47 protein-coding genes and 9 pseudogenes (1 of these 56 running past the window's edge) are annotated in these 57671 nt (G+C 69.4%); 32 read left to right on the forward strand and 24 right to left on the reverse strand.

Going from position 1 to position 57671, the window contains the following annotated elements; translation table 11 throughout:
- Positions 1-160 precede the first annotated feature (160 nt).
- The 3 genes from sucC to moaA all read left to right on the forward strand — a co-directional run bounded on the left by sucC (position 161) and on the right by moaA (position 3536).
- Positions 161-1339 carry an ADP-forming succinate--CoA ligase subunit beta gene (gene sucC, locus CLM62_RS29290; RefSeq protein ID WP_095752921.1) on the forward strand — a complete coding sequence of 393 codons (1179 nt, stop codon included), beginning with the start codon at positions 161-163 and terminating at the stop codon, positions 1337-1339.
- Between the two features lie 5 nt (positions 1340-1344).
- The gene (gene sucD, locus CLM62_RS29295) at positions 1345-2223 is read left to right on the forward strand and encodes a succinate--CoA ligase subunit alpha (protein ID WP_095752922.1); all 879 of its coding nucleotides are present in this window, start codon (positions 1345-1347) and stop codon (positions 2221-2223) included.
- Between the two features lie 323 nt (positions 2224-2546).
- The gene (moaA, locus tag CLM62_RS29300; protein ID WP_218835635.1) at positions 2547-3536 is read left to right on the forward strand and encodes a GTP 3',8-cyclase MoaA; all 990 of its coding nucleotides are present in this window, start codon (positions 2547-2549) and stop codon (positions 3534-3536) included.
- A 385-nt stretch (positions 3537-3921) separates the two neighbouring features.
- On the opposite strand, the gene CLM62_RS29305 is transcribed toward moaA, so the two are convergent.
- The gene (locus CLM62_RS29305) at positions 3922-4656 is read right to left on the reverse strand and encodes a GntR family transcriptional regulator (RefSeq protein WP_095752924.1); all 735 of its coding nucleotides are present in this window, start codon (positions 4654-4656) and stop codon (positions 3922-3924) included.
- A gap of 176 nt (positions 4657-4832) precedes the next feature.
- Here CLM62_RS29305 and CLM62_RS29310 point away from each other — a divergent pair, with 176 nt between their 5' ends.
- From CLM62_RS29310 to frc, 4 genes are all read left to right on the forward strand, one after another.
- Complete coding sequence (locus tag CLM62_RS29310) at positions 4833-5858, forward strand: 2-dehydropantoate 2-reductase (protein ID WP_095752925.1); 1026 nt, start codon at positions 4833-4835, stop codon at positions 5856-5858.
- 252 nt (positions 5859-6110) lie between these two features.
- Complete coding sequence (pyk, locus tag CLM62_RS29315; RefSeq protein WP_095752926.1) at positions 6111-7538, forward strand: pyruvate kinase; 1428 nt, start codon at positions 6111-6113, stop codon at positions 7536-7538.
- Between the two features lie 600 nt (positions 7539-8138).
- On the forward strand, positions 8139-8996 hold the full coding sequence (fdhD, locus tag CLM62_RS29320) for a formate dehydrogenase accessory sulfurtransferase FdhD (protein ID WP_095752927.1): 858 nt from the start codon (positions 8139-8141) through the stop codon (positions 8994-8996).
- A gap of 279 nt (positions 8997-9275) precedes the next feature.
- Positions 9276-10508: a formyl-CoA transferase gene (gene frc, locus CLM62_RS29325; protein ID WP_179382268.1), complete on the forward strand. Its 1233-nt coding sequence runs from the start codon at positions 9276-9278 to the stop codon at positions 10506-10508.
- 1025 nt (positions 10509-11533) lie between these two features.
- Here frc and pntB read toward each other — a convergent pair.
- Entirely contained in the window at positions 11534-12997 is a 1464-nt protein-coding gene (gene pntB, locus CLM62_RS29335) for a Re/Si-specific NAD(P)(+) transhydrogenase subunit beta (protein WP_095752928.1), read from the reverse strand.
- Positions 12998-13003: 6 nt separating this feature from the next.
- On the reverse strand, positions 13004-14560 hold the full coding sequence (locus CLM62_RS29340; protein WP_095752929.1) for a Re/Si-specific NAD(P)(+) transhydrogenase subunit alpha: 1557 nt from the start codon (positions 14558-14560) through the stop codon (positions 13004-13006).
- Between the two features lie 256 nt (positions 14561-14816).
- On the opposite strand from CLM62_RS29340, the gene CLM62_RS29345 reads away from it, so the two are divergent.
- On the forward strand, positions 14817-15440 hold the full coding sequence (locus tag CLM62_RS29345) for a carbonic anhydrase (RefSeq protein WP_095752930.1): 624 nt from the start codon (positions 14817-14819) through the stop codon (positions 15438-15440).
- An 82-nt stretch (positions 15441-15522) separates the two neighbouring features.
- Here CLM62_RS29345 and CLM62_RS29350 read toward each other — a convergent pair whose 3' ends face one another.
- The 5 genes from CLM62_RS29350 to CLM62_RS29370 form a co-directional block, all read right to left on the reverse strand.
- Entirely contained in the window at positions 15523-15759 is a 237-nt protein-coding gene (locus tag CLM62_RS29350; protein WP_179382269.1) for a formate dehydrogenase subunit delta, read from the reverse strand.
- 1 nt (position 15760) lies between these two features.
- Positions 15761-18580, reverse strand: a complete 2820-nt coding sequence (fdhF, locus tag CLM62_RS29355) for a formate dehydrogenase subunit alpha (RefSeq protein WP_095752931.1) — start codon at positions 18578-18580, stop codon at positions 15761-15763.
- Positions 18577-20145: an NADH-quinone oxidoreductase subunit NuoF gene (locus tag CLM62_RS29360; RefSeq protein ID WP_095752932.1), complete on the reverse strand. Its 1569-nt coding sequence runs from the start codon at positions 20143-20145 to the stop codon at positions 18577-18579. The genes fdhF and CLM62_RS29360 overlap by 4 nt, the downstream gene beginning before the upstream one ends.
- The gene (locus tag CLM62_RS29365; RefSeq protein WP_257004152.1) at positions 20142-20603 is read right to left on the reverse strand and encodes a formate dehydrogenase subunit gamma; all 462 of its coding nucleotides are present in this window, start codon (positions 20601-20603) and stop codon (positions 20142-20144) included. The genes CLM62_RS29360 and CLM62_RS29365 overlap by 4 nt, the downstream gene beginning before the upstream one ends.
- A gap of 210 nt (positions 20604-20813) precedes the next feature.
- Positions 20814-21569: an acyl-CoA dehydrogenase family protein gene (locus tag CLM62_RS29370; protein ID WP_095752934.1), complete on the reverse strand. Its 756-nt coding sequence runs from the start codon at positions 21567-21569 to the stop codon at positions 20814-20816.
- A 288-nt stretch (positions 21570-21857) separates the two neighbouring features.
- On the opposite strand from CLM62_RS29370, the pseudogene CLM62_RS29375 reads away from it, so the two are divergent.
- A pseudogene (locus tag CLM62_RS29375) lies at positions 21858-22043 on the forward strand (CoA transferase); the annotation flags it as partial.
- Positions 22044-22360: 317 nt separating this feature from the next.
- Positions 22361-23749, forward strand: a complete 1389-nt coding sequence (locus tag CLM62_RS29380) for an OFA family MFS transporter (RefSeq protein WP_095752935.1) — start codon at positions 22361-22363, stop codon at positions 23747-23749.
- Positions 23750-25098: 1349 nt separating this feature from the next.
- On the opposite strand, the gene CLM62_RS29390 is transcribed toward CLM62_RS29380, so the two are convergent.
- Positions 25099-25776 carry a GntR family transcriptional regulator gene (locus CLM62_RS29390; protein ID WP_095752936.1) on the reverse strand — a complete coding sequence of 226 codons (678 nt, stop codon included), beginning with the start codon at positions 25774-25776 and terminating at the stop codon, positions 25099-25101.
- 1055 nt (positions 25777-26831) lie between these two features.
- On the opposite strand from CLM62_RS29390, the pseudogene CLM62_RS29395 reads away from it, so the two are divergent.
- The 4 genes and pseudogenes from CLM62_RS29395 to CLM62_RS51975 all read left to right on the forward strand — a co-directional run bounded on the left by CLM62_RS29395 (position 26832) and on the right by CLM62_RS51975 (position 30094).
- Positions 26832-28224, forward strand: a pseudogene (locus tag CLM62_RS29395) (OFA family MFS transporter).
- 407 nt (positions 28225-28631) lie between these two features.
- Positions 28632-29315, forward strand: coding sequence for a response regulator transcription factor (locus CLM62_RS29400; protein WP_095752937.1), 684 nt, complete (start codon positions 28632-28634; stop codon positions 29313-29315).
- A gap of 111 nt (positions 29316-29426) precedes the next feature.
- Positions 29427-29579: a hypothetical protein gene (locus CLM62_RS51970; RefSeq protein ID WP_257004153.1), complete on the forward strand. Its 153-nt coding sequence runs from the start codon at positions 29427-29429 to the stop codon at positions 29577-29579.
- Between the two features lie 110 nt (positions 29580-29689).
- Positions 29690-30094, forward strand: coding sequence for a hypothetical protein (locus CLM62_RS51975; protein WP_257004154.1), 405 nt, complete (start codon positions 29690-29692; stop codon positions 30092-30094).
- A gap of 119 nt (positions 30095-30213) precedes the next feature.
- Here the strand turns inward: CLM62_RS51975 and CLM62_RS53190 are convergent.
- The 5 genes and pseudogenes from CLM62_RS53190 to CLM62_RS29425 form a co-directional block, all read right to left on the reverse strand.
- Positions 30214-30318, reverse strand: a pseudogene (locus CLM62_RS53190) (Lrp/AsnC family transcriptional regulator); the annotation flags it as partial.
- A 27-nt stretch (positions 30319-30345) separates the two neighbouring features.
- Complete coding sequence (locus tag CLM62_RS29410) at positions 30346-31200, reverse strand: ABC transporter ATP-binding protein (RefSeq protein ID WP_257004155.1); 855 nt, start codon at positions 31198-31200, stop codon at positions 30346-30348.
- A gap of 44 nt (positions 31201-31244) precedes the next feature.
- Positions 31245-32027, reverse strand: a complete 783-nt coding sequence (locus CLM62_RS29415; RefSeq protein ID WP_095752938.1) for an ABC transporter permease — start codon at positions 32025-32027, stop codon at positions 31245-31247.
- 4 nt (positions 32028-32031) lie between these two features.
- Positions 32032-32826 carry an ABC transporter permease gene (locus CLM62_RS29420; protein WP_095752995.1) on the reverse strand — a complete coding sequence of 265 codons (795 nt, stop codon included), beginning with the start codon at positions 32824-32826 and terminating at the stop codon, positions 32032-32034.
- 20 nt (positions 32827-32846) lie between these two features.
- Positions 32847-33824 (reverse strand): ABC transporter substrate-binding protein, encoded by a 978-nt coding sequence (locus tag CLM62_RS29425; protein WP_095752939.1) that lies wholly within the window; start codon positions 33822-33824, stop codon positions 32847-32849.
- Positions 33825-34292: 468 nt separating this feature from the next.
- Here CLM62_RS29425 and CLM62_RS29430 point away from each other — a divergent pair, with 468 nt between their 5' ends.
- Both CLM62_RS29430 and CLM62_RS29435 read left to right on the forward strand, forming a co-directional pair.
- A complete protein-coding gene (locus CLM62_RS29430; protein ID WP_257004156.1) occupies positions 34293-35684 on the forward strand; it encodes a S9 family peptidase in 1392 nt (463 codons plus the stop codon).
- A gap of 54 nt (positions 35685-35738) precedes the next feature.
- On the forward strand, positions 35739-36620 hold the full coding sequence (locus CLM62_RS29435) for a PaaX family transcriptional regulator C-terminal domain-containing protein (RefSeq protein ID WP_095752940.1): 882 nt from the start codon (positions 35739-35741) through the stop codon (positions 36618-36620).
- A 285-nt stretch (positions 36621-36905) separates the two neighbouring features.
- Here CLM62_RS29435 and CLM62_RS29440 read toward each other — a convergent pair whose 3' ends face one another.
- Together CLM62_RS29440 and CLM62_RS29445 are read right to left on the reverse strand one after the other, a co-directional pair.
- Positions 36906-38921: a TIM-barrel domain-containing protein gene (locus tag CLM62_RS29440; protein WP_095752941.1), complete on the reverse strand. Its 2016-nt coding sequence runs from the start codon at positions 38919-38921 to the stop codon at positions 36906-36908.
- Between the two features lie 243 nt (positions 38922-39164).
- Positions 39165-41057: pseudogene (locus CLM62_RS29445) on the reverse strand (beta-galactosidase); the annotation flags it as partial.
- Positions 41058-41059: 2 nt separating this feature from the next.
- On the opposite strand from CLM62_RS29445, the pseudogene CLM62_RS29450 reads away from it, so the two are divergent.
- Both CLM62_RS29450 and CLM62_RS29455 read left to right on the forward strand, forming a co-directional pair.
- Positions 41060-41671, forward strand: a pseudogene (locus tag CLM62_RS29450) (citryl-CoA lyase); the annotation flags it as partial.
- Positions 41668-42360 carry an alpha/beta fold hydrolase gene (locus tag CLM62_RS29455; protein ID WP_095752943.1) on the forward strand — a complete coding sequence of 231 codons (693 nt, stop codon included), beginning with the start codon at positions 41668-41670 and terminating at the stop codon, positions 42358-42360. The pseudogene CLM62_RS29450 and the gene CLM62_RS29455, both read left to right, overlap by 4 nt.
- Before the next feature lie 133 nt (positions 42361-42493).
- Here the strand turns inward: CLM62_RS29455 and CLM62_RS53195 are convergent, their stop codons facing one another.
- A complete protein-coding gene (locus CLM62_RS53195) occupies positions 42494-42886 on the reverse strand; it encodes an MMPL family transporter (RefSeq protein WP_373559199.1) in 393 nt (130 codons plus the stop codon).
- On the opposite strand from CLM62_RS53195, the gene CLM62_RS53200 reads away from it, so the two are divergent.
- The gene (locus CLM62_RS53200) at positions 42789-42995 is read left to right on the forward strand and encodes a hypothetical protein (protein ID WP_373559202.1); all 207 of its coding nucleotides are present in this window, start codon (positions 42789-42791) and stop codon (positions 42993-42995) included. The two genes, CLM62_RS53195 and CLM62_RS53200, sit on opposite strands and share 98 nt — an antisense overlap.
- A gap of 13 nt (positions 42996-43008) precedes the next feature.
- On the opposite strand, the gene CLM62_RS29465 is transcribed toward CLM62_RS53200, so the two are convergent.
- The 3 genes from CLM62_RS29465 to CLM62_RS29475 are packed head-to-tail and all read right to left on the reverse strand — an operon-like array spanning position 43009 to position 45849.
- Complete coding sequence (locus tag CLM62_RS29465; RefSeq protein ID WP_095752944.1) at positions 43009-44196, reverse strand: DSD1 family PLP-dependent enzyme; 1188 nt, start codon at positions 44194-44196, stop codon at positions 43009-43011.
- Positions 44193-45197, reverse strand: coding sequence for an ornithine cyclodeaminase family protein (locus tag CLM62_RS29470; protein ID WP_095752945.1), 1005 nt, complete (start codon positions 45195-45197; stop codon positions 44193-44195). The genes CLM62_RS29465 and CLM62_RS29470 overlap by 4 nt, the downstream gene beginning before the upstream one ends.
- Positions 45198-45207: 10 nt before the next feature.
- Entirely contained in the window at positions 45208-45849 is a 642-nt protein-coding gene (locus tag CLM62_RS29475; RefSeq protein WP_179382278.1) for a transcriptional regulator, read from the reverse strand.
- A 537-nt stretch (positions 45850-46386) separates the two neighbouring features.
- Between CLM62_RS29475 and CLM62_RS29480 the strand changes: the two genes are divergently transcribed.
- The 4 genes and pseudogenes from CLM62_RS29480 to CLM62_RS51990 form a co-directional block, all read left to right on the forward strand.
- Positions 46387-47088, forward strand: coding sequence for an SDR family oxidoreductase (locus tag CLM62_RS29480; protein WP_095752946.1), 702 nt, complete (start codon positions 46387-46389; stop codon positions 47086-47088).
- A 28-nt stretch (positions 47089-47116) separates the two neighbouring features.
- A complete protein-coding gene (locus CLM62_RS29485; RefSeq protein WP_095752947.1) occupies positions 47117-47995 on the forward strand; it encodes an alpha/beta fold hydrolase in 879 nt (292 codons plus the stop codon).
- Positions 47996-48140: 145 nt separating this feature from the next.
- Positions 48141-49169 carry a CocE/NonD family hydrolase gene (locus CLM62_RS51985; RefSeq protein WP_257004158.1) on the forward strand — a complete coding sequence of 343 codons (1029 nt, stop codon included), beginning with the start codon at positions 48141-48143 and terminating at the stop codon, positions 49167-49169.
- A gap of 1 nt (position 49170) precedes the next feature.
- A pseudogene (locus CLM62_RS51990) lies at positions 49171-49299 on the forward strand (SDR family oxidoreductase); the annotation flags it as partial.
- Between the two features lie 34 nt (positions 49300-49333).
- Here CLM62_RS51990 and CLM62_RS29505 read toward each other — a convergent pair.
- Complete coding sequence (locus CLM62_RS29505) at positions 49334-49672, reverse strand: helix-turn-helix domain-containing protein (protein ID WP_095752948.1); 339 nt, start codon at positions 49670-49672, stop codon at positions 49334-49336.
- A gap of 62 nt (positions 49673-49734) precedes the next feature.
- On the opposite strand from CLM62_RS29505, the gene CLM62_RS29510 reads away from it, so the two are divergent.
- The 4 genes and pseudogenes from CLM62_RS29510 to CLM62_RS29525 all read left to right on the forward strand — a co-directional run bounded on the left by CLM62_RS29510 (position 49735) and on the right by CLM62_RS29525 (position 51971).
- On the forward strand, positions 49735-50610 hold the full coding sequence (locus CLM62_RS29510) for an SDR family oxidoreductase (protein WP_095752949.1): 876 nt from the start codon (positions 49735-49737) through the stop codon (positions 50608-50610).
- 57 nt (positions 50611-50667) lie between these two features.
- The gene (locus tag CLM62_RS29515; protein WP_306457940.1) at positions 50668-51039 is read left to right on the forward strand and encodes an alpha/beta fold hydrolase; all 372 of its coding nucleotides are present in this window, start codon (positions 50668-50670) and stop codon (positions 51037-51039) included.
- Positions 51040-51052: 13 nt separating this feature from the next.
- Positions 51053-51280: pseudogene (locus CLM62_RS29520) on the forward strand (hypothetical protein); the annotation flags it as partial.
- 21 nt (positions 51281-51301) lie between these two features.
- A pseudogene (locus CLM62_RS29525) lies at positions 51302-51971 on the forward strand (electron transfer flavoprotein subunit alpha/FixB family protein).
- A gap of 148 nt (positions 51972-52119) precedes the next feature.
- Here the strand turns inward: CLM62_RS29525 and CLM62_RS53205 are convergent.
- From CLM62_RS53205 to CLM62_RS29535, 3 genes and pseudogenes are all read right to left on the reverse strand, one after another.
- Positions 52120-52354 (reverse strand): annotated as a pseudogene (locus CLM62_RS53205) (transposase); the annotation flags it as partial.
- The gene (locus CLM62_RS29530) at positions 52321-52749 is read right to left on the reverse strand and encodes a hypothetical protein (protein ID WP_095752950.1); all 429 of its coding nucleotides are present in this window, start codon (positions 52747-52749) and stop codon (positions 52321-52323) included. The gene CLM62_RS29530 and the pseudogene CLM62_RS53205, both read right to left, overlap by 34 nt.
- 191 nt (positions 52750-52940) lie before the next feature.
- Complete coding sequence (locus CLM62_RS29535) at positions 52941-53732, reverse strand: IclR family transcriptional regulator (protein ID WP_095752951.1); 792 nt, start codon at positions 53730-53732, stop codon at positions 52941-52943.
- A 118-nt stretch (positions 53733-53850) separates the two neighbouring features.
- Here CLM62_RS29535 and CLM62_RS29540 point away from each other — a divergent pair, with 118 nt between their 5' ends.
- The 5 genes in view from CLM62_RS29540 to CLM62_RS29560 are tightly spaced (at most 47 nt apart) and all read left to right on the forward strand, a layout consistent with a single transcriptional unit that may run on beyond the window.
- Positions 53851-54804 (forward strand): 5-dehydro-4-deoxyglucarate dehydratase, encoded by a 954-nt coding sequence (locus tag CLM62_RS29540; RefSeq protein WP_179382271.1) that lies wholly within the window; start codon positions 53851-53853, stop codon positions 54802-54804.
- A gap of 47 nt (positions 54805-54851) precedes the next feature.
- Positions 54852-55220, forward strand: coding sequence for a hypothetical protein (locus CLM62_RS53210; protein ID WP_143659168.1), 369 nt, complete (start codon positions 54852-54854; stop codon positions 55218-55220).
- 40 nt (positions 55221-55260) lie between these two features.
- A complete protein-coding gene (locus CLM62_RS29550; protein WP_179382272.1) occupies positions 55261-56277 on the forward strand; it encodes a tripartite tricarboxylate transporter substrate binding protein in 1017 nt (338 codons plus the stop codon).
- Positions 56278-56279: 2 nt separating this feature from the next.
- A complete protein-coding gene (locus CLM62_RS29555; protein ID WP_095752954.1) occupies positions 56280-56717 on the forward strand; it encodes a tripartite tricarboxylate transporter TctB family protein in 438 nt (145 codons plus the stop codon).
- A gap of 24 nt (positions 56718-56741) precedes the next feature.
- Positions 56742-57671, forward strand: the 5' portion of a protein-coding gene (locus CLM62_RS29560; RefSeq protein ID WP_095752955.1) for a tripartite tricarboxylate transporter permease. 687 nt of this gene lie beyond the right edge of the window; the window shows 930 of its 1617 coding nt (coding positions 1-930); the start codon lies at positions 56742-56744; its stop codon lies off the right edge, out of view.

Consider the following 57671-nt stretch of genomic DNA (forward strand, 5'->3'; position numbering starts at 1 on the left):
AGTCAAGCGACCACGCGTATTGCATACAGTATCCCATCGCCTTATCCTTGCTCTGCCGCAGCCGACGTTCCGTGGGGCGGCTTGTCGTCCGGTTCGCGCCCACGCGCTCTCGACCGGTTCACCCGCTGCATATGCCGTTGCAGTGGCAGGGAGGCACTTCATGGACTTGTACGAGTACCAAGCACGAGATCTGTTCGCCGCGCACGATGTGCCTGTGCTGCCGGGGACAGTGGCCGCCACGCCGGAAGACGCACGTACCGCCGCCGAACAGCTCGGCCCACGGGTGGTGGTCAAAGCCCAGGTGAAGACCGGTGGGCGGGGCAAGGCCGGCGGGGTGAAGCTGGCCACGACGCCGCACGAGGCCGCACTGAAGGCCAAGGCCGTCCTCGGCATGGACATCAAGGGACACCCGGTGCGGCAGGTGCTGATCACACCCGCGAGTGAGATCACCGAAGAGTATTACGTCTCCATCCTGCTCGATCGCACCAACCGAACGTTCCTCGCGATGGCCTCGACGGCGGGAGGCATGGAGATCGAGCAGATAGCCGCAGAGAAGCCCGAGGCGCTGGCGATGGTCCCCATCGACCCGGCCGTCGGGATGGACGAGGCGACGGCGGGGACGATCGTCGCTGCCGCCGGGTTCCGCGCCGAGGTGGCCGAGGCGGTCACCGCCACCCTCAAGAAGCTGTGGGACGTGTTCGTCGCCGAGGATGCCCTCCTTGTGGAGGTCAACCCGCTGGTGCGGGACGGGCAGGACCGCATCATCGCGCTGGACGGCAAGGTCACGCTTGACGACAACGCTCGCTTTCGGCACGCCGAGCACGCCGCGCTGGCGGACGTGCAGACGCAGGTCTCGCTGGAGGCCAGGGCCAGGGAGAAGCACCTCAACTACGTCAAGCTGGACGGCCAGGTCGGCGTCATCGGCAACGGCGCGGGTCTGGTGATGTCCACCCTCGACGTGGTGGCCTACGCCGGCGAGCGGCACAAGGGTGTGAAGCCGGCGAATTTCCTGGACATCGGCGGCGGCGCGTCGGCCGAGGTGATGGCGAACGGTCTCGACATCATCCTCGGCGACCCGGACGTGCGCAGCGTGCTGGTGAACGTCTTCGGCGGCATCACCGCCTGCGACGCCGTCGCTGACGGCATCGTCCAGGCGTTCCGGCTGCTGGAGAGCCGGGGTGATCCGGTGAACAAGCCGGTCGTCGTCCGCCTCGACGGGAACAACGCCGAGCAGGGCCGAGTCATCCTCGACCAGGCGAACCTGCCCGGCGTGTTCCAGGTGGATTCCATGGACAACGCGGCCGAGACGGCCGCCGAACTCGCGGCTGCGGGAGCGTGATACGGATGGCCATTTTCCTCACCGAGCACAGCAGAGTGATCGTCCAGGGCATGACCGGCGCGGAAGGCATGAAGCACACGGCCAAGATGCTGGCCGCCGGAACGGCCGTCGTCGGGGGCGTCAACCCGCGGAAGGCCGGCCGGAAGGCCGACGTGGACGGGACTCCGGTCCCGGTCTTCGGCACGGTGGCCGAGGCGATGGACGCCACCGGCGCCGACGTCTCCGTGGCGTTCGTCCCGCCCGCCTTCACGAAGGAGGCGGTGGTCCAGGCCATCGACGCGGGCATCGGCATGTGCGTCGTGATCACCGAGGGCGTCCCCGTCCACGACGCGGCCGTCATCTGGGCTCACGCGACGGCGAAGGGCAACGCCACCCGCATCATCGGGCCGAACTGTCCCGGCATCATCAGCCCTGGAAAGTCCAACGCCGGCATCATCCCCGCGGACATCACGGGCGCCGGCAGGATCGGTCTGGTCTCCAAGTCCGGCACTCTGACCTACCAGTTGATGTACGAACTGCGTGACATCGGCTTCTCCACCTGCGTCGGCATCGGTGGCGACCCGGTCATCGGCACCACCCACATCGATGCGCTCCAGGCCTTCCAGGACGACCCGGAGACCGACGTCATCATCATGATCGGTGAGATCGGTGGCGATGCCGAGGAACGCGCCGCCGACCACATCCGCCGACACGTCACGAAGCCCGTGATCGGCTACGTCGCCGGCTTCACCGCTCCGGAAGGCAAGACGATGGGCCACGCCGGTGCCATCGTCTCCGGTTCGTCCGGCACCGCGCAGGCGAAGAAGGCGGCACTGGAGGCCGCGGGCGTGAGAGTCGGCAAGACCCCCAGCGAGGCCGCGGCACTGGTCCGTCAGGTGGTGTGAGCAGGCCATGAACCCCCTGGACAGATAGATGTCGCCATCGGACGCGGCACGCAACTGCCGGTCGCCACCGAGACGGTGAACGCGCTCGCCGCGGCCTGGACCGCGTCCTGGGGTGCCCTGCCGCCGGACGGCGAACGCCCGGTGTCGAAGGTGGTCCGACGGCTGCTTGCGGGTGTGCGTCTCCGGGGCCCAGTCCATGGACGCGCTCTGCCCCCAGGCCCACGTGGCCGGCTGCACAGCGGTGCTGCCGGCCGCGGAATGCTCCACCAGCTGCTGCACACGTCCGGCAGTTCCCCGCATCACCCCGAAAGAAGGTGGAACCCGTGCTGATCGACACCTACGGGCGGATCGGCACCGATCTGCGCGTCTCGCTGACCGACCGCTGCAACCTGCGCTGCACCTACTGCATGCCCGAGGAAGGGCTGGCCTGGCTGGCCAAGCCGGAGTTGCTCACCGACGACGAGATCGTCCGGCTGATCCGCATCGCGGTCACCGACCTCGGCATCACCGAGGTGCGGTTCACCGGCGGCGAGCCGCTGCTGCGCCCGGGACTGGTCGGTATCGTTGCCCGCTGCGCCGCGCTCACCCCCCGTCCAAAGCTCTCGCTGACCACCAATGGGATCGGGCTGGCCCGCACCGCGGCCGCGCTGCGGGACGCCGGGCTCGACCGGGTCAACGTCTCGCTGGACACCCTGCGCCCCCGCCTCTTCAAGAAGCTCACCCGCCGCGACCGGCACCACGACGTCCTTGCCGGGCTGGCCGCGGTACGTGAGGCCGGACTGGCACCAGTGAAGATCAACGCCGTGCTGATGCGCGGGCTCAACGACGACGAGGCGCCCGATCTTCTCACCTGGGCCCTCGAGCACGGCTACCACCTACGGTTCATCGAGCAGATGCCGCTGGACCCGCAACACGGATGGCAGCGTGAACAGATGGTGAGCGCGGCGGAGATCCTGGAGCGCCTGAGCGCACGCTTCACCCTCACCCCGGAGGAGGCGGGCCGACGGGGTTCGGCGCCCGCCGAGCGGTGGCTGGTCGACGGCGGACCGGTCGCGGTCGGGGTGATCGCCTCGGTGACCCGGCCCTTCTGCCGGACCTGTGACCGCACCCGGCTCACCGCGGACGGCCAGGTTCGCACCTGCCTCTTCGCCCGCGAGGAAACCGATCTGCGTGCCTCGTTGCGCAGCGGTGCGAGCGACCAGCTGATCGCCGAGCTCTGGCGGACGGCGACGCGGGGCAAGAAGGCCGGCTCCGGACTCGACGACCCCTCCTTCCTGCAGCCTCAACGCCCCATGTCCGCCATCGGCGGCTGACCGGCCGATCGCCTGCTCGGCTCAGATCGTCTCGCCCTCACGCCGTGGCGGTGCGCCCCAGCGCTGAGCGAACTGGGCGGCGGAATGAAGAGGCCCCGACCGCCTTCGTCGAACGTCCGCGCCGCGCAGGTGCGGGGAGGTGATGCTGCCGTCGGCGAGCTCGCGTCGCCGACGACCGACTCCGCGCGAGCACGGGACAACAGAATCACGTCGAACCAGTCCCGCCCACACGGGCGCCGGAGCCCGCAGGCACATGACCGGCTCGCCACCTCCATCGCCGCGAGGGTGGGCAACTGTCTGGGCACCGACCGTCTCGCGGTACCGACCGTGGTCCCTCGGACGACCTCCGCCCCACTGACTGCACGGGCGGAGGGGGCCCAAGCTGTCAGCCGTGCTTCGCGGAGGCTTCATGCTGTTCCTCCGCGTACAGGGTGCGCGTCGTCTCCGTGTGCCGACGCATCAGTTCACCGGCGTGCTGGGCGTTGTGGGCGGCAACGGCTTTGATGACGGAGACGTGCTCGTCCCAGGCCTTACGCCCCCGTACGAGCGCGATCGGTGCGTAATACCAGCGCATGCGCCGATCGACCATGGCGATGTGCTCACTGAGCACCTTGTTCCCGGCCATGTGCATGAGGTAGGCGTGCAGGTCGGCGTTGGCTCCGACGAGAGCTTCGGTGTCGTTGCCGGCGAGCGCCTTCTCTCCGGCCCGCTGCAGTTCCCACAGCCGCTCGATGTCCTCCTGTGTGGCCCGCTCGGCGGCCAGGAAGGCGGATTCCGACTCCAGGAGGACGCGCACCGCCATCAGCTGGTCGGCCTCCTCTTCGGTGGGGATGTGGACGAACGCTCCCTGTGCGGGGCGGAGGTCGACCCAGCCCTCGGTGTGGAGACGCTGCAGGGCTTCTCGCACCGGCTGACGGCTTACGCCGAGCTGGTCGGCGAGCTCCGTCTCCACGAGGTGCTCGCCGGGCTCCAGTACCCGCGTAATGATCATGTCGGCGATGGCGTCGTAGACCGCCTGTCTCAGCGGTGCCGGCCGTTGCACCGCGCGCACCGCTCGACGCGCGGGTGCCCCTGCGGAGCCTTTGCGTCCGGCTGCCAGCGTGGGACTGCGATCCGTCATGGCCAACTCCCCGGTTCTGGTATGCCGCTGTCCTGAGCATGACGGGCCCAGAATTGCGCGATTGGCTTCAGTATACAGTCGACGAAAGACAGCCATGACATTCTTGACCGCTGCAGGCATGGACACTCTCCGCGCTGACTGCATACAGTATTCACTCCTTAGGGAGAGGAGCCACAGTGAGGATTGCAGTCGTCGGTGCCGGCGCGATCGGTGCCTACTGGGGCGCTGCCATGCACCGAGGTGGCGCTGAAGTCCACTTGATCGCGCGCGGGGACCACCTGCGTGCCATGAGGGAAGAAGGAGTGCGGGTGCTCAGTCCGCGCGGTGACTTCGTGGCGCATCCGTGCGCCACGGACGACCCGGACGAGGTCGGGCCCGTCGACTACGTCTTTCTCGGGCTGAAGGCGCACAGCTACCCGTCCTGCGAGTCCTTGGTGAAGCCGCTGCTCGGCGAATCCACAGCCGTGATCGCGGCCCAGAACGGAATCCCGTGGTGGTACTTCCACAAGCTCCCCGGGCCGTACGAGGGGCGCCGGATCGAGGCGGTCGACCCCGGTGGAGCCACCAGCGCTGTGCTGCCGCCGGAGCGGGCCATCGGCTGCGTGGTCTACCCGGCCACGGTCATCGAGGCGCCGGGCGTGATCCGGCATCTGGAGGGCACCCGCTTCTCCATCGGCGAACCCTCGGGCCGGATCAGTGACCGCTGCAGGGCGCTGAGCGAGGCCATGATCGCCGGAGGGCTGAAGTCCCCGGTGGAGGCCAATCTCCGCGACGACATCTGGATCAAGCTGATGGGCAACGTCGCGTTCAACCCCCTCAGCGCGCTCACCCGAGCCACGATGGTCGAGATCTGTCAGAACCCGTACACCCGGCAACTGGTGGCCCAGATGATGGAGGAGACCCTCGACATCGCCGCCAGGGTCGGCAGCACCCCCGAGATCTCGATCGAGAAGCGGCTGCGGGGCGCGGAGAACGTGGGACACCACAAGACCTCCATGCTGCAGGACCTCGAAGCGGGCAAGCAGATGGAACTCGACGCCATCGTGTCGGCTGTTGTGGAGATGGCAGACATCACGGGCGCCGACGCGCCGACGCTGCGCAGCGTCCACGCCGCCACGGACCTTCTCTCGCGTACCTGTGGGCCTGGTGCGTCGGGGCCGGCCAACACGCCTGAGCAGCAAAGCCAGAAGGATCCCGCCTAGATGCCGGCGTCGCGCATGCGACGACAGCCACGGAACCTCTGTATCCAGCGCGGTTCGATGACCAGCAGGCTCGAATACCGCGCCACCTGAAACAGGCGGGCATCGCTCCGCCCCTCAGCGGCCTGCCGGGCCTTGCGGTGGACGGTCCCGCATGAGCAGAGGCCCGGCAGGCTCCCACCCTTCAGTTGCCACTTCAGAGCCAGTCAGTGACACGTCGGAACCAAGGCGGTACACCGCCGGGGAGGAGACGCGGTGAACCGCCGCGCGAAGATCGTTTGTACTCTTGGACCCGCCACCGGCACCGCGCCGCGATTGGCGGACCTCCTCGACGCCGGAATGGACGTGGCCCGGCTGAACTTCAGCCATGGCACACGCGCTGACCACTTGACTCTGTACCGCACGGTCCGGGAGATCGCCGAAGAACGAGGACGCGCCGTCGGCGTACTCGCCGACCTCCAGGGCCCGAAGATCCGGCTGGGACGGTTCGCGGCCGGACCGGTGGTCTGGTCGACCGGCGAGCAGATCGTGATCACCACGGCCGATTGCCCCGGCGACCACGGCCGGGTCTCCACCACCTACCGTGGCCTGGCGGGCGACGTGCTGCCGGGCGACCGGCTGCTCGTCGACGACGGCAAGATCCACCTGAAGGTACTCGACATCACCGACGGAGACATCCGGTGCCGAGTCGTGCACGGCGGCCCGGTCAGCGACAACAAGGGCATCTCACTGCCAGGAGTCGCGGTCAGCGTTCCACCTCTGTCCGACAAGGACCTCGAGGACCTGAGGTTCGCGCTTGAGGTCGGTGTCGACATGGTCGCCATGTCGTTCGTGCGCGCTCCCGACGAGGTGAAGCTCGCGCGGGCCGTCATGGACGAGGTCGGCAGGCAGGTACCCGTGATAGCCAAGCTCGAGAAGCCGGAGGCCGTCGAGGATCTCCCGGCGATCGTCGAGGCGTTCGACGGACTGATGGTGGCGCGCGGTGATCTCGGCGTCGAGATGCCGCTGGAGCAGATTCCGCTGGTGCAGAAGCGGGCCATTCGCCTGTGCCGTCAGGCGGCGAAGCCGGTCATCGTGGCGACCCAGATGCTCGACTCGATGATCTCCGAACGACAGCCCACCCGCGCCGAGGTCTCGGACGTGGCCAATGCCGTCCTCGACGGAGCGGACGCGGTGATGCTCTCCGCCGAGACCAGCGTCGGGGCGTATCCGGCGCATACGGTGGCGACGATGGCGCGCATCGTCAAAGAGGCCGAGGGGGCGGCCACGCGGGGCGACGTGTTCGAGTGGTCCGCGGCACAGGAAGCCGACGCGGACGGCAGCACCGGTGACGCGATCGCGGCAGCGGCGTGCGAGGTGGGCAGACGGCTCGGGGCGGTGGCACTGATCTGCTACACCCGTACCGGCGACACCGCGCGGCACCTGGCACGGCAGCGCTCGCCGCTGCCGCTGCTCGCCTTCACACACGACGAGTCGGTGCGGTCCCAACTGGCGCTCTCCTGGGGCATCGTCTCCGCCGTACTGGCACCTGCCACCACCGCGGAGACGATGCCGACCGAACTGAGCCGGGTTCTGCTGGCCATGGGCGTATGCCGTCCCGGCGATGTGGTCGTGGTCGTGTCCGGAAGCCGTAGCGGCGTGCCCGGGTCGACGGACTCCTTGCGCGTGATGCGTACTGAGTGATCCCTGACGCGGATCCCGACGTGTTCGACGCCCTCTCGGCGGAACGGACCGCGCGACGCCGACGAGACCGGCAGCCGGGATGCCGTGTGTCGCCTCATCGGCGGATTCCTTCAGCGGAGCCGATGACCGCGGGCGGGACGTCCCGGCCCGCGAGTGGAGCCATCCAGCAGCGGGGACAGCAGGGTCGGGCCCGTGACGAGGTCATCGCCGTCCGCAGGTGGTCGGCAGCCCAGGCGGACGGCGCTCCGCACACCGCGCCGACGATCTCGACACCTGGCCGGGCCGAAGCGGCGCCGCGCCGGCGGCGGGGGAGCGGAAGGGGGGCGGCGTCAAGCGGTTTCGCGCCGGGGCTCCTCCGGTCACCGGTCTCGCCCGTTCCACGCACGAACTGTATACTGTATGCAAGCCTGGCGGGCGGTACGCCCGCGCGCGGGGTTGCTGCTGGCTGCGGTCGGCTGTCCGCCGTGCTGATCGCTCGCCGTGCGCCTCGCCGACCGCGGGGCTGGTGGCCCCGACTCAGGCCCGGGCTGCCCCTCACGCTTCCTGGCACGCCGCCTGCGGCGGCGGTGCGACGAGGATCTAACGCCGAGAGGACGTCGTATGGGACGCAGAATCAGCAGATACCGGGTCATGCGCCTGACCGAGGGCCGGCTCACTGTGCGGCCGGACACGTTGGCCGCCGAGGAGCCCCTGGAGATCCGGGTCGGCGGGCGACCGCTCGCGATAACGATGCGGACGCCCGGAGACGACTTCGACCTTGCGCGCGGGTTCCTGGTCAGTGAGGGCGTCGTGGGGTTCGCTTCCGAGATCGCGGCAATTCGGTACTGCGCGGGAGCCACCGTGGACGGCGGCAACACCTTCAACGTTCTCGACGTGGCCCTTTGCCCGGGCGTCGACCCGCCCGACCCCTCACTGGAGCGCAACTTCTACACCACCTCGTCGTGCGGTCTGTGCGGCAAGGCGAGCCTGGACGCGGTTCGCGCCAGCAGCCGATGGTCGGTCGACGCGGATCCGCTGCGACTGACCCCGGAGGTCATCGCCACCCTGCCCGATACGCTGCGCGCGGCGCAGAAGGTCTTCGACCGCACCGGCGGGCTTCACGCGGCGGGTCTGTTCGACGCCGCGGGGAAGCTGATGTGCCTCCGGGAGGACGTCGGCCGGCACAACGCGGTGGACAAGGTCGTGGGATGGGCGCTCGCGGCGGGCCGCCTCCCCCTGAGCGGTGCCACCTTGATGGTCAGTGGGCGGGCCTCCTTCGAACTGGTGCAGAAGGCCGTGATGGCGGGTATTCCCGTGCTTGCCGCGGTGTCCGCGCCGTCGTCTCTTGCCGTGGACCTCGCCAGGGAGATGGGTCTGACGCTCATCGGATTCTTGCGCGGGGCATCGATGAACGTCTACGCGCGGGAGGAGCGGCTGGGGGTCGGTGACGTCAGTGCGAGCGGCAGTGTTCGCGGCTGATCGGTGACGTGTCCCTGTGCTGTATCCGCGAAGTGGCGGCCCGGGTCTGGACATCCTGACTCGGCACGCCGTAGAAAGAATACAGTATACAAACTCCGACCTCGGGATCCGTGGCGACCGCGGTGCCGCCTGACGCGGAAGCGGATGCGACGGGCATCCGGGAGATCTCCCCGCCCTCGGCTTCCGGGTCGCTCTCGGCGGCCAGATGCTGGCATGTACGCGCCCGGAACGACGATCCAGACCACATACGACCAGGCGCTGTCGAGGCGCTCAGGAGGAATGATGAGCAGAGCACTCGAGGGAATCCGTGTCGTCGACATGACGCACGTCCAGTCAGGACCCTCATCCACGCAGATCCTGGCCTGGCTCGGCGCGGACGTCATCAAGGTGGAGGCCCCCGGCCGGGGGGACATCACCCGCGGACAGCTGCGTGACCTGCCCGACGTGGACAGCCTGTACTTCACGATGCTGAACTGCAACAAGCGCAGCATCACCGTCAACATGAAGACGGACCAGGGCAAGCAGGTGTTCACCCGGCTGGTCCGGGATGCGGACATCCTGGTGGAGAACTTCGGCCCGGGCGTGATGGAGCGCTTCGGATTCGACTGGGAGCGGCTGCAGGAACTGAACGAGCGGCTGATCTACGCCTCCATCAAGGGTTTCGGCCCCGGCCGGTATGCGGAGTTCAAGGCCTACGAGGTGGTGGCGCAGGCCATGGGCGGTGCCATGAGCACCACCGGCTTCGAGAACGGACCGCCCACCGCGACGAGCGCCCAGATCGGCGACTCCGGCACCGGCATCCACCTGGTGGGCGGCGTCCTGGCCGCCCTTTACCAGCGCACGCACACCGGGCGCGGCCAGCGCGTCATGGTGGCCATGCAGGACGCCGTTCTCAACCTCTGCCGTGTCAAGCTCCGTGACCAGCAGCGGCTGGCGCACGGTCCCTTGAACGAGTACCCCAACGAGGTCTTCGGTGACGAGGTGCCGCGCTCGGGCAACGCCTCCGGTGGCGGCCAGCCCGGCTGGGCCGTGAAGTGCGCCCCGGGCGGGCCCAACGACTACATCTACGTCATCGTCCAGCCCGTCGGCTGGAAGCCGGTCACTGAGCTGATCGGCCGCCCGGAGCTCGCCGAGGACCCCGAGTGGGCCACTCCCGAGGCGCGTCTGGACAAACTGGACAAGGTCTTCGGGCTGATCGAGGCGTGGACGTCCGGGCTCACGAAGTGGGAGGTCATGGAGCGGCTCAACGCTCATGACATCCCGTGCGGCCCGATTCTTTCGACGAAGGAACTCATCGAGGACGCCACTCTCGCGGAGCTGGGCACCGTGGTCGAGGTGGATCATCCCGAGCGCGGCTCCTTCAAGACCGTCGGCTGCCCGCTGCGGCTGTCCGATTCCCCAGTGCAGGTGAAGCGCCCGCCGCTGCTCGGCGAGCACACCGCGGAGGTGCTCGACTCGCTCGGCTACGCCCCCGAGGAGATCGAAGAGCTTCGGGGCGCCGGTGCGATCTGACGACACAAGGAGGGCCGACGTCACCGCCTCAGAGCGGTCACCGGCCGCGGCCGCGGTGGCCCGGACACCCGCCGGAAGCGTCTACGTGGTGAGGCGGACAAGGCGCTTGTAGCAGCACAGGGCGGCGGCGAGTCCCAGAAGGACACGCCGGCGCGGCACCAGGACAGCCCCTCGGTGTGGTGTTCGGGATCAACTTCCAGTTGCCGTGCGCCAAGAGCCTGAGCTTCAGACCCCTGGTGGCGGCGTCCTCGGCGGGCGTGCCGGCGGTGAGCAACGGCGTCGGCCGGATGGTTGCCTGCCGGCTCTCCCACCGCCTGGGCCGCCGTCAGAGAATGCGTGCAGCACGGCCGTCGGCAGTCAGCACCTCGTGGTACCGCTGCCGAGCCGTCGTGGCGAGTCCTCGTCCTGGAGGATGTTCCGCGCGAGCACCATTGTGGCCATCGCCTCGTCCCTCGCCGCGGTACGGGGCACCAGTAGCCCCGTTTCAGCGGCGGCCGGAGGCCCGCCTGTGGGTCACGGTCGAGCCGTGCCCCCATCGGCCCCGAATGGGCGGCCGTCGCCGAGCAGCCTCTCTCGCCGCACCACGCGGCGTAGCCCGCCGGATGCCTGGTCAGCGTCCAGGCACGGGGGTTGACCGTGCCGATTCGGCACAACAGCCGCAGGCGTGGATCACCGTGCTGTGGCACGCAGTTGTTGCGCCGCCCACAGTATGGACGACGCGGAGGCGGGCGCGAGGACCTGCTGGCGGGCAGGTGTCCCGGCCCCGAAGACTGCGGTCCGTTTCCCCCCGACGCGGCCTCCACCGAGGCGGCGAGCGGAACTGTGCCGGCCGCCGCGCATGCCAGGTCGGTGCAAACCTGGATCACCCGGTGGGGCCGGGGAGTCGGCGAGAACCCATACGTGTACCAGCCCGAGGGCCTTCTGGCCTGGTGCAGATCTCGCGATCCACACCAGGCCAGAAGGCCCTCACCCATCTCCCGCACCGGGGACCTGCGTCACCCGTCCACAACTCCTGGACAGAATACCTAGCCAGCCGCCGTCACCTGACGTGCGGCCGGAGCCGTCTCACGTCGGCCGTCGGTGCTGAGCGCGTGCAGGATCGCCTCCACGCTCTGCTTGGCGTCGCCGAAGAGCATGCCGCTGTTCTCGCGGAAGAACAGCGGGTTCTGCACGCCCGCGTAGCCGGAGGCCATGGAGCGCTTGAAGACGATGACATGCTCCGCCTCCCAGACCCGCAGCACAGGCATGCCGGCGATCGGGCTGCTCGGGTCGTCGGTCGCGGCCGGGTTGACGGTGTCGTTCGCGCCGATGACCAGCACGACCGAGGTGTCGGCGAAGTCGTCATTGATCTCGTCCATCTCCAGGACGATGTCGTACGGCACGTTCGCCTCGGCCAGCAGCACGTTCATGTGCCCGGGCAGGCGCCCGGCGACGGGGTGGACGCCGAAGCGCACTTCGACGCCCCGCTCGCGCAGCTGTCGCGTCAGCTCCGCGACCGGATGCTGGGCTTGGGCGACGGCCATACCGTAGCCGGGGGTGATGATCACCGAGCGGGCCTGGGCGAGCATGTCGGCCGCCTCCGCGGCGCGCACCTCGCGATGCTCCCCCTGCTCGTCGTCGCGGCCGACCGGGGCCTCGATGCCGAAACCGCCTGCGATGACGGAGACGAACGAGCGGTTCATCGCCTTGCACATGATGTAGGACAGGTAGGCACCGGAGGAGCCGACCAGCGCGCCCGTGACGATGAGCAGGTCGTTGTCGAGCAGGAAGCCTGCCGCGGCCGCCGCCCAGCCCGAGTAGCTGTTCAGCATGGAGACGACGACGGGCATGTCGCCGCCGCCGATCGAGGCCACCAGGTGCCAGCCCAGGGCCAGCGCCAGCACGGTCACCGCGATCATCAGCGGCAGGTTCGGGCGGATGGTGAACCAGACCGTCAGCGCGACGAAGGCGCCGAGCGCGCCGAGGTTCAGCGCGTTCTTGCCCGGCAGCGTCAGCGGACGGGATTTGATCCGCGCCGAGAGCTTCAGGTACGCGACGATCGACCCGGTGAAGGTGACCGCGCCGATGAAGATGCCGATGAACACCTCGGCGTGGTGGATGGCCAGCAGACCGGCGCCGAGCCGGTCCTGCGCCTCGCCGTGCGACTCCACCTCCAGGTAGCTGTTCCAGCCCACCAGCACCGCGGCGAGGCCGACGAAGCTGTGCAGCACCGCGATGAGTTCGGGCATCTGCGTCATCTCGACCTGGCGAGCCCGCCACAGGCCGATCATCGCGCCGAGCGCCATGGCCAGCACGGTAAGGGCCACCGCGCCGACGCTGATGCCCTGCGCCGCCACCACGATCGTGGCGACCAGCGCGAGGGCCATGCCGGCGATTCCGTAGGCGACGCCGGCACGGGAGGTGCGGTGCTGGGACAGGCCGGCCAGGCTGAGGATGAACAACAGGGCGGCGACCAGGTCGGCCGCGTGGGAGGCCGTCGTGAAGGTCATGTCGGCTCAGCCTTTCGAGAACATGGACAGCATGCGGCGGGTGACGGCGAAACCTCCGAAGATGTTGACGCTCGTCAGCAGGATCGCCACGAAGGACAGCGTGGTGACGATCCGGCTCTCGTGTCCGATCTGCAGGAGGGCGCCGATCACGACGATCCCGGAGATCGCGTTGGTCACCGACATCAGCGGTGTGTGCAGCGCGTGGTGCACCTTGCCGATGACGTAGTAGCCGATCACCACCGCCAGCGCGAACACGGTGAAGTTCGCGGCGAGTTGCGCGGGGGCGAAGGCCACCAGCAGGAACATCGCGAGCATGCCGAGCCCGATCAGGGCGAAGCGTCCCACAGGCGACAGTTTCGGTTGCCCGGGCTCGGGCTTGGCGGGCGCGGCCGAGGGCTGCGCCGCGGGCGCGGCCGAGACCGCGACGGGCGGCGGCGGCCAGGTGACAGCGCCGTCCCGCACCACGGTCACGGCCCGCTGCACGACGTCGTCGAAGTCGATGGCCAGCTGCCCGTCCTTGCCGGGCGTGAGCAGCTTCAGCAGGTTCACCACGTTGGTGCCGAACAGCTGGGAGGCCTGTGCGGGCAGCCGGGAGGCCAGGTCGGTGTAGCCGATAATGGTCACGCCGTTTTCGGTCACCACTGCCCGGCCCGCGACCGTGCCCTCGACATTGCCGCCCTGGGCGGCGGCCATGTCGACGATGACGCTGCCCGGCTTCATGACGGCCACGTCCTCGGCCGTCAGCAGGCGCGGCGCCGGCCGGCCCGGGATCAGCGCGGTGGTGATCACGATGTCCACGTCCTTGGCCTGCTCGTGGTAGAGCTCGGCGGCGGCGCGGTCATAGTCGGCGGAGGTCGCCTTGGCGTAGCCGTCGGCGCTCGCCTCCTGAGCGACGTTCGCCGGGAGGTACTCGCCGCCCAGCGACTTCACCTGGTCCGCGACCTCCGGGCGCGGGTCGGTGGCGCGCACGATCGCGCCGAGGCTGGATGCGGCGCCGATCGCCGCCAGACCGGCCACGCCCGCGCCCGCCACCAGGACCTTCGCCGGCGGCACCTTGCCGGCCGCGGTGACCTGGCCGGTGAAGAACCGTCCGAAGACGTGCGCGGCCTCGATGACCGCGCGATAGCCGGCGATGTTCGCCATCGAGGACAGCACGTCCATCGACTGTGCACGCGAGATGCGCGGCACCGCGTCCAGAGCGAGGGCGGTCACACCGGCGTCGGCGAGCGCCTGAAGCAGCTCGGGCTTCTGTGCCGGGGCGAGCAGGGCGACCACGGTCGCGCCTTCCCGCAGCCTGGCGGTCTCCGAACCGGAGGGGGCGTTCACCTTCAGAACGACATCCGCGTCCCAGGCCTCGCCGACCTCAGCGCCGGCATCGACGTAAACCTGGTCGGCGAAGCCGGACGCCTCACCGGCCCCCTGGTCGACCACGACCTCGTAGCCGAGCCCCAGCAGCAGACGCACCGTCGCGGGGGTCGCCGCGACGCGCGTCTCCCCGGGGACGGACTCAGCGACCACGCCCAGGCGCTGGGGAGGATGGTGTGCGGGTTCTTCAGCAGACATGTCCTGTATCTCTCGTCAGAGGAGGGTTAGAGGCAGGTTCTGTGTTCGGGCCCACCCGCGAGGCGGGCTGTGCGGGGGTTTCCGTCGTCAACGCATCATCACGGAAACCTCTCGATCGGACGAGGATAGGAGGATCGAATACTGTATGCAATAGCGACCCGAGTCTGCCTGGTCGAGTCGCCGAGGCTGCACCGGCCCTCACGCTGAACCGCTCCCACCTATTGCATACAGTATGGACTCTCGCCATCCTGATCCCATGCAAAACACTCAGACACTCACCGCGGCACAGGCCCTCGACATCCTCCTGACGGGCAATCAGCGCTTCGCAGACGGAGACCCGAAGCATCCGAACCAGGACGCCGCGTACCGTGCCACTCTGGTACCCGGTCAGCATCCCTTCGCCGTGGTCTTCGGCTGCTCCGACTCACGACTGGCCGCAGAGATCCTCTTCGATCGTGGGCTCGGCGACCTCTTTGTGGTGCGCACCGCCGGCCACGTGCTGGGCCCCGAGGTGCTCGGCAGTATCGAGTACGGCGTGGCCCAACTCGGCTGTCCCCTCGTGGTGGTGCTCGGACACGAGGCCTGCGGAGCGGTCCGCGCCGCGCGCGCCACCGTGGAGGAGGGTGTGGCTCCCGCCGGATACGTGCGCGATGTCGTCGAGCGCGTCACGCCCAGCGTGCTGGCCGCGCGGGCGGTTGGGCTGAGCGAGGAGGCCGACATTGTGAACGAGCACATACGGCACACCGTGGACCTGCTGCTGGACCGCTCACCCGAGCTCGTCGGCGGGCGGGCCGCGGTCGTCGGCCTCTCCTACCACCTCGGCGGCGGGCAGGTACGCCTGGTCACCAGCCGCGGCCCGGACGACGTCGCCGCCGCCTGAGCCCCTTCGGGCTCCGTACACATGCAGCGCCTCATCTTCCCTTCACCACAGGGGAGATGAGGCGCTGCATGTGTCGGGCGGGTCAGCCGGCCGAGGGCTCCCGCGGCCGCCGCAGTAGCTGAGCGGCGGCGAGGACCACGGGATCCAGGCCGTCCGCCCCGCAGTCCACCAGCTCCAGCAGCCGACCGCGCATCCGCGGGTCCCAGAACCGGCGGATGTGGGCGGCGATCGCATCGGCGGCGGTGTCGGCGGGGACGTGGCGGAAGTTGGCGGCGATCTGGTTCGCCATGCGTTGCTCGGGCGGCACGGTGGCGGCCATCTCAGTCCACCCCCGCCGCGAGCCGGCCGGTATCCACGGACTCGGTGGCGTGCCGCCCGAGCGGGTGGGCGAGGCCGACCTGTACGGCGGTCACCTTGTACTCCGGGCAGTTGGTCGCCCAGTCCGAGTTCTCGGTGGTGACCACGTTGGCGCCGGTCACCGGGTGATGGAACGTGGTGTAGACGACGCCCGGCGGCATCCGGTCGGACACCCGCGCCCGCAGCGTTGTGCTGCCGACCCGGCTGGCCAGCGTCACCATGTCGCCGTCGGTGATGCCGCGGTTCTCGGCATCCAGCGGGTGGAGCTCCAGGATGTCCTCGGGATGCCACGCCACGTTGTCCGTACGGCGCGTCTGCGCCCCGACGTTGTACTGGCTGAGGATGCGTCCCGTGGTGAGCACCAGCGGGAAGCGCGAGGTGGTGCGCTCGTCCGTCGGCACGTACGAGGTGACCACGAACTTGCCCTTGCCGCGGACGAACGCGTCGACGTGCATCGTCGGCGTGCCTTCGGGTGCCTGCTCGTTGCACGGCCACTGGACGCTGCCGAGTTTGTCCAGCACGTCGAAGGAGATACCGGTGAAGGTCGGCGTGACCTGGGCGATCTCGTCCATGATCTGGCTCGGGTGGTCGTAGGACATGGGGTAGCCCATGGCCGTGGCGATCTCACAGACGATCTGCCACTCGTGCTTGCCCGTCTTCGGCTTCATCACCGCACGCACCCGGTTGACCCGGCGCTCGGCGTTGGTGAAGGTGCCGTCCTTCTCCAGGAACGACGCCCCGGGCAGGAAGACGTGCGCGAACTTGGCCGTCTCGTTGAGGAACAGGTCCTGCACCACGACCAGGTCCATCGCCTCGAGCGCGGCGGTGACGTGCTGGAGGTTCGGATCGGACTGGGCGATGTCCTCGCCGTGCACGAACAGGCCCCGGAACGAACCGTCGATCGCCGCGTCGAACATGTTGGGGATCCGCAGCCCCGGCTCGGGCAGCAGCGAACGGCCCCACAGCTCCTCGAACACGGTGCGCACCGCGTCGTCGGAGACGTGGCGGTAGCCGGTGAACTCGTGCGGGAAGGAGCCCATGTCGCAGGAGCCCTGCACGTTGTTCTGGCCGCGCAGCGGGTTGACGCCGACGCCGTCGCGGCCGATGTTGCCGCACGCCATCGCGAGGTTCGCCATCCCCATGACCATCGTGGAGCCCTGGCTGTGCTCGGTCACTCCCAGGCCGTAGTAGATGGCGCCGTTGGGCGCCTGCGCGTACAGCCGGGCGGCGGCGCGCAGTTCCTCGGCCGGCACACCGGTGAGGGGCTCGGTGACCTCCGGGCTGTTCTCCGGCAGGGCGACGAACTCGGCCCACTCGTCGAACCCTTCGCACCGCTCGGCGACGAAGGACCGGTCGACCAGGCCTTCGGTGACCACCACGTGCGCCATGGCGTTGATGACGGCGACGTTCGTGCTCGGCCTGAGCTGCAGATGGTGTGCGGCCTCGATGTGCGGCGAGCGCACCAGGTCGATGCGGCGCGGGTCGACCACGATCAGCTTCGCGCCTTCGCGCAGCCGGCGCTTCATCCGCGAGCCGAACACCGGGTGGCCGTCGGTGGGGTTGGCGCCGATCACCATGATGAGGTCGGCCTTCGCCACCGAGCGGAAGTCCTGGGTGCCGGCCGACTCGCCGAAGGTCTGCTTCAGCCCGTACCCGGTGGGGGAGTGGCAGACGCGGGCGCAGGTGTCGATGTTGTTGTTGCCGAAGGCCGCACGCACCATCTTCTGGACGACGTAGACCTCTTCGTTGGTGCAGCGCGAGGAGCTGATGGCGCCGATCGAGCTCGGGCCGTACGTGTCCTGGATGGCGCTCATCTTCCGGGCGACGGTCTGGATGGCCTCGTCCCACTCGACCTCGCGCCACGGGTCCGTGATGTTCTCGCGGACCATGGGCTTCAGGACGCGGTCGGGGTGGGTCGCGTAGCCGAAGGCGAAGCGGCCCTTGACGCAGGAGTGCCCCTCGTTGGCCCCGCCGTCCTTGTGCGGCACCATCCGGACCAGTTCGTCGCCGCGCAGCTCGGCCTTGAAGGAGCAGCCGACACCGCAGTACGCGCAGGTCGTGATCACCGAGCGGGACGGCATGCCGAGCTGGACGACCGACCGCTCCTGCAGCGTCGCCGTCGGGCAGGCCTGCACGCAGGCGCCGCAGGAGACGCACTCGGAGTCCATGAACGACTCGCCCGCGCCGGGGGAGACCTTGGAGTCGAAGCCGCGGCCCTCGATGGTCAGCGCGAAGGTGCCCTGCACCTCGCCGCAGGCGCGGACGCAGCGGGAACAGACGATGCACTTGGACGGGTTGAAGTCGAAGTAGGGATTGCTCAGGTCCGGCGCGGCGTCGAGGTGGTTCTCGCCCTCGTAGCCGTAGCGCACCTGGCGCAGCCCGACGACGCCGGACATGTCCTGCAGTTCGCAGTCGCCGTTGGCCGAGCAGGTGAGGCAGTCCAGCGGATGGTCGGAGATGTACAGCTCCATGACCCCCTGGCGGAGCTTCTCCACCTTGGGCGTCTGCGTCCGCACCACCATGCCGTCGGCGCACGGGGTGGTGCAGGACGCCGGGGTGCCGCGGCGGCCGTCGATCTCCACCACGCACAGCCGGCAGGATCCGAACGGCTCCAGGCTGTCGGTGGCACAGAGTTTGGGTATGTCGATGCCGGCGAGCGCCGCCGCGCGCATCACCGAGGTGCCCTCCGGCACCGTGACGGGCAGTCCGTCGACCTCGACCGAGACCTTCGCCTCGCCGGGCCGTTCCGGAGTTCCGAAGTCGGGCTCCTTGAGCAGTGTCATGCCGTGCCCTCCCCCCTTGCGAGGAAGTCGTCGGAGAAGTGTGTGATGGCGCTGCGCACCGGCATCGGGGTCAACCCGCCCATGGCGCACAGCGATCCGTCGGTCATCAGCTCGCAGAGATCTTCGAGCAGGGCGAGGTTGTCGTCGCGGTCCTCACCGGCCACGATCCGGTCGATCACCTCGACGCCCCGTACCGAACCGACGCGGCAGGGCGTGCACTTGCCGCAGGACTCCTCGGCGCAGAACTCCATCGCGAAGCGGGCCTGTGCGGCCATGTCCACGGTGTCGTCGAAGACCACGATGCCGCCGTGGCCGAGCATCGCGTCGGCCGCGGCGAAGGCCTCGTACTCCATGGGCAGATCGAAATTCGACGTCGGCAGGTAGGCGCCCAGCGGTCCGCCGACCTGCACGGTGCGCACCGGGCGCCCGGTGAGCGTGCCGCCGCCGTAGTCCTCGACCAGTTCGCGCAGGGTGACACCGAACGCGGTCTCCACGATGCCGCCGCGCGCGATGTTGCCGCCGAGCTGGAAGACCTGGGTGCCGCGCGACCGTTCCACGCCGAGTTCCTGGTACGCCTTCGCGCCGTCCGCGAGGATCACCGGCACGGTGGCGAGGGTGAGGACGTTGTTGACCACCGTCGGCTTGCCGAACAGCCCCTCGATCGCGGGGATGGGCGGCTTGGCACGGACCATGCCGCGCTTGCCCTCCAGGCTCTCCAGCATGGAGGTCTCCTCACCGCAGATGTACGCGCCCGCGCCGACGCGGACGTGCAGGTCGAAGGTGAGGTCGGAGCCGAGGATGCGTTCCCCGAGCCAGTTCTTCTCGCGTGCGATCCCGATCGCCGCGCGCATCGTGGCCACCGCGTCGGGGTATTCCGACCGGATGTAGATGTAGCCCTCGCGCGCGCCGACCGCGTGGGCGGCGATCGTCATGCCCTCGATGAGCATGAACGGGTCGCCCTCCATGACCATGCGGTCCGCGAAGGTGCCGCTGTCGCCCTCGTCGGCGTTGCAGCAGACGAACTTCAGCTCGTCGGCGCAGCCAAGGACGGTCTTCCACTTGATGCCGGCCGGGAATCCCGCCCCGCCCCGGCCGCGCAGGCCGGACTCGGTGACCTCGGTGACCACGTCGGCGGGCGGGAGCTCAAGGGCCTTGCGCAGGCCGGCGAGGCCGCCGTGCCGCTCGTAGTCCTCGGGGGAGAGCGGGTCCGTGATCCCGACTCTGGCGAACGTGACCCGTGACTGGCGGGCCAGCCAGGGGAGTTCGTCCACGACACCGAGCCGCAGCGGGTGGTCCGCCCCGTCCAGGAGGCCGGCGTCCACGAGGCCCGCCACGTCCGAGGGCGCCACCGGCCCGTAGCCGATCCGTCCCTCGGGCGTGACCACCTCGACCAGTGGCTCCAGCCAGAGCATCCCGCGCGACCCGTTGCGCACCAGCTCGACCGGTCGGCCCTGAACGGCCGCCGCCGTCCGGATCGCGTTCGCCACCGCGTCCGCGCCGACCGACCGCGCCGCCGAATCGCGGGGCACGTACACCGTCACCGGGGAGTTCGAAACCTGAGTCACGATGAGACCGCCTCGTCCAGTACCGAGCGCAGGCGATCCGCGCTCATGCGTCCGAGCACTTCGCCGTTCACCTCGACGGACGGCGCCAACGCGCAGTTGCCGAGGCAGAAGACCTGTTCCACGGTGACCGAACCGTCGGCGCGCGTCTCCCCCAGGGAGACGCCCGTCCGGTCACGGGCACAGGTCACCAGGGCGTCCGCGCCGAGGGCCTGACAGGCTTCGGCACGGCAGATGCGAACGGTCGTACGGCCGGCCGGCTCGCTGCGGAAGTCGTGGTAGAAGGACACCACGCCGTGCACGTCCGCCCGGGACACGTTGAGTTCGTGGGCAAGCAGCGCAATGGCCTCTTGCGGCACGTAGCCGAGTTCCGCCTGGATGGCGTGCAATATCGGAAGCAGCGAGCCGCGTTGCCCACGGTGGGCGGCCACAATCGCATTGATGGCGGCCTCCGTCGTCACGTCCCTGACGCTCGTCGTCATGGTTCCTCCGCCTGACCGTCGCGCATGTATGAATCCCTTGACTGACCGGATGGATCCCGGGGGTGATGATCGACGGGCCTGGCCTTGACCGACCTGCTCGTCCGACATGTGCGCCCCAGCGATTGGTCCACACGTCGAATACTGTATGCAGCCTTCAATATCCGCGTCCACCGCTGGGAACGTCGGATGTCAGGCGAGTGCCTCGGCGCTGACCGGCTCGGCGGCCGCCGAGCCGGTGGCCGGCAGTGCGGCCAGCCACTCGAGAACGGTGCCCAGTACGTGATCGCGCCTGCCGCCCTCCTGCCCGAGCCGCGCGCTCGCCGGGACCAGCACGGGGTCGGCGCAGACGGTGGACGCGCCACTGCCGCGCGGGCCCGCGCCGTTGGGCCGCGTCGGCACGAACAGACCTGGTGCGTCCGCTGGGACCAGCCAGAGGGCCGGCCTGCCGCTTCCGTCGACCGGCAGGGAGGACCAAATGTAGCTGTCGGCCTCGCCCGCCCCGACGACATCGCGTTTCCGGGCGCGGAGTGCCACCACATCGCCGGTACGCGTCGCCGTCGAACCCGCCGGCGGAGCCGCGCCGCCCGGTCCGCCGCCGTCGCCGACGTCAACCAGAGCGAGGGTGCTGAGGTGATGGCCGTCGGCGACCCTCCGGCGCAGCCAAGGGGTGCCGTATGCCTCGATGCAGGCAACCGCGGCGTAGTGAGAGCGGAGAACAGCGCCAGTGGCCGGGCAGACGCGAGACACCTCGGTCACGACCTCGGCCGCCTCGACGAGTCCGAGGCCGCCGCCGCCGAGGTAGGCGGAGACGGTGAGTCCGAGCAGTCCTGCCTCCGCGAGGGCGGCCACTGAGGTGCGGGGAAACCTCTCGCTTGCGCTGGTCTGCTCGGCGGAGGGCTCGATGGTGCTGCTCAAGACATAGGAGAGAGCGGAGCGGTACGACATGGAGCGGCTCCCTAGGAGTCCGGGCGAGCGGGGAGCCTGCCAAGCATCCCCGGGATTGCATACTGTATGCCATCCCTCTCGTTGTTGCCACGGGTGCGCATGTCCGCGCTGGCGTCGACGTGACCGGGTCGACTTCTATGCCAGCCCTTTAGACGTTCTTGTGGAAAACCTCAATTTCCACGGGGGGTCACCGGGATCACGCGAGCGTTAAGGTCCCTAGCCAGCGCATACAGTATTCAGCTCTTTTCCTGCCGTCGCTTTCCGCGACGAACGAGTGAGGTGACCCCGGTGACCACCGAGACCGTCACGATTCCGCAGCCAACCCGGCCTCCCAGGACCCTCGACGGTGTCCGCGTCCTGGACCTGACGCACGTCCAGTCCGGTTCCTCCGCGACCAAGCTGCTCGCGTGGCTCGGTACGGACATCAGCAAGCCGGAGACATCGGCCGGTGACATCACGCGCAGGCAGCTGCGCCCGCCGGTCGAGGTGACGACCTCACCGCTGCCCGGCGAGCACGACGAAGAGTTGCGCCTGCTGAAGTCGAACGGCGTGATCTGAGCATGCTGCGGTGCCGCCGCCACTCGGCGAAAGCGACCCGGCATCCGCCGCTTCCGACACGGCGACGCGGGCCCCCGCTGCCGCCACCCAACTCCCGATGGCGCGGACCGTCATGACCGGTCCGCATCACAGGTCCGGCTCGGGCGCCGCTGCCCAGGGCCAGACCTCCCCGCACTGCACACGGAGTACCGACCAGGGGGCGCTGGTGAGTCTCTTGAGCAAGGGGAGATGACATGACAACCGCATCATCCACACGACCCTCATACCGCGAGGTCACGGATGTCAACGGACGCGTATACCGCGTCGGCGAGAGCGCCAGAGAACTTCTGGGCGGCCCGCGCCTGCTGATGGTGCTGCTCCCGTGGGTGGCCATGATGGCCATCAGCGTCGCGGAATACGCCTTCGGCTCGGCCGAGGAGGTTCTGTCCTCGGCCCATCACTGGTCGTCCACCGACACGTTCTGGGTTTTGGGTGTGTGGACGGTCTTCCAGGCGGGGGTGGCCTTCCCGACGGGAAGGCTGCGAGAACGCGGGATCCTCACGGCCCGCGGGGCCACGCTCACCGGAGCCGTCCTGGCCGGACTGGGATTCTTCGCCCTCAGCTACGCGCCGAACGTGGCGCTCGCCATCCTGGGATTCGGTGTCCTCGGTGGCACGGGCGCAGGCATGGTCTACTCGACCTGCGTCAACATCGTCGGCAAGTGGTATCCGGAACGGCGCGGTGGCAAGACCGGCTTCGTCAACGGCGGATTCGCCTACGGGTCCGTACCGATGATCTTCGTGTTCACCTACTCCTTCCACACCGGCAACTACCGCGCGGTGCTCGACTGGGTGGGCGTCTACGTCCTCGTGTTGGTCGCCATCTGCGGCTGGTTCCTCAAGGACCCGCCCAAGAACTGGTGGCCCGAGGAGGTCGACCCGCTGCAGTACAGCAAGGCGGCCAACGACAAGGCGCTGTCCAAGAACCCCCCGGCCGTGCGGCAGTACGAGCCGATGGACGCGATCCGTACCGGAATGCTCCCGCTGATGTGGTTCTGCCTGGTGCTGGCCTCGGGGGTGTCCATCTTCGGCATTTCCTTCCAGGTTCCGTTCGCGAAGGAGATCGGGTTCGGTCCACTGGTGGTTGCCTCGTCGATGGGCATCATGTCCATCATCAACGGCACCGGCCGCGGAGTGACCGGCTGGGTGTCCGACCGGCTCGGACGGAAACAGACCCTGATCCTGGTGGTCGCGATCGAGGGGCTGTCGCAGTTCGGTGTCCTGTGGGCCGGCGACATCCGCAGCGAACCGCTGTTCCTCTTCTTCGCCTTCATCTCCGGTTTCGGCTCGGGCGCCTTCTTCCCGATGTTCGCCTCGCTGGTCCCGGACTACTTCGGCGAGAACAACAACGCCCAGAACTACGGGCTGGTGTACAGCTCCAAGCTGGTCGGCGGGCTGGCCGGCAGCGGGTTGGGCGCGACGGTCGTCGCGGCGTGGGGCTACTCCGGGGCGTACATCCTCGCCGGGTGCCTCGGGCTGGCGTCGGCGGCACTCGCGCTGCTGCTGCGGCAGCCGGGCCGCCCCGCAGCGCGTCACGTCCAGGTGGGCTCGCTGCAGGCGAGCAGCGAAACGGCCTCGGCCTAGGGCCTGTTGCGAAAGTCCCGCCTGCCCCGCGGCGTCCGGCACGTACTCTCGCCGCACCGGGCACAAGCCCAAGTACATCCAGTACGAGGGCTTGCACCCGGCACGCCGAGAGCACGCACCGGACGCCGCGGGGCCCGCCCTCCGGGCGAACGACAGGACTTTCGCAACAGGCCCTAGCCGGCACCATCGCGCACGGCTGACGGCCGCCCGTCGCGGTCCGCTTCCGCCCAGTCGCGGACGGGCCGCGGCGGGCGGTTGCCCGCCTTCGGCGTACACCCGCCGGCGCAAGGCATCCCCTTGTCACCGACGGCGTACTGCCGCCATCTGTCGGCAACGGCTGAGTTTCACCCGTTGCCGAGACCATCGGCGGGATCGCGTGCGCCGGTGGCCGTCGGCGTGTGTGCTCGGTGTGCCCGCGCCTCAGTTGCTGCGCCCGCTACTCGTCACCCGCCGTGATGGCGTCGATCAGTGCCCGGTACTCGTCTCAGGACCAGGCGCCGCAGGGGCGGGTACGGGCGCGACCACGGCATCGACGACATCGGCCTTCAGAGCCCGCTGACCCGCCTGTCACGACGCGCGCAGCCGCGTCGTGGCCTTCGGGGTGGCGTTGACCGCCGTCGGCGTCGCCGACTCGGTCTACGGCTGGCGGGATACGCCGAGGTGTGCGGTGAGCTCGGTCTCGACCGGAGCCAGGCTCCGCTCCTCCGTAGCTCACCGTACGATTGGCGTTGTCTACAGTCTATCGTCTACAGTCTCGATCGGTCAGCGGATCGGATGCGCCCTCGCTCGCTCGCGACCGGCGCATATTGGACCGTCCGCCTCGGCGAGCTCCTGTTCCACCCTTGCCAGGCGAAGGTCGTATACTGTAGACAAACCCTGACCACCTTTTGAAATACGGCCGCCCTCGAAAGCGGCAGGAACGCGCAGTGAAGGACATGGTGCGACGGAAGAGGTCCCGGCATCGCCTTACGCCCAGGCGAGTTCACCTGGCGCCGCGGGTCTCCGGTCAGCGCCGAGTGCCTGGCCGCCGTGACGGGATCGACCCTCGTCGGCGACCGTTGCAGCACCCCCAAAGAACGTGTACACGGACGAGCGCGCGGCTCAGCGCACGGATTGCCTCCGTGGGCTGACAGGCGACTCGGCGCGTGACACGGGCGCGGGACCGGTCGGCGGGTGCGCCCCCTGGGCCGACCGGTCCCAGCGTCACAGTCCTGAACGCAGGTCTCGTCACAGGGCCGCCGCTCATGTCGGCACATCGAGCTGGTGCGCAACGACCCGACGGCATGCCCTGGCTGGAGCCGGGGCTACCGCCGCCTCCGGCGGATGACCGTGAGGGCGGCCGAGGTCCTTCAGTCTTTGCGCAGCAAGGTGCGGTAGAGCTTTGTGGTGCGGTCGGCGTGCCGGCGCATGATCTTGCTTGCTTTGTCCGCATCGCCGTTGGCGATGGCCTCGACGAGCTGGGCGTGCTCGGTCCAGGCGTCCTTGCCGCGAGGCTTGGCGATGGGCGTGTAGTACCACCGGACGCGTCGGCTCACCAGAGAGATCAGCTGCATCAGTACGTTGTTGCCGGCGAGGGAGGCGATGTGGTCGTGCAGGGCCGTATTGGCTGCCACCAGCCGCTCGGCGTCATCGGCGGCGATCGCCTCCATGCCCTCCTTCTGCAGCTCCCGCAGCCGCTCGATGCCGGCGGGGTCGGCGTTCTGGGCGGCGAGCTGAGCCGAGTAGCTCTCCAGTACTGCGCGGACGCTGAGCAGCTCCTCGACCTCCTCCTGTGAAGGACTGTGCACGAAGGCGCCTTGGGCGGGACGCAGGTCCACCCATCCGTCGGTGTGCAGGCGCTGCAGCGCTTCGCGGACCGGCTGGCGGCTCACTCCCAGCTGCTCGGCGAGTTCGCCCTCGACCAGGTGCTGGCCGGGCTTGAGGGTACCGCTGATGATCAGCTCGACCAATGCGTCGTAAACGGCCTGACGCAGCGGGGCAGGGCGAGCGACGCGGCGGGAGACCGCCGCAGTCAGGGACTCGCTCAAGGCGGCCCTCCGAATCTTGAGTCGAAGAAGCGAACGCTTGTCCAGGTAGCAGCCTACTGGCTTTGGTATGCAATGTGCAAACTTCCCGTTGGCCGCATGGGTGTGCGCGGGGGTGCCACGGGCGGCCGGCAGGCTCCGGATGGACGACGGTGTGTGGGCAGCGAAGGCCGCGCTGGATGTTCCGGGGACGGAGTGCGAAGCGGTGCCTGCCGGCTCACGCGGGCAGACGGTGAGGTCGATGCCAAGCCCCAGCATTCACACTTGCGACGACGACTCGGCCGCCGATGGGAACACCTTTGATGGCGAACCGTCGACCCGATGGCCGTGCCACTGCAAGGGTTCCCGCGATCAGGGTGCCGGAACGGCGGCAGCGTGGCGGCCACGAGAGGTGAGGGTCGGGGAGACCGACCCCTGTACGAGCCGCCTCCCGCCATCTCGGGCTGTACGGGGGCAAGTGGCTTTGATGCAGGCGGGAAGCAGCGTGAATGCCTCTTTCGTCGAGGAGGGACGAAGTCGCGGTCGTGCACGTCCTGGTGGCGTTGCCCTCGGCCTCCGCTAGTCGCAAGGGCAAATTGAAGGACTCGAAGATACCTCTGCGCAACCTCTGGACAACAGGTCTCGGCAGCCCCAAACTACTGCCCAGCCCCGGACCATACTGTATGCAATTCCCTCCGACCAGCGCAGGCTCGGCGCACTCAGCGGAATCTCAAAGCGTCAGGGAGGCGTGTCACCGGGTGTAGGCCCCGGCTCGAGGACCGGTCGCACTGCACTGTCCGCAACCACGACCCCCAGGTGACGGCGAGCAGCAGGCCCGGGCGAAAGGAGGAGGGCGTTGCCGACCAAGTCAGCGGCGCCGTTTTCGAAGCAAGCAGCGAGTTGACGGCAACGTCAGCGACGACGTCTCCCTTCCGATGGATCAGCTCCGGCTCGGCCCAGGACTCCCTTTCCTCGGCGTCCTCGGCGCATCATGGCTCAGCTCATGGTCGAACACCGAGTCCCGAAGCGATCCGGACAGGAGGCGCCGGCCGAGCTTTTCGAGGTAAGGAAAGAATGAGATGACAACCTCTACGTCAGCGTCGACGTCGGTTCCATACCGCGAAGTGACGGACCGCAATGGCCGCGTGTACCGGCTCGGCGAGACCGATGTCGACATCATGGGCCGGCCGCGCCGGTGGATGGTCATCCTGCCCTGGGTGGCCATGATGGGCATCAGCTCCGCCGAGTACGCGTTCACGTCGGCGGAGGAAACGCTCCACCAGGCCCATCTGTGGGACAGCGGGCACATCTTCTGGCTGATGGGCGTCTGGGTGTTCTTCCAGGCGGCCGTGGCCTTTCCGGCCGGACAACTGCGCGAGAGTGGGCGGCTACCCGCGCGCACGGCCATGCTGATCGGCGCGGTCGGCACCCTGCTGGGCTATGTGTCGCTGGCGTACGCGCCGCACGTACTCGTCGCCTACTTCGGCTTCGGAATGTGCAGTGGCATCGGCGCCGGATTGGTCTATGCCACCTCTGTGAACATGGTCGGCAAGTGGTATCCGGAGCGCAAGGGCGGCAAGACGGGCTTCGTCAACGGAGGCTTCGCCTACGGCTCCGTGCCTTTCGTGTTCCTGTTCACCTCGTACATGGACCTGAGCAACTACAAGACCGTGCTGACCGCCGTGGGTGTCGGGTTGTGCCTGGTGGTGGCCGGGGCCGGCTGGTTCTTCAAGGACCCGCCGAAGAACTGGTGGCCCGCGCACGTCGACCCGCTCACGGCGACCGACGACCCGAAGATCCGCCGGGCGCTCGAGAAGAACCCGCCGGCGGTCAAGCAGTACACCCCCAAGGAGGCCGCGCGGACACCCGTCCTGTGGATGATGTGGTTCTGTCTGCTGTGCACGGCCGGCATCAACATCTTCGGCATCGCCTTCCAGGTGCCGTTCGGCAAGGACATGGGCTTCGCGGGCGGGATCGTGGCCACCGCGATGTCCCTGAAGGCGATCGTCAACGGCACGGGGCGCGGCGTGATCGGCTGGATCTCCGACAAGTTCGGCCGCCGCCACACACTGATCATCGTGTGTCTGGTGCTGGGCTCCGCCCAGTTCGGCGTGCTGGTGTCCGGCCAGATGGGCAGCATGCCGTTCTTCCTGTTCTGCTCCATGGTGTCCGGCTTCGGTGGCGGCGCGATCTTCCCGCTGTTCGCGGCCATGACCGCGGACTACTTCGGTGAGAACAACAACGCGTCCAACTACGGCATGGTCTACAGCTCGAAGCTGATCTCGGGCCTCGTGGGGTCCGGCATGGGCGCGGTCGTGGTGGGTGTCTGGGACTACCAGGGCGCATTCGTCCTCGCAGGCTGCATCGGTCTGGCCTCCGCGGTGCTGGCGCTCTTCCTCAGGGCACCAGGCAGGCCGAAGGCGGAGGGCATCCTGCCTCAACCTGCAACCGCTCGGTGAGGAGACAGCCTGAGAAGCTATCCGCCGCTTACCGATCGAGGGGCCTCTCCGGTCTGACGGGAGTCCTGATCGGGTGATCGTGGCGGGGGCGGTGCATGGCCGCAGGGACTCTTGGCAGTTCGGGGGTGCGATCCCGTCCGAGCAGTGCCAGGAGTCCCTGCTGTCGCAGTCTTTCGCCAGCCGGTGTCCAGGACGGCCACCTTCACGCCCTTGCCGTCGTAGCCGGCCTTCCAGACGGCCGGGGCGCCGATCTGCACGACCCCGCCTTCCGGGTCGGGGTCGGAGGTGGCGCGGCCATGGTGACCCGCCCGTCCAGCCACACCCGGTCGATGCCGGGCGCCGCCGTCACGGCGCTGCTCCGGCCGACCGGGTCGGTGAGGGCTCGCCACACCTGCTCGGCGTCCGGTTTGTCGGCGGTCAGTGCCTCGCCGTGGACGGCCGGAAGCCGGCGCTCGACGGTTCGCGGCGTTGCTGTCGGCGCAGAGCGACATCGACGTCGTGGGGGAGGCGCCCAACGGCCGCCTCGGCATCGAGGTCAGCCGCAGCACTCACGCGGACGTGGTGCTGATGGACGTACGGATGCCGGAGATGGACGGGCTCGAAGCGGCACGACAGTTGCTGGATGCGCCGCCCGGCGTGGTGCACCGCCCCAAGGTGCTGATGCTGACCACCTTCGACATCGACGACTACATCTACGAGGCCCTGCACACCGGGGTCAGCGGCTTCCTCCTCAAGAACGCCCCGGTCGCCGAACTCGTGCAGGCGGTACGGGTGATCGCCGCCGGTGAGGCGCTGCTCGCCCCGTCCGTCACCCGACGCCTCATCGAGGACGTGGCCCGGCTCCGCCCCGGCCCGCGCCGGGACGCGCGCGTGCAGCTGAACGGCCTCACGCCCCGGGAGACGGAGGTGCTGCTGCTGGTCGCGCAGGGCCTGTCGAACGCGGAGATCGCCGCGGGGCTGGTGGTGGCCGAGCAGACCGTCAAGACCCACATGAGCCGGCTGCTCGCCAAGCTCGGCGCCCGCGACCGGGCGCAACTCGTCGTCATGGCCTACGAGTCGGGGCTGGTCGCCCCGGGAATGTCCGACCGAGCCCCGGGCGGCTGATACCCGGGTGTGACAGCGGAGTCGGCACCAGGGTGTGACGTGCCCTCACCGCCCCGCGCCTCAGCGTCACCGCGCCCTGACCAACCAGACCGGTTTCGCAACGGAGCGCGCATGCACCAGCACATCGACATCGACTACATCGTCCGGCTCTACCGCGCCTACGCCCACCATCTCGACCGGGTCCGCGAGAAGCAGCGGGAACTGCTCGTGCCGCCGACCTCGCTGAGGGCCCAACTCGACGACATCGAGGCGGAGGTCACCTAAGATCCCGCTGCATCTGACAGCCGCTGCGCGGCGGGCGCGGACTTCCTGTTCATCGACGCGGCCCACTCGGCGAGTTTCGCCGCTGGTACATCCAGTACCTGCTGCCGCGCATGCGGCCGGGCATACCGGTGTGTGTCCACGACGTCTTCCACGGCCGCAGGCCGCTGCCGTTCACCGAGGGCGCGGTGGTCCTGCGCTGGCTCGCCGCACAGGAGAACACCTACTTCACCGCCTCCCGGGCGCACGCTCCCGAGATGCACCACCGCCTGAACGACGTCAAGAGGACCCTCGCTCTGGGCCACCCTCTCCGGGACAGCAAGGACAACCCCATGATCTTCTTCACCCTGTGCATAGGCGCCGACACGGAGATGCCCCCGGCGGGACAGGGAGGTGCCCGCCGGGGGCTGCTCGGTGCGGATCCGTGCGTCAGAACGCGGGGACCGTGCACGGCGTACGCGCAGGACGCCGCCTTCGTCTCGCGCAGGTCCGCCGGCCGGTCCGTGAACGGGGCGTAGTGCCGGTCGTCATCCGGTGCGAGTTCGACGAGCACCAGGACCGTCATGCCGGGGCCCAGCGCCCCGGGACCGACGGCAGCCACCGGATCCGGAAAGGCGCCCGAGACGCGGAGCCTGGCCGGTCGGCGGTGTACCGCGTTCGGTGACAGGCCCACGAGAACACCCGGCTCCCGCAGCGGGCGGCCGGCATCGGGTTGAAGCAGGGCGGGCAGGCGGCGGTCCAGGCCGTCGAACCGGTTGCCGAAGTCGTGTCACGCAACTCTGGTCTCGTCCCTCTTCTCGGGTGACCGGAGTCCCGAGCCGGGATCCTGGCCGGCGCCACCCGAAGTCGTGTCGCCGCTGTGGTGCTTGGCGCGCTGGATCTGTTCGTAGACGTGCGAGCGCAGTTCGGCGAAGCGTGTGCTGGAGCGGGTGTGCAACTGGTCGCGTTCGTCGGGAAGATCGATGACCAGGTCTTCCAGCACCACGGTCGGCGACTTGGACAGGATGATCGTGCGCTGGCCGAGGTAGACGGCCTCGTCGATGTCGTGGGTGACGAACAGGACGGTGACGCCGAGTTCGCGCCACAGCCGGCGGATGAGGTCCTCCAGGTCGGCGCGGGTCTGGGCGTCGACGGCGGCGAAGGGCTCGTCCATGAGCAGTACCTTCGGTTCGTAGGCGACGGCGCGGGCGATGGCGACGCGCTGCTGCATGCCGCCGGAGAGCTGCCAGGGATAGGCGTGGTGGGCGTCGGCCAGACCGACCACCTCCAGGGCGTGGTCGACGAGTTCCCTCTCCCGCGCCTTGCCGAGTTTCTTGCGGCGCAAGGGGAGAGCGACGTTGTCGCGTACGTTCATCCAGGCGAACAGCGAGCGGCCGTACTCCTGGAAGACCACCGCCATGCCGGGCGGGGGCCCGCTGACCGGGCGGCCGTCCAGCGCGACTTCGCCGCTGGTGGGGGTCAGCAGCCCGGCCATGCACTTCAGCAGGGTCGTCTTGCCGCAGCCCGACGGGCCGACCAGGCACACCAGTTCACCGGCGTCGAGGCGGAAGCTGAGACTGCGCAGTGCCTCGACGGTGCGGTTCCGGCCGGCATAGGTCTTCTGCAGGTTGCGTACGTCGAGCATCGACGTCTCCTTCTTGGGGCGGACCGGGTGGACCGGGCGGCCGGTCAGGTGGTGCGCTGGGCGCGGCGCAGGCCGTGGTACCAGGCCAGGACCCGGTTCTCGGCGAGGCGGAAGAGCAGCGACAGGACGAAGCCGAGCAGGCCGAGGAGCAGGACGCCGCTCCACATCTCGGGGATGGCGAAGCTGCGTTGGAACTGCACGATGGTGAAGCCCAGTCCGTTGCTGGCGGCGAACATCTCGCTGATGACCATGAGGATGATCCCGATCGACAGCGACTGCCGCATGCCCGTGACGATCTGCGGGCTGGCCGAGCGCAGCACCAGATGCCACAGGCGGGCGGGGCCGGTGATGCCGTAGGAGCGGCAGGTGTCGCCCAGCACCTCGTCCACGGCGCGGACGCCCTCGACGGTGTTGAGCAGGATCGGCCAGACGCAGCCGCTGGCGATGACGATGACCTTCATGGTGTCGTCGATGCCCGCGAACAGCATGAGCACGGGGACGAGCACCGGCGGCGGGATGGCGCGGAAGAGCTCCAGCACCGGCTCCAGGACGTCCCGTACGACGCGGTGCGTGCCGACCAGGAGGCCGAGTCCGACGCCGATGACGACGGCGAGCAGGTAGCCCGCGGTGAGTCTGAGAAGGCTCGGCAGGACGTCGGACGCCAGCCGGTCGCCCACCCAGACCTCCCCGAACTTCCCCAGGATGGTGGACAGCGGTGGGACGTAGAAGTCGGTGCTGCCGGCGGTGGCGAACCACCACACCGCGAACAGAACCGAGGGCAGGCCCAGCACGAGCAGGGCACGACGGCCCACTGTGAGGACGGTCATGAGGTCATCCCTCCCTGCGCTGGGACTGGTGCCAGTGCAGCGCCCGCCGCTCGACGGCCCGCGCCACCAGGTTGATCGCGACGCCGAGCAGCCCGGTGACCAGCACCAGGGCGTACACCCGTGACACCGCGCCGGAGTTCTGCGCGACGGCGATCTCGCGGCCGAGGCCGGGTGAGCCGATGACGAGTTCCGCGGTGATCGCGAGGACCAGCGCCACGGCGGCCGCCAGCCGTACGCCCGTCATCACGTACGGCAGCGCGGTCGGCCACAGGACGTACCGCACCCGCCCCCATCTGCCGAGCAGATAGCTGTGGGCGGTGTCGTCCGCGACCGGGTCGACGTCCTGGGTGCCGGCCAGCACCTGGACGAGGACCTGCCAGAAGGAGGCGTAGACCACCAGCAGCAGCGTCGACTCCAGCGAGGTGCCGTAGAGCAGCACCGCCACCGGGATCAGCGCCACCGACGGAATGGGACGCAGGAACTCGATGGTGGAGGCGGTCACCGCGCGCAGGACCGGCACGGAGCCGATCACCACCCCGGCCACCACACCGCCCACGACCGCGATGGCCAGGCCCAGCCCCCAGCCGGTCACGGTGTCGCCGAGCGCCGTCCAGAACGTGCTCTCGGTGAGCAACTGCCCCAGCGTACGGCCGATCTCGGACGCGGGCGGAAGGTAGTCGGCCGAGACCGCACCGGTGTGGGGCAGCACCTCCAGGACCGCTACCAGACCGGCCAGCCCGGCGAGTCCGCGCAGCGCGGCGGTGGTGCTCGGACCGCGCCCCGCGGGCTTCGTCCTCACGGACGCCAGTGCCGAGGCCGTCACTGGAACAGCGTCTTCAGGTCGGGCTTCTTGTCGCCGAACAGTCCGTCCTGCTCACCGAGCGAGGCCAGCTTCTCCAGGGACGCCATGTCGTACTGGGCGGGCCAGTCGGGCAGCGTCAGGTCCTTCAGCACCTGGCCGTCGATCTTGGTGTAGGTGGTGAGGATCTGCCGTGCCTCGTCCGGGTGCGCGGAGGCGTACGTGAGCGACTCGGTCATCGCCTCGGCGAACTTCTTCACCAGGTCGGGGTTCTCCTTCGCCAGCTGGGCGGAGGTGAAGTAGGTCGCCACGGTGAGCTTGGGGTCGGTCTCGGCGAACGGTGACGTCACGGCCCGGGCACCCTGGGACTTGGCGATCGTCTGCGCGGGCTCGCCCATCCAGGCCGCGTCCACCTGGCCGCCGTCGAGGGCGGCCGGCATCTGATCGAAGGCGATCTCCACGAACTTCACCTTCGAGGGATCGCCGCCGTCCTTGCGGACCGCCTCGCGCACGGTGGTGTCACCGATGTTCTGCAGGGTGTTCACCGCGACCGTCCTGCCGGCCAGGTCCTTGGCCGACTTGATGGCGCTGTCCTTCCTGACCGCCACCGCGGTGACGTCGGTCGTGGTGTTTCCCGTGGTGGCCGCTCCGTTGGCCACCGACGTGACCGGGACTCCCTTGGTCTGGGCGATCATCAGCGACGTGGTGTTGCTGAACCCGAACTGGAACTGTCCGCTCACCACGCCGGGAATGATGGCGGCGCCGCCCTGGGCGCTCTCCATCTTCAGCTCGATGCCGCGGCTGCTGAAGAAGCCCTTCTTCTGGCCCAGATAGAGCGGGGCCACATCGACGATCGGGATGATGCCGACTTTGACCTCGGTGGTCTTGCCGCTGGCCGAGGCCGACGAACCGCTCGTCTCATCGGACGAGGATCCGCATCCGGCCGCACCGATGACTGTGACCACTGCTATAGCAAGCCCGAGAATGCGCCGTCGCATGGGGCTCCTCCTCACGGGAAGTGGGTGGGAACTGTTCGCTTTGGGTGCAGATATGAAATTCGAGCGAGTCGAGCCGACTCTGTGCCGTTGCCGGGAAGGCGCCGATGAGGGCGCCGCAGAACCGGGAGGGTGTGCGGCTGTTCCGGTCGGCGCGGGTCGTGGGGTCGGACGGTGTCTCCCGCCATGACTCCATGGGGGCATGCCGGGAGGTTCGAGAGGTCGATCGGGTGCCGGCGGTCTTCCGAGTGGCTCGCGGCTCGTGGCGCCCCGTCATAGACATGTTGTGCATCTTCTTGACGGCCGCAATGTACACGCCTACCTTCGCGGTGTCATGCCCCCGGACGAAAGAGACCGCGAAGGCCTCGCACCGGTCTCCGGCCGGGCCCCTCGCCGAGGTCACAGCCCTCCCGTCGCTGCTTGCGCCGCACTCCCTCCCGCCACCTTCACCAGGACGAAGGAGTCCCCCTCGTGAAGTCCCGCATCCGCAGACGCACGCTCGTCGCCCTGGCGGCGCTGCTGCTCGCCGCACCCCTCGCCCCGGCCGCCCAGGCGGTCGAGACCGACGCCCACGTCGAAGGCACGTTGCCCTCCGGCGCGACGTACGTGATGGACAAGCCGGAATCCTGGAACGGCACGGTCCTGCTCTTCAGCCACGGCTACACCCCCCTCGGAGTGCCCAATCCGGCGCGCAACGCCCCGGACGACGCCACCAAGTCCGCTCTGCTGAAGGAGGGTTACGCGCTCATCGGCTCCTCGTACGCGAGCAACGGGTGGGCGGTGAGTGAGGCGGTGCCGGACCAGCTGGCCACGCTCGACACGTTCACCGCACGCTTCGGTCCGGCCCGGCACACCATCGCCTGGGGAGCCTCCTACGGCGGGCTCGTGACCTCGATGATCGCCGAGCGCCACCCGGACCGCATCAGCGGATCACTGTCCCTGTGCGGCCTGCTCCAGGGCGGTGTGGCCAACTGGAACAGCACCCTCGACCCGGTCTTCGCGTTGAAAACGCTGCTCGCCCCCGGTGCGGACATCAGCTTGACCGACCTGGGCAGCCAGGCGGCGGCTGCCGAGGCGGCCGACACTCTGGCCGGGGCCGTCGCCGGGGCGCAGAGCGCGGCCTCCGGGCGGGCCCGCATCGCGCTGGCCGCCGCCCTGCACAACATCCCCGGCTGGAACGACCCCTCCCAGACCCGGCCGGGACCGACCGACTGGGACGCCCAGCAGGCCAACCAGTTCCAGGCGGTCATGGGCCTGGTGAAATTCCCCGCCTTCTCCTGGCGGCAGGAGGCGGAAAGCCGGGTCCGGGGCAACATGTCCTGGAACACCGGCGTCGACTACTCCGCGATGCTTCACCGTTCCCCCCTCTACAAGGAGGTCAGCGAGCTCTACGCCAAGGCCGGTCTGTCGCTGAGCAAGGACCTCGCCACGCTGAACCGCGCTCCCCGGATCGCCGCCGACACCAAGGCCGTCGACCGGATGGCCCTCACGAGCTCGTTCACCGGCCGGCCGGCCAAGCCGCAACTGACCGTGCACACCACGGGCGACGGCCTCATCCCGGTACAGTCGGCGAGCGCCTATCGCCGTGCGGTCACCGCTGCGGGCGCCACCCCCTTGCTGCGCCAGGCCTTCGTCGAGAACGCGGGCCACTGCACGTTCAGCACGGGCGAAGGGGTCGCCGCTCTGCACACACTGGAGACCCGCATCACCACGGGCCACTGGCAGGGCACCGACCCAGCCACGCTCAACGCCCGCGCCACGGAGGCCGATCCGTCCGGGCCGGCGCGTTACGTGTCCTACCAGCCGGCGCAGTACCCGCGCCCCTATGACCTGTCCCACCCCGCCGACCGGTACCGGCCCTGACACCACGCCACGCCGCCCGCCGTACCCGCGGCGGGCGGCCGTACCTTTTCCGACATGACGCTCTCCGAGGTGAACTCCCACGTGAACGACGGGTACAACGGCACTGCCCCGGACTCGCCCGGTGGACCGCAACTGCGCCCCCAGTCGTTGCTGCTCGCCTTCTTCGGTGACCACGTCCTCGAAGAGGGCCCGGTGTGCGTGTACTCGGGCAGCATCATCGACGTTCTCGGTCGCGTGGGAGTCGGGGAGCAGGCCGTCCGCTCCACCCTCACCCGCATGGTGGGCCGCGGCCTGCTGCAACGGCAGCGGCAAGGGCGCCGCATGTACTTCGGTCTGACCCCGCACGCGACGCAGATCCTCCACGACGGCCGCACACGCGTCTGGGAGACCAGTGCGGTCAACGACGACTGGGACGGAACCTGGACCCTGCTGGGTTTCTCGCTGCCCGAAGCCTGGCAGCGTCAGCGCCACGACCTGCGCTCGCGGCTCACCTGGTCCGGATTCGGTCCTCTCTACAGCGGGCTGTGGATCGCACCGGGTCGTGTCGACGTTTCCGAGATCGTCGCCGAGCTCGGCATCGCAGCCCACGTCAAGATCTTCCACGCGTGCGCCGACGCCGCCACCGACGTCGATGTGATGATCCGCGACACCTGGGATCTGGAGACCATCGCCGCCCGTTACATCGCCTTCGAGAACCGATGGATCAGCCACGTCGGCGATACGACCCTCGACCCGCTGGCCACCCACCTGCGCCTGGTCGCCGAGTGGCTGGGCACCATCCGCACGGATCCCCGGCTGCCCGTCCGGCATCTGCCACCCGACTGGCCGGCCCGATCGGCGGAGAAGACCTTCCGGCGCCTCGCGGAACAGACGGGGGAGCCCGGCCGCCGGGTGGCCGCCGAGCTGCTGGAGACGACGCCTGTGCAACCTTCGTGAGCATGGGTGATGCCGGGGCCCGACTCCCCGCGCCGGCGCAACACCAGCGGTACGGCGGCGGCGACGCCCTCGGTCGCCGAGCGCATGATCCGCGGGGTGCCGCGCCGCCAGGGCTCAGTGCCGGGGACTTGAAGACCCGGGCTCCCGCCTCGACCGCAGTGCGCACACACTCTGCTTGCGCCCACCAGCGCGTGGGCGAGGAGTCCGCTCCCACCCACGCGCGGCTCGCAAAAGGCCTTCGTTGCGGATCGGTTCACCGTGCGGCGAGGGCAGCCGCACAGGCCATCAGGCGGTGACCTCCGTGAACGCGTCCGCGACGGCGGCGCCTTCGCGGACGAAGACCGGGATGCGTTCCAGTGGCGCGGGAACGTCGAGCGTGGTGCCGCCCTCGTGGAGCTCGCCGGTGGCGGTGTCGGTCCAGCGTGCGCCGGCCGGGAGGTGGACGATACGGCTGCGCGCTCCGGCCTCGGCGATCGGCGCGACGAGGATGTCGGGTCCGAGGAGGAACTGGTCGTCGACGGTCCAGGCGTGCGCGTCCTCGGGGAAACCGAAGAACAGGGGACGCATCACCGGCGCCCCGGTGCGGTGTGTCTGTTCGGACAGCTCCAGCAGATAGGGGCGCAGCCGCTCGCGCAGCCGCAGGTGCGCGGTCAGGATCGGGTACGCCTCCTCTCCGTACGACCAGACCTCGTTCGGTGCGCCGGTCATGTCCGCGGAGAAGGTGGGGTGGTGCGGCGCACGGTCGCCGTGCAGCCGCATGAGGGGGCTGAAGGTGCCGTACTGGAACCAGCGGACCATCAGCTCCTGGTACGCCGGGTCGGTGGGGTCGCCGCCGAGGAAGCCGCCGATGTCGGTGTTCCACCACGGGATGCCGCTCATCGCGACGTTCAGCCCGGCCCGGATCTGCTCGGCCAGCGACTCGAAGGTGGGCTGGATGTCGCCGGACCACAGGGCGGCGCCGTAGCGCTGGCTGCCGGCCCAGGCGGAGCGGACGAGGCTGAGCGGGCGCTCGTCACCGGCCTCGTTCAGGCCTTCGGCGAGGGCACGGGCGACCAGCTTCCCGTAGAAGTTGCCCACCTGGGTACCGGGACCCGCCGAGTAGACCGCGCGGGCGGCCAGTTCGAGAGGCAGGTCCGGCTCGCAGGCGTCGAGCCAGAAGGCGGAGACACCGAGCGAGTGGTAGTGCTCGCTCAGTTGTTGCCAGAGGTGGCGGCGGGCGGCCGGATGGGTGGCATCGAAGTAGGTCATCGGCTGGTGGTCCGCGCCGTGGCCGCGGGCGGGCCAGGGGAAGGTCAGCAGGCCGCCGTGGCTGTCGCCGACGAGGAGCCCGGCGTCGCGCAGCGTGTCGTGGTTGCTGCTGCCGGGTTCCACCGTGGGCCAGACGGACACCGCCAGCTTGATGCCGAGCGTCTCCAGTTCCTTGATCATGGCGTCCGGGTCGGGCCAGTCGGTGGGATCGAAGTCCCAGTCGCCCATGTGGGTCCAGTGGAAGAAGTCGCAGACCATCACCGACAGCGGCAGCCCGCGCTCCTTGTACTCCCGGGCGACCGCCAGGAGTTCGTCCTGCGTGCGGTAGCGCAGCTTGGACTGCCAGAAACCGGCCGCCCACTCGGGCAGCAGCGGCGGGTGCCCGGTGGCGTCGGCGTATGCCTCCATGATCTGGGCGGGGGTGTCTCCCGCGGTGATCCAGTAGTCGATCTGGTGGGCCGAGTCGGCGACCCAGCGGGTGGCATCCCTGCCCAGCTCGACCCGGCCCATCGCGGGGTTGTTCCAGAGCAGGCCGTAGCCGCGGGAGGAGTGCAGGAACGGGATGGTGACCACCGTGTTGCCCTGGACCAGATCGATCACCAGGCCCTTCTGGTCGAGGTAGCCGTGCAGATGCTGGCCCAGGCCGTGGATGCGCTCGCCGTCGTATGCCTCGAAGCGCTGCTCGATGCGGTGGGTGCCGTCGCCGAGCGGTGCGTATTCGCGCGCCTGCGGGTGAGCCCAGGCCACGTAGGGGCGCTTGTCGGAGAGCAGTTCGCGGCCCGTGGCGGTGTGCAGGAAGCGCAGCGAGCCGTCCTGGTCGGCCTCCACGGTGAGGCGGCCGTTGACGATGCGGGCGCTGCCGTCCGCGTGCGCGGTCACGGTGGCGGCAACGCCCGCGGCGGGGACGTCGAGGGCACCGGGGACTGTGTCGTCGGGGGCATGACCGGCGCGGGCGCGGACCCGTACCGAGTGCGGCCCCCAGGGCTCGATGCGGAGGACCTCGTGCGGGGTGCGTCGTTCGAGGACGCTGTCCTGCGCGGTGAAGACGGTCATGGCTGGGGATTCCTTCTCGGATCTGGTGGGTAGCGGTGGTCGACGGTGACGGTCGGATGACGTTCCAGGACAGCGGCGGCAGCGAGGAGGACAGCACGTCCCCCGTGACGCTGCTTGCGTCAACAGGTGCTCGACGGTCCGCAGGGAGCCGCCGCCACGCAGGTTCAGTGCGAGGGGAAAGGTCTGCATACGGCCGCGGTTGACGGCGAATCGTCCGAGCAGCCCCACACCGAGACCGTCTCGTCAGCCGCGCCGTGGCTCCCGTACAACCGCGATCTCTCCCGGTGCCAGCGTCACCGAGCCGGGTGCCGGTTTGCCGGTGAGGAGTTCGACCGCGTCCTCGGCGACGGGCACCTGTGCGCCGTTGCCCGCGTGGTCGATCAGGAACAGATAGTCGGCGGACGGGGATCGGCGGCGAACCACCTCGACGCCCTCCGGTGCCGTGCGGACCGGTTCCACGCCGGCCTCGGTGCGGATGCGGGTCATGAGGGACGCGAGGGCGGTCGGGTCCGGGTGCGTGGCCAGGTACCAGGTCGTGCCCTCGCCGTACGCGTGACGTGTCACGGCGGGTACGTCTGTCAGTGGCCCGTCGGCGTACCACGCCACCGCCTCCGCCCCCTCCAGGCGCATGCGTTCGGACCACAGGGAGGCTGTACCGCCCCCGCGCAGCGTGACCGTGTCACCGGGTTGGAGCGGGAAGTACTCGTCCGACCTGACGCCGAGCGCCTCCCGGAACGCTCCCGGGTAACCGCCCAGCCGTACATGGCAGTTCTCGTCCACCGCCCCGCTGTGGAAGCCGACCGCCAATGTGCCGCCGCGCTCGGCGAAGCCGGTGAGGTTCGCGGCGCTTTCGTCGTCGACCAGGTACAGCGCGGGGGCCAGCACCACCCGGTAGGCCGACAGGTCGGCGTCCGGGCGTACGAAGTCCACGGCCACGCCCGATCGCCACAGCGGCGAGTACCAGGAGCGAACGAGGTCCAGGTACCGCAGCTCGCTGTTGGGCTGGGCGGGGAACTCCAGGGCCCAACGGGCGTTCCAGTCCCAGGCGATGGCGACCTCGGCCGTGCCGGTGCTGCCGCATACCTCGGCCAACGCCCTTAGATCAGCGCCCAGTCGGACCACGTCCCGCCAGATCTGGCTGTCGGTGCCGGCGTGCGGGACCATCGCGGAGTGCCACTGCTCGGCGCCCGCCTTCGCCGCCCGCCACTGGAAGAAGGCGATACCGTCCGCTCCGTGGGCCACGTGCGCGAGGGCGTTGCGCCGCAACTCCCCAGGCCTTTTGGCCCGGTTGACAGGCTGCCAGTTCACCGCGCCCGTGGAGTGCTCCATCAGGAACCAGGGGCCGCCCGCCAGTGACCGCACGAGATCGCTGCTCAGCGCGATCCCGATCTCCGCCTCGGGGTCGGTGGACATCGCGTAGTGGTCGTTCGCCACCACGTCCAGCTCCGGGGCCCAGCGCCAGTAGTCCAGCGCATCGGTGATCGCCATGAAGTTGGTGGTGACGGGAGTGGCGGGGGCTGCCTCCCGCACCACGTCCCGCTCCGCCTTGTAGAGCGACAGCAGTTCGTCCGAGCAGAAGCGGCGCCAGTCCAGCAGGTTGGTCGGGTTCGGGCCGGCGGCGGTCGCCCGTGGGGGCAGGATCTCGTCCCAGTCGTAGTACCACTGGCTCCAGAAGGTGGTACTCCAGGCGTCGTTCAGTGCTGCCAGGTCATCGGTGTACTTCGTACGCAACCAGGCTCGGAACGCCTCCGCGCTGGTGTCGCAGTAGCAGGCGTTGGTGTGGCAGCCGTACTCGTTGTGGACGTGCCACATCGCCACGGCCGGGTGGTCGGCGTACCGTTCGGCCAGCGCGCCCGTGATACGCAGGGCCGCCGCGCGGTAGGCGGGGCTCGAGGGGCAGAACGTCTGGCGGCTGCCGTACGACAGCCGGTGGCCGTCCTTGTCGACGGGCAGTGCCTCCGGGTGGGCTCTGAAGAACCACGCCGGAGGAGCCGCGGTCGGGGTCGCGAGGTCGGCGGCGATGCCGTTCTCGTGCAGCAGGTCGAGGATCCGGTCCATGCGCGAGAAGTCGTACGTGCCCTCGGAGGGCTCCAGCAGGGCCCAGGAGAAGATGCCGACGCTGACGAAGTTGACGCCGCGGCTTCACTCCGACCGCGATCGTCACCCGCCTCACGTACCTGTCGGCGCCGGACTCGGTGCAGGGCGCACTCGCCGCCGGACTGCTGGGTGGCGGCTCCCGGTTCCTCGGGGTCACCGAGGACACCGGGGCCTTTCTGCACGAGGTGCTGGAACACCACCCCGGGCCGCTGCCGTGCGACGAGGCGGAATGGGACGAGCTCGCCCTCGAAACCGTACGTGCGCAGCGGGCGTCGGGACGGTTCGTGCCCGGCCTGGGCCATCACGTCCACAAGGACGGCGACCCGCGCACCCCGCGGCTCATGGAGATCGCCGTGGAGGAGCAGCAGTTCGGCCCCCACCTGTCGCTGTTCGCCGCGATAGGCCGGACGCATCCGCAGGTCCTGGGCAAGACCCTGCCGCTGAACGGCGCCGGAGTGTGCGGGGCAGCCCTGGCCGACCTCGACCTGCCTCTCCCGCTGCTGCGCGGTTTCGCGCTGCTGGCCCGTACAGCGGGGTTGATCGGTCAACTCGCCGAGGAGATGCGGCATCCGGTCGCCAACGAAATCTTCCTCTCCGTCGACCTGAACAACAGGCCCGTCGCCCCCGACCCGCACCCCGGAAACCGCCCATGAGCGGGTCGCTCCCCGGTGAGCCCTTCGTCCTGCTCGTCCACGGCGCCCACCACGGCGCCTGGTGCTGGGACGAGGTGACGGAACGGCTGGGTGAAGCCGGCCTCCGCAGCCATGCCCTCGACCTCCCCCTGACCTCCTTCACCGATGACACCGAGGCGGTGCGCAGCGCCGTACGCGAGGGGGCACGACACGGCCCCGTGCTGCTCGTCGCACACAGCTACGGCGGCCTGCCGGTTTCGGCCGGCGGACACGCCGCCTCGCGCCTGGTCTACATCGCGGCGCGCATGCCGCTGCCAGGCGAGTCCCCCGCGCGGCTGACTCCCCACTGGAACGATCCCGCCTTCCGCCAGTCCGCGCAGACGGCCCCGGACGGCACGGTGACCCTGCTGTCGACCGCCCGCGAGGCGCTCTACTCCACCACGCTCCCGCAATACGCCGAGCGTGCGGCGGCACTTTGGCGGCCGATGCGCAGCCAGGTGCCGGACACGCCCCTCGACAACCCGGCGTGGTTGGTTGCCCCCAGCGCGTACGTCGTGTGCGCAGCGGACCGGACCGTATTGCCTGAGGCGCAGCGCGCCTGCGCCGCGCGCGCCACCACTCGCATCGAACTCGACTGCGACCACTCGCCGTTCTACTCGGCACCCGAACCGCTGGCCCAGTTCCTGGCCGCGCAGGCGGCGGCACTGTGATGCTTCGCCAGGCGGCTTCCCGCTGGATGAGATCGAGGTGATGGATGCCGTCGGCGAACCACCGTCTGTCCCGCCTGACTGAGCTTTTGGTCCGGTGATTTGTGTGGGGCCCCGGGTCAGGTACCGCGCCAGTTCAGGTGGCTTCGCCGGTAAGCCTGCGGGCAGAGCTCTCTCGGTCTGATGTACGACGCCGATCTGGACAAGCCGGTCGGCCGGCTGTCCGTGGGGCAGTGCCGGCGGCTCGCGTCGGCCCTCCTGGTGGCCCGCCCGCCGCAGGCGCCGGGGGCCGCGTTCCTTCGTAGGGCGGGCGGGCGCAGCCGTTCTCTGAACATGGCGAGTACGGCGGGTACGAGACTGACGGCGACCAGGACCGCCAACAGCACGGGGCCGCGGCGGCCGGACCCATCACCGTCAGGAACGGAATACCGGTGACCGCCAACGCCGCCAGCGCGATGATCACGGTCGCGCCGGCGAAGACGACCGCGCCGCCCGCGGTGGCCACCGCACGCGCGATGGAGTCCTCCACGTCCTGCTCCGGGTCGGCGAGCTGCTCGCGATTGCTCGTCCGTCTTTCGTCGTGCTCGTCCACCCTGCACCGCATCCGCATCCGCTTACGGGTGCGGATGGTCGATTAGTTGCGCCAGTTGTTCACCAGCCGGTGACACGTTCCCAGAAGGCGTGGATCGCTGGTGCGGTGTTCGTGGTGCGGGTGCTGTCGATGACGTGGTAGCCGTGGTGCTGGGCGGCGGTCGCGCAGGCGTGGTTGGGCAGGACGCGCAGGCGTGTGCCGACGGGCAGGTCGGGGAGTTCGGCGCCGTCGCGGGCGGTGAGGGTGCCGTGTTCCTGGCTCGCCGCGGTCATGACCAGGCCCGGGATGAGGGTGCCGTGCAGGTCGGTGACCAGGCCGTAGCCTTGGTCCTGTGCCTGGGCGGCGGTGCCGCGGTCGCGAGACATGGCCATCCAGCCGCCGTCGGTGATGATCCACCCGTGTTCGGGGCGGTGGCCGATGACGGTGGCGACGACCGACAGGGCGAGGTCCTCGATGTGGCAGACACCGATGCCGACCATGACCAGGTCGAAGAAGACGTAGTTGCCGGCGCGTAGTTCGGTGATGCCGGTGAGGTCATCGGCTGCGTGGGCGGTGGGGGTGGAGCCGACGCTGACGGTGTCGAGCGGCAGTCCGGCCGCGCGCAGCCGCTCGGCGGCGGCGACGGCGGTGTCGCGTTCGTTCTTCGCCGCCAGGCGCTGTTCGTCCGGGGTGTAGGCGAAGTAGGACTCGCCCGCGTGGGTCAGTACGCCGTCCAGGCAGCCGGCCTCGTGCAGGATGCGGCCGATCTCGGTCAGCGTGGGGTCGTCGGGCTTGAGGCCGCCGCGGTGGCCGTCGCAGTCGATCTCGATCTGGGTGGGGATGGGCAGTCCGGCCCGGCGCGAGGCTTCGGTGACGGACACTGCCTGCTCGGTGCTGTCCAGCAGCAGGCGCAGCCGCACGCCGCGGTTGAGCAGGGCGATGACGCGCGGGAGTTTGTGGGGGTCGATGCCGACGGCGTAGGTGATGTCGGTGTAGCCGCCGTCGGCGAACGCCTCGGCCTCGGCGAGCGTGGAGACGGTGACCGGGCAGGGTGTGCCGCTGTGCATGAGGGCGGCGACCTCAAGGCTCTTGGCGGTCTTCACATGGGGGCGCAGGGTGACGCCGAGCCGGTCGGCCCTGGCCTTGAGGCGCTCGATGTTGCGCTGCGCCTTGTGCACGTCGACGACGGCGAACGGTGTGTCAGGGTCGGACAACGTCGGGTCGGTGGTGAGGCTGATGGTGGCGCTGGTGCGTGCTGCGGTGCTCACAGGGAGATGTCCATTTTCTGCAGAAGGGCCAGGCCCATGTAGAGGTCCTGCAGTCCGATACCGGAGCTGTCGAAGAGGGTGATGTCACTGTCGCCGGTGCGTCCCTCGGCGCGGTGGGTGAGGACCTCGCCGAGCGGAGTGAGGACGGTGGCTGCGGGGGCGTGCTGGCTCTCGCCCATGCGGCGGGCCTGCTCGGGCAGGTCGCAGAAGACGCGTGCGCGGCTGAACAGTTCGGGTGGGAGTTCCCGCTTGCCGGGGGCGTCGGAGCCCATGCAGGAGATGTGCGTGCCGGGGGGGACCCGACTGGCCTCGAACAGGGGCGGGGTGTCGGCCCGGGCGGTGGTGGCGGTGACGATCACATCGGCTCGAGCGCAGGCTTCCTCCGCACCACAAGCACGGGCAGCGTGACCTTGTGAGGTCAGTGCCGCGGCCATCCGGTTGGCACGCTCCGCGGTGCGTCCCACGATCAGGACCTCCTCAATGGGTCGGACGCGGCTGACGGCCCGCACTTCGTAGGCAACCTGGTGACCGGTGCCGAAGACGGCCAGGGTGGTGGCTTCCGTCCGGGCCAGCAGCTCGACGGCGAGGGCGTCGGCAGCGGCGGTCCGGTAGGCGTTGGCGGTGCCTACTTCCAGTACGGCCGCGATACGGCCGATCGTCTGGTCCAACAGCAGCAGGGTGGAGTGGTGACGCGGCAGCCCGTGCTCCGTGTTGCCCGGCCAGTAGGTGCCGATCTTCACCCCGGCGTGCGTCGCGGATGCGGACGGCTTGAGGGTGAACTGGTTGCGCGGATCGGAACCGTGCACGGCCAGACTGGGAAAGACCGTGCCGTCCACCGTGGCGGCGAAGGCGGTACGGGCCGCTTCCAGAGCCAGCTCCTCGTCCACGAGCGCGGCGGTCTCCTCCTCGGTGACGTGCAACAGGCCGCGCGCGGTCGGTGGGCGGGCCGAGCCGGAGGAGGCAGCGGACACTGGGTCGGCGGTCGATCCGATGGCGGTCATCAGGGGCCTTTCACTTGGTGTAGTTGTAGACGGTCGCTCGGGACACGCCGAGTAGGTCGGCGATGGTCTGCGCGGCGTCGCGCGAGTCGAAGTAGCCGTCTTGGTGGAGCTGCCGCACCAGCGCTTTCTTGTCCTCCCGGCTCAGCGACCGGGGGGTGGCGGCGCGCTCCGCGGCCAGTGCCTCCACCGCCTGCCGCAGCTCGCGCGCGTTGCGGTCCCGGAGCGTCTCCAGAGGCTGCTCGCGGTGCTCGGTGTCCGTGGCCACCAGGTTGGACAACACGAGTGTCATGGGTGACAGGACGGACACGTCGAGGTTCAGACAGAGGGCCGCGACGTATTCGCCTGCGGTGTTCTTGATGCCGATGGACGTGCTCTTGGCCGGACGGCCATCGGGAAACTGGTTGGGGTAGTTCTGGATGACGCTCGGGTAGTCGGGGTCCTCGATGCGGGCCAGGCCCAACTCCGTGACGGAGTCCCCGACCTTGCGGCCGGAGAGGTTGTTCTCGATGGCCCGGATCGCATGCTGCGGATCCCGCAGGTCATGCAGAACCACCTCGCACAGGCCCGGGAACATGCGGCCCAGCGCGACAGCGATCTTCTCGGCCTCCCGGATGAGATGCTCGTCCGCCTCGGCAGAGGCGGTTGCAGCCAGACCCTTGGGGCCGATCTTGTCCGCACTGTCCACGACGCCGTCCACGGAATCCCTTCCCACCAGTGAGTTGGATTTCTTTTCCAATTCTAGACGGCAAAGCTAAAGGACCTCCCGTCCCTTGTCCAGCGGGTGCGCGCAGTGCACGTCGACCGCGAGACGCTGACCCGGCTACGGAGGGGTCTGCTCCTCCTTCCTGTGGCACGCCGAGATCGCCGCGGCGGCGTTACGGCGTCGACAGCCCAGACGCTCCTGCTGAAGGATGCCCGCCGAGGTCTGGTCGGGGGCTAGGAGGACATGATCGTGGGCGTTGCTCTTGATCTGACGTCCGACCGGGTGGCCGTGCTCGTGGGACTACCAAGCAGCAGGCACCTCGTCGAAAACGGCGGGCCTTTGATGCTCACAAGTTCGACGGTCAGTGTCCCGATGACGGCGATGGCTGGGGGCGGCTGTGATGCGTTCCTGCTTGCACTTGCGGATGAAAACCGATCGGTTTACTGTGATGGAAACCGATCGGTTTCTCATTCTGTGGAGGCAGTCATGGCCGCTTTGAAGGGCGCGAACGTCTTCGTCACCGGCGGCAGCCGCGGCATAGGCAAGGCCCTGGTGGAAGAGTTGTACGCGCGCGGTGCCGGCAAGGTCTACGCCACGGCCCGCGACCCGCGCGGCGTGACGCACCCGGACGCGGTCCCGGTGGCGCTGGAGGTCACCGACCCCACCTCCGTGGCGGCGGCGGCCGCACAGGCGCAGGACGTCTCCGTACTGATCAACAACGCCGGCGCCTCGGTCAGCGCGTCCCTCCTCGACTCCCCGGTCGACGACGTACGCCAGGAGTTCGAGACCAACTTCTACGGCCCGCTGCTGGTCACCCGGGCGTTCGTGCCGGTCATCGAGCGCAACGGCGGCGGCCACGTGCTCAACGTGCACTCCGTGCTGTCCTGGCTGGCCCTCGGCGGCTCCTACAGTGCCTCCAAGGCCGCCCTGTGGTCGCAGACCAACTCCCTGCGCCTGGAGCTGCAGCCGCGCGGCATCACGGTCACCGGACTGCACGTCGGCTACGTTGACACCGATCTGGCGGCCGGCGTCGACGCACCCAAGTCCGACCCCCGGGACGTCGCCGCCCTCGCCCTCGACGGCGTCGAGACGGGCGCGTACGAGATCCTCGCCGACGACATCTCACGGCAGGTCAAGGCGGGCCTCGCCGGAGACCTGGCCGGCCTGTACCCCCAGCTGACGAAGTAACCCCTTCACACCCAAGGAGCCCGACGAGATGCCCAGCTATGAATCACGTCCCACGATCCACGTTCCGGGGACCACCAGCCACACCATCGCCCCGCGCACGGGACGCCACAGCCGCGAGGGAACGCTGCGCTACCTCAAGGCGGGCACCGGTGCTCCCCTGGTCCTGCTGCACACCGTGCGCACCCAGGCCGAGCACTTCCGCCACCTCATCCCGCTGATCGCGGACCAGTACACCGTGTACGCCCTCGACCTGCCGGGGATGGGCTACTCCGAGATCGTGCCCGGTGCGTCGTACGACGAACCGGCCATGCGCGCGGGCGTCGAACGGCTCCTGACCGAACTCGACCTCCACGACGTCACACTGGTCGGGGAGTCCATGGGGGCGGTGCTCGCCCTGACCACCGCGGCCGATCTGCCGGAGCGGGTACGACGCGTTGTCGCGGTGAACACCTACGACTTCCGCGGCGGGATCGCCCGGTCCGGTCTCCTCGCCCGTGTGGTGGTCAGCGGTGTCCTCGCCCCGGGCGTGGGCCCGGTGATCGCCGGCGTGGAGCCCAAGCCCGCCCTCAGCAAGATCCTGCAGGGCGGCCTCGGCGACAAGACCGCGCTGCGGGCGGACTACGTCGACGAGCTCCTCCAGGTGGGCGGCCGCCCCGGCTACCCGATCGTCGCCCGGGCCGTGTACCAGGCCCTGCCCAGCCTCATCGCGGCCCGGTCGCGCTACCCCGAGGTCAAGGCCCCCATCCACCTCGTCTACGGGGAGAAGGACTGGTCGCGGCCATCGGACCGGCAAGCCAACAAGGAATTGCTGCCGGCCGCCGATTTCACGCAGGTACCGGGAGCAGGCCACTTCATCGCACTTGAGCGGCCTGACGTGCTGGCCGATCTGCTGAACGCGGTGGCGTGACCGCCCCGAGAGCGCCGTAGCCACCCCGTTCGGGTGTAGTGCGGGACGGGGACCAGGCTCGGCCATGTTGCGTGACAGCGTCGTGGCACGCAAAGGGGCAGCGCGTGGCAGAGATTCAGATCGAGTTCGATGTTCCGGCGGAGATGTGTGTGACGGCACGGTGCTGCGCGCCGATGTCTACCGGCCCGTGGGCAGGGGACCGTGGCCGGTGCTGCTGATGCGGCTGCCGTACGGCAAGCAGATGCCCCTGCTGGCCGCGGCGTTCGATCCCCTGGCGGCGGCCCGGCGCGGGTTCATGGTGGTCATCCAGGACACCCGTGGCCGGTTCGCCTCCGAGGGGGAGTGGGAGCCGTTGACGTACGAGGAGAGCGACGGGTACGACACCGTGCGGTGGGCCGCCGCCCTGCCCGGCGCGAACGGCTCGGTCGGCATGTTGGGCGCCGGCTATTTCGGCAACACCCAGTGGATGGCGGCGCTGTCGAAGCCGCCGGAGCTGAAGGCGATCGCCCCGATGGTCACGTGGTCCGACCCGGACGACGGACTGTGGACACGCGGCGGCGCGATCGAACTCGGTACGACCGTGACCTGGTCGCTTCTGCACGGCGCCGACACCCTGATGCGGCGTCACCGCACCGACCCCGCCGCGCTCGTGGCCGGCCTCGGCGGCGGACCTGTGGCGGCCGGACGAGCAGGCCCTGCGCGAGGAACTGGCCGCCTTCGCCGACAACTGGTCGGCGAGCTCGGTGGCCGACGCCCTGCGAGCCTTCCTCGCACCCCACACCACTACGAAAGCGGACAACGAGTGAATCGCTACCACGGACGGGGCGTCGCCATCACCGGGGCCGCACAAGGTCTCGGCCTCGCGATGGCGACCCGGTTCGCCGCCGAGGGCGCCACCGTCGCGCTGGCCGACGTCAACGAAGAGGCCCTCACCGACGCCGCCGGGACCATTACCGACGCCCATGACGCGAAACCGCGCACCGACGTGGTGGACGTGACCGACTCGGCCCAGGTCGATGCCTGGATCACCGGTGTCACCGTTGATCTCGGCCGCCTCGACGTGCCGGTCAACAACGCCGGCATCATCCGCGACAACCGCGTCGAGGACATCACCGACGACGACTGGCACGCGGTCATCGACGTCAGCCTCACCGGCGGCTTCCAAACTCACTAACAAGATCCCCATGCGCCACACCGGCACGCCCGAGGACATCGCCGAAGCCGCAGCCTTCCTCGCCGGCTACATCACCGGCATCGTCCTGGACGTGGACGGCGGCATCTCCATCGGATCCTCCATCCGGTAATCGCGAACCCGGCGTCAACCGGTACAGCCTCAGGTCACGTGGTGGCTGCGGGCTCGCCGTCGGGAACCGTCACGGCCCAGGTGGCCATGGCATCGAGGACCTCGCGCAGCCCTTCGCCGAGAGGAGTGAGCCGGTACTCGACCCGTGGGGGGATCTCCGGGTAGGCGGTGCGGATGACGATGCCGTGCCTCTCGAACTGGCGCAGCCGGCTGGTCAGGGTGTGCGGGCTGATGCCGGGCAGTGAGTTGCGCAACTCTGTGAAGCGGTGGGGTCCGCGGAGCAGTTCGCGCACGATCAGGGTGGCCCACGGTCCTTCGAGCAGGATGAGGAACCGCGCGACGCCGCACTCCGGGAGACAGGGGTCAGCAGGCATTTTTCGATTGTAGCCATTAGTGCAGTTGATGTAACCGATGCATCATATGCACTAATGGATCCATGACCTACATGATTCATGGCGCCACCGGCGCCCAGGGTGCCCCAGTCGTCGTCGCTCTCACCGCCGCGGGCAAAGCCGTGACCGCTCTGACCCGCAACGCGGGCACCGTCGTGGACGGGGCACGCGTGCTGGCCGTCGACTACTCCTCCACCGCGGACCTGACCGGTGCCTACCGTGGCGCGGAGGGAGTGTTCGTCCACCTGCCCGTGGCCCCGGAGGAGGACCGCCTGGCCTACGCGCGCAACACCGTGACCGCTATCCGTGAGGCCCGGCCCGCCCGCGTGGTGTTCTCCACCAGCGGCGGCATCGTGAGCACCGACGGCGACAGCCGCCGGGACGACTCCGCCGAGAGCGCTGTCTCGGTGCTTGCCGCTGAGCTGGCGGACAGCGGCGTCTCCCACGCGGTGATCGAGCCCCGGTTCTACTTGGAGAACCTGCTCCTGCCTCACGTGATCGCGGGCATCCGCGAGGAGGGCGTGCTGCGCTACCCGCTGCCCAGCGGCTTCCGCGCCTCGTGGGCCTCGCACCTGGACATCGCCGACGCCGCCACCGCGTTGTTCGAGCGAACGGACGTCACCGGTGTGGTCTCCGTCGGGCAGTACCCGGCGGTCAGCGGAGAGGACCTGGCCGAGGCGTTCAGCACCCGGTTCGGGCGGACCGTGACCTACGAGGCGGCCGACCCCGACGCCTTCTTCGCGCCGCTCGTACCCATGCTGGGCGAGCAGGCCGCCGCCGCTACCGCGGACATGTACCGGGCCCTCGGTACGCAGCCGGACCGCTCGATCACAGCCGAGCGCTCCGCCCAGAAGCGCCTCGGCGTGACACCCCGGACCGTGAGCCAGTGGCTGGCCGACATGGAATTCACCGGCGCGTAGTAGTTCGCTGTGGCGGCGCGGACCAGGTCGCCCAGCTTTGAGTGAGCCTTCGCCTTCATCGACCGGCTCTGGCGGGAATGGTCACCCGGCTACGAGCTGCCGGATGCGGAGCGTGTCGCGCTCAAGGAAACCCTCCGTGCTCCAGGAGTTCTGCCCGAGATCCTGGGCTACTACCGCCAGTTGTTCACGCCTCCCGCGGACGAGGCGGCCCAAACCCTGGAGACCCGGGCGAGCGGTGCCATCACCGTCCCGTCGCTCTACCTCCATGGGGCCGACGACAACTGCATGTCCGTGGAGTTGAGCGACGGCATGGACGCCCAGTTCACGAACGGTTTCGAACGCATCGTCGTACCGGGTGCAGGGCACTTCCTGCACCTCGAGCAGCCCAAGACAGTCTCCGACCACATCCTGGGCTTTCTGAACAACTGACCCCCCAACCAGCCTGGCCGCCAAGAAGAAGCCGGTGGAGTCCTGGGACCTGTCCGACCTCGGCATCGAGGCCGACGAGGTCGGTCTGGAGAACGCCCGCACGGTGGTCGACGCAGTGGCCCAGCGCCCGGCCAGCACGGCGGGCACGATCGTCAAGGGCGAGGGCGAGGGCGAGGGCGAGGGCGAGGGCGGGGGCGGCAAGGAGCTCGCCGAGTTCCTGGCTGGCCAGAAGTTCATCTGACTTCCCAGGAGTTGCATTCCCATGAGTGAAGTCCTCGTCTACGTCGATCACGTGGACGGTGCCGTCGCAAGCCCACCCTGGAGCTGCTGACCCTGGCCCGCCGTCTCGGCGATCCGGTCGCCGTCGCGCTGGGAGGCGGCGCCGCCGACACCGCAGCGGCGCCGGCCGAGCACGGGCGACCCGTGTGCTGACCCATGAGGCGTCCGAGTACGCCGAGTACCTGGTCGTCCCGAAGGTCGACGCTCCTACAGGCCGCCGTCGAGGTCGTCTCCCCGGTCGCCGTCCTGCTCCCGTCCTCCGCCGAGGGCAAGGAGATCGCCGCCCGTCTGGCGCTGCGCATCGGCTCCGGCATCGTCATGGACGCGGTGGACGTGGGCCCGGTCCGGTGGCCACGCAGTCGGTTTTCGCCGCGTCCTTCACCACCAAGTCCCGTGTCTCCACGGGGATTCCGGTCATCACGGTGAAGCCGAACAGCGCGGCGGTGGAGGCCGCCCCGGCCGCCGGTGCGGTCGAGGCCCTGGAGGTGACCTTCTCCGATCAGGCCACCGGTACCAAGGTCACCGCGCTCAGCTCGCGTGAGTCGACGGGCCGCCCGCCCCCGATCTTCGAGCTGGCCGACTACGGCGTCGTCGGCGACCTGTTCGACGTCGTCCCGCAGCTCACCGAGGAGATCAAGACCCGCAAGGGCTGATGGCCACCAGGCTGTGCGAGGCCCCGTGACCTGTACCAGGGCGGTTTCCAGGGATCGTCGCAACACATGGTCGCCTGTGTCAGGCGGCGAGCGCTTTACGTGGGCGGCCGTTGAGCTGGGCGGCGACGGTGTCCGTTGCTCGCTGCTATGGGTGGAGGTCGGTTCCCTTGGGGAAGTACCGGCGCAGCAGGCCGTTTGTGTTTTCGTCGGAGCCTCGCTGCCAGGGGCCGGCGGGGCCGCAGCAGCAGACCGGGATGTCCGTGGCGACCGGTGGTGGGCGGCTACTTCGGAGCCCTCGCCCCGGTCAGGAACTGCTCGAGGTGCGGTGGCAGGCTCTGTGCGGCCGGTGTCAGGGCGCCTCGGACGCCGACGGCGGTGTGGTCGGCGGCAGGTGCATCTGCCAGTCGTCGGCGACCTGGTCGACCAGGGAGTCCAATTCCTGGCGGGGCAGGCCGGTCAAGGCCTGATCCGACAGCCAGGCGGTGGCTGCGGGATCGATGCTGCGGGACGGCGGCGGTGGCTGCGGCTCCGGGGCCGAGGCCGGGTGGAGGGTGTAGTTCCAGTCGCCGTGGAAGTTGTCGCGGGTCAGCGGAAGAGCGTCGACCTGCCAAGTGGCCGGGTTCTGCCCGGTGGGGTAGCGGCGGGTGTCCGGCTCGGCTCGCAGTCCGCCTTGTTCGTGGCGCTGCCGGATCTCCAGCGGGGTGAGGTAGCCCCCGGCCGGGTGCTTCCGCAGCTGTCGGCGGTTGTAGAAGGTCTCGATGAACGCGAAGATCTCCACGCGGGCGGTGGACCGGTCGGCCAGTGGCGGGTGCCGATCTCCTCCTTGAGGAGTGCGACGAACGATTCGGCGTCAGTCTCACAGTCCCAGCACTGCCCGAACTGGCCAGGTGCGGCGACGGCACGGACACGATCGTCACAGCCGGCCTGGTCAACGGATCCGGGCAGCGGCTGTCCCGTCGGGCGGATGCCCTACGTCATCGTGTGGTCGATCGGCGCCATCCGCTCGATCGACAGCCGGGTGAGCCGCATGGCCTCGATGAGTTCCTCGGTCCTCGCGGGGTTGAGCCGGTCGATGGGGATCGAGCAGCTGATCGCGTCGATCGGGGGTGTGGTGAACCGGAGTGAGAACCCGTAGCAGACGACGCCGACGAAGTTCTCCTCGTTGTCGATGGCGTATCCGCGCTCGGCGGTGGCCCGCAGGTCCTTGATCAGAGTGTCGTGGTCGGCGTGGGTGTTCGGCGTGAGGGGCTTCAGCGTGTCGGGAACATGGTCGGCCAGGTCGGTGTCCAGCCGCTCGGCGAGCAGCGCCTTGCCCAGTGCCGTGCTGAAGGCCGGGAGCCGGCGGCCGACCCGGCTGAAGGGGCGGAGGTACTGGCTGGATTCGTGCGTCGCCAGATAGACGATGTCCGTGCGGTCCAGTCGCCCGTAGTGGATGGTCTCGTCGAGCTTGGCGCTCAGGTCGTTGATCAGCGGCTGGACGATGCGCAGATAAGGGTCCGCGTCCAGGTATGTCGTCCCCGCGAGGAGGGCGCGGATGCCGACGCTGTAGAGCGTGCCGGAGGGATCGGTGCGGACCCAGCCGTGTTCCGTCAGGGTCCGCAGCAGAGCGTAGACGCTGCTGCGTGGGGCGCCGAGGGCCTCGCTGAGTTCTCGCAGCCGAGCGGGCCGGTTCTGCCGCGCGGCCAGGAGCTCGAGCAACTCGACCGTACGGGCTGCCGACTTCACACCCCGTACGCCGCTGACCGCCTCAGGCTCACTCATCGCCACCCCTTCCGAACGCACTCGAAGAATTCTTGCACCGATGCTTGACGGTCATCAGCCATGTAGCCATGCTCTCCATCACGAGACAACTGTCTACATACGGAGACAGGTGGCGCGCATGGAGACGACTCGGGATATCGAGCGTGACCGCGAGACGGCGGATCGGCTGCGCAAAGGGATGGCGCAGGGTGTCCTGTCCTTCCCGCTGACATCCTTCGACGCCGAAGGCGGCCTCGACCTCGACGGCTTCCGCACCCACCTGGCCGCGCAGCTCGCCGCCGGCCCGGGTGCCGTCTTCGTCGCCTGCGGAACCGGTGAGTTCTTCTCACTGTCCGCCGAGGAGTACGACGCCGTCGTACGCACCGCCGTCGAGGTCGTGGCGGGACAGGTCCCGGTGGTGGCCGGCGTCGGGTACGGCTGGTCGCTCGGGCTGCAGTTCTCCCGTCTCGCGGACGGGGCCGGCGCGGACGCCGGGCTGCTCATGCCGCACTACCTGATCTCCGCCCCGCAGTGCGGATACCTGGACCATGTTCGTGCGGTGGCGAGCGGCTCGTCCCTTCCTCTGATCGTCTACCAGCGCGGGCAGGTCAAGCTGAGCACAGCCGCGGCCAGGGAACTGGCCACGGTGGACGGCGTCGTCGGCCTCAAGGACGGGCACGGCGACCTCGACCAGATGCAGCGGCTGCGTCTGGTGGCGCCCGGCGACTGGCTGTTCTTCAACGGCGTGGCCACCGCAGAGATGCAGGCACGGGCGTACGCGAGCATCGGCATCCCCGCCTACTCCTCGGCGGTCCACGCCTTCGCACCCGAGATCGCGGGTGCCTTCTACGCGGCGCACCGGGCCGGAGACCACCCAAGAATGGAACACCTGCTGAGGGAGTTCTACCTGCCCCTCGTCGAACTGCGTGACCAGGGCACGGGCTACGCGGTGTCCCTGGTCAAGGCGGCGGCCCGGCTCCGCGGAGCCCCGGTCGGCCCGGTGCGCGCGCCCCTGATGGAACCGGCACCTGACCACCTGGGGCAGCTCGAGGCCCTCCTGCACACCGGCCTGGCGCTCGCAACGGGCAAGTGAGGAAGTGAGGGAACGTCTTGCTCAGCAGCGCGCCTCGCATCGTCAAGGTGACCGTCACCCCCCTCCTCATCAGTGACCCGCCGCTGATCGACATCCTCGGTGTGCGTCAGCCGTACACACCCCGCAGCATCGTCGAGACAGAGCCCTCCGACGGCGTCGCCGGCACCGGTGAGACCTACGGCACCCGCGACCACCCCGACGAGGAGATCGCCGCCGTCCGCGCCCTGGCTGACACCTTCACCGACGGCGGCCCGGCAGTCACCGACACCTCGGGCCCTGCGTCGAACCCGCCCGGGATGCGCCGGCCCGCCCGCACGAACGGTTCGACCGGACGCCGCAATGCCACGACCGCGACGACGTCGCGGCCATGGCGCAAGCACCCCGACTGGACGCAGCCCCCGCTCCCGCGGTGGTGACCCCGGCCGGCCAGAACCCCACGCATGAAGGAGAACAATGATGTTCCAGGCCCGACTGCGCCAGGGCCGGCACCTCGCCGGCGCGGCTGTCTGCGCCGCCGCGCTTCTCACCCTCACCTCGTGCGGAGGGGTCCAGGGCGGCGGGGGAAGCGGCGAAGACGCCGAGAACTATCCCACCAAGACCGTGGAGTGGACCGCGCCTTCCGACCCGGGCGGCAGCACCGACCTGATATCGCGCGCCGCAGCCAAGGCGTTGGAGGGCCCTCTGGGACAGTCGGTTGTGGTGGAGAACAAGCCCGGCGCCAACGGCGCCGTGGGCGGCAAGGAGGTCCTCGGCCGCGAGCCCGACGGCTACAGCCTGGTCATGCTCTTCCAGTCGCTCATGTCGATCGGCCCGCACACCGTCGTCGACGATGACCCCATCGAGATGTCCGACATGGACGTCATCTCCGGGCTGACCGTGGAGGACTACGTCCTCGTCGTCCCGGCGAAGTCGGACATCGAGACCCTCGACGACCTGCTCGCGAAGAAGTCGGTCAAGTACGGCACCACAGGCGCCGGCACCGGCAGCGAGCTGGCCCAGGCCCTCCTCTTCGGCGACGCCGGCGTCAAAGCCGGCGGCATCCCGTTCGACGGCGGCGCGCCCACTGTGACCGCGCTGCTGGGCAACCAGGTGGACGTCGGCGCCGTCCACGTGGCCGAGGCCGCTCCCCATCTCAAGTCCGAAAAGCTGCGTCCACTGGCGGTTTTCGCCAAGGAGCGCATCGACTTCCTGCCCGACGTGCCCACCGCTGTCGAGTCCGGCCACGATGTCGTCGTGGACCAGCGCCGCTGGGTCGCCGGTCCGGCAGGACTGCCGGACAACGTCGTCTCCGAGCTGCGAGCGGCGCTGAAGAAGGCCTTCAAGGACCCGGAGTACGGCAAGTTCCTGGAGAACAACTACATCGGCCGCTGGGAGGCCTCGCCGGACGCCGTCGTCAAGCAGGTCGAGACCGCCAAGGTGCGCTACGGCGAGCTCATCGACAAATTTGATCTGGACCTGAAGACCGAGGGCTGACCATGAGGACCCAGGCACGACTGGGGGCGCTGGTGCCGCTCGGCATCGGCGCCCTCGCCGCCCTGGCGGCCGTATCGATGGGACTGGGATCGCCCGCCGACCCCGGCCCCGGGCTGTGGCCCCTGATCGTGAGCCTCGCCATGGTGACGCTGTCCGCCTCGCTGCTCCTCAATCCCGGCGCGGACACCGAGCAGGAGCCGTTCAGCAGGCAAACCGCCGTGGTGGCCCTGGGCGCCCTGTCGCTGGTCGCGTACACCCTGCTCATCGAGCGGGTGGGCTTCGAGGTCATGACCGTGCTCCTGCTGGTGCTGTGGATGCGCGGCTTCGGCCGGGACAGCTGGCGGCTCAGCCTGGCCGTGGCGCTGGCCGCGTGTGCGGCGTCCTATCTGCTCTTCATCGTCGCGCTGGGCGTCTCTCTGCCTCATCTCGTCGCGTTCTGATCCCTCGACACCTGTGAGAATCCGATGGACTTCCTCACTCCCGCACTGGACGGCTTCGGCGTGGTCTTCGAGCCGCAGAACCTGCTGTACTGCCTGATCGGGGTGACACTCGGCATGCTGGTCGGCGTGCTGCCCGGCCTCGGCCCGGCCGCCACCATCGCCATCCTGCTGCCGGTCACGTACACCCTCGAACCGGCCTCGGCGATCATCCTGCTCGCCGGCATCTTCTACGGCGCCCAGTACGGCGGCACGGTCACCTCGGTGCTGCTCCGCCTGCCCGGAGAGGCCTCGACGGTGGTGACCGCCATCGACGGCTACGAGATGGCCCGCGCGGGCCGGGCCGGATCCGCGCTCGGCATCGCCGCGATCGGCTCCTTCATCGGCGGCACCGTAGGCATCGTCGGACTGACCGTGGCGGCCCCGTTGGTGGCGGGCTGGGCTCTGGCCTTCGGCCCGCCGGAGTACGCCGCGCTCGCGCTGCTCGGCATCCTGATGATCTCCACCCTGAGCACCGGATCCCTGCGCCGCAGCCTCCTTGCGGGCAGCATCGGGCTGCTGCTCGCCACCGTGGGCCGCGACCCGCTCCTGGGCAGCGCTCGCTACACGTTCGGCAGCGACCAACTCGCCGACGGGCTCGACTTCGTCATCCTCGCCATGGGCCTGTTCGGCATCGGCGAGATCCTGCACAGCCTCGAGCGCCTCCGCCAGGGCGCCCCGCCGGAGCCCCGCGTCGGCCGGGCCCGGCCCAGCCGGGCGGAGTTCCTGCAGTCGAGGTGGGCGATCGCCCGAGGGACGGTGGTGGGCTTCCTCCTCGGCATCCTTCCCGGCGGCGGCGCCACGATGTCCTCGATGGTCGCGTACACGGTCGAGAAGCGCTCCTCAAGGACTCCCGAGCGGTTCGGCAAGGGCGCGATCGAGGGGGTCGCGGGTCCGGAGGCGGCCAACAACACCGCC

This window comes from Streptomyces sp. SA15, assembly GCF_002291145.1.
Taxonomy (GTDB): Bacteria; Actinomycetota; Actinomycetes; order Streptomycetales; family Streptomycetaceae; genus Streptomyces.

Coding starts and splice junctions, on each gene's coding strand:
- sucC (WP_095752921.1), top strand. CDS start 161: ATGGACTTGTACGAGTACCAAGCACGAGATCTGTTCGCCGCGCACGAT.
- sucD (WP_095752922.1), top strand. CDS start 1,345: ATGGCCATTTTCCTCACCGAGCACAGCAGAGTGATCGTCCAGGGCATG.
- CLM62_RS29305 (WP_095752924.1), bottom strand. CDS start 4,656: ATGACGGATCGCAGTCCCACGCTGGCAGCCGGACGCAAAGGCTCCGCA.
- fdhD (WP_095752927.1), top strand. CDS start 8,139: ATGGGACGCAGAATCAGCAGATACCGGGTCATGCGCCTGACCGAGGGC.
- frc (WP_179382268.1), top strand. CDS start 9,276: ATGATGAGCAGAGCACTCGAGGGAATCCGTGTCGTCGACATGACGCAC.
- pntB (WP_095752928.1), bottom strand. CDS start 12,997: ATGACCTTCACGACGGCCTCCCACGCGGCCGACCTGGTCGCCGCCCTG.
- CLM62_RS29340 (WP_095752929.1), bottom strand. CDS start 14,560: ATGTCTGCTGAAGAACCCGCACACCATCCTCCCCAGCGCCTGGGCGTG.
- CLM62_RS29345 (WP_095752930.1), top strand. CDS start 14,817: ATGCAAAACACTCAGACACTCACCGCGGCACAGGCCCTCGACATCCTC.
- CLM62_RS29350 (WP_179382269.1), bottom strand. CDS start 15,759: ATGGCCGCCACCGTGCCGCCCGAGCAACGCATGGCGAACCAGATCGCC.
- fdhF (WP_095752931.1), bottom strand. CDS start 18,580: ATGACACTGCTCAAGGAGCCCGACTTCGGAACTCCGGAACGGCCCGGC.
- CLM62_RS29370 (WP_095752934.1), bottom strand. CDS start 21,569: ATGTCGTACCGCTCCGCTCTCTCCTATGTCTTGAGCAGCACCATCGAG.
- CLM62_RS29380 (WP_095752935.1), top strand. CDS start 22,361: ATGACAACCGCATCATCCACACGACCCTCATACCGCGAGGTCACGGAT.
- CLM62_RS51970 (WP_257004153.1), top strand. CDS start 29,427: ATGCACCAGCACATCGACATCGACTACATCGTCCGGCTCTACCGCGCC.
- CLM62_RS51975 (WP_257004154.1), top strand. CDS start 29,690: ATGCGGCCGGGCATACCGGTGTGTGTCCACGACGTCTTCCACGGCCGC.
- CLM62_RS29410 (WP_257004155.1), bottom strand. CDS start 31,200: ATGCTCGACGTACGCAACCTGCAGAAGACCTATGCCGGCCGGAACCGC.
- CLM62_RS29415 (WP_095752938.1), bottom strand. CDS start 32,027: ATGACCGTCCTCACAGTGGGCCGTCGTGCCCTGCTCGTGCTGGGCCTG.
- CLM62_RS29425 (WP_095752939.1), bottom strand. CDS start 33,824: ATGCGACGGCGCATTCTCGGGCTTGCTATAGCAGTGGTCACAGTCATC.
- CLM62_RS29435 (WP_095752940.1), top strand. CDS start 35,739: ATGACGCTCTCCGAGGTGAACTCCCACGTGAACGACGGGTACAACGGC.
- CLM62_RS29440 (WP_095752941.1), bottom strand. CDS start 38,921: ATGACCGTCTTCACCGCGCAGGACAGCGTCCTCGAACGACGCACCCCG.
- CLM62_RS29455 (WP_095752943.1), top strand. CDS start 41,668: ATGAGCGGGTCGCTCCCCGGTGAGCCCTTCGTCCTGCTCGTCCACGGC.
- CLM62_RS29470 (WP_095752945.1), bottom strand. CDS start 45,197: ATGACCGCCATCGGATCGACCGCCGACCCAGTGTCCGCTGCCTCCTCC.
- CLM62_RS29480 (WP_095752946.1), top strand. CDS start 46,387: ATGGCCGCTTTGAAGGGCGCGAACGTCTTCGTCACCGGCGGCAGCCGC.
- CLM62_RS29485 (WP_095752947.1), top strand. CDS start 47,117: ATGCCCAGCTATGAATCACGTCCCACGATCCACGTTCCGGGGACCACC.
- CLM62_RS29505 (WP_095752948.1), bottom strand. CDS start 49,672: ATGCCTGCTGACCCCTGTCTCCCGGAGTGCGGCGTCGCGCGGTTCCTC.
- CLM62_RS29510 (WP_095752949.1), top strand. CDS start 49,735: ATGACCTACATGATTCATGGCGCCACCGGCGCCCAGGGTGCCCCAGTC.
- CLM62_RS29535 (WP_095752951.1), bottom strand. CDS start 53,732: ATGAGTGAGCCTGAGGCGGTCAGCGGCGTACGGGGTGTGAAGTCGGCA.
- CLM62_RS29540 (WP_179382271.1), top strand. CDS start 53,851: ATGGAGACGACTCGGGATATCGAGCGTGACCGCGAGACGGCGGATCGG.
- CLM62_RS29550 (WP_179382272.1), top strand. CDS start 55,261: ATGTTCCAGGCCCGACTGCGCCAGGGCCGGCACCTCGCCGGCGCGGCT.
- CLM62_RS29555 (WP_095752954.1), top strand. CDS start 56,280: ATGAGGACCCAGGCACGACTGGGGGCGCTGGTGCCGCTCGGCATCGGC.